General features: G+C 66.3%; 48 protein-coding genes (1 of these 48 cut by a window edge). 23 read left to right on the plus strand and 25 right to left on the minus strand.

From position 1 onward, the window contains the following. Both AC1RQC_RS32850 and AC1RQC_RS32855 read left to right on the plus strand, forming a co-directional pair. Nucleotides 1-907: the 3' end of a mechanosensitive ion channel family protein gene (locus tag AC1RQC_RS32850; RefSeq protein WP_492885803.1), read on the plus strand. It extends 1,373 nt beyond the left edge of the window; the window shows 907 of its 2,280 coding nt (coding positions 1,374-2,280); its start codon lies beyond the left edge, outside the window; it ends in the stop codon at nucleotides 905-907. 330 nt (nucleotides 908-1,237) lie between these two features. Then, nucleotides 1,238-2,398 (plus strand): helix-turn-helix transcriptional regulator, encoded by a 1,161-nt coding sequence (locus AC1RQC_RS32855; RefSeq protein WP_492885765.1) that lies wholly within the window; start codon nucleotides 1,238-1,240, stop codon nucleotides 2,396-2,398. A 9-nt stretch (nucleotides 2,399-2,407) separates the two neighbouring features. On the opposite strand, the gene AC1RQC_RS32860 is transcribed toward AC1RQC_RS32855, so the two are convergent. Continuing rightward, entirely contained in the window at nucleotides 2,408-3,298 is an 891-nt protein-coding gene (locus AC1RQC_RS32860) for a LysR family transcriptional regulator (protein ID WP_492885767.1), read from the minus strand. A gap of 132 nt (nucleotides 3,299-3,430) precedes the next feature. Here AC1RQC_RS32860 and AC1RQC_RS32865 point away from each other — a divergent pair, with 132 nt between their 5' ends. From AC1RQC_RS32865 to AC1RQC_RS32880, 4 genes are all read left to right on the plus strand, one after another. After that, the gene (locus AC1RQC_RS32865) at nucleotides 3,431-4,639 is read left to right on the plus strand and encodes a CaiB/BaiF CoA transferase family protein (RefSeq protein WP_492827878.1); all 1,209 of its coding nucleotides are present in this window, start codon (nucleotides 3,431-3,433) and stop codon (nucleotides 4,637-4,639) included. A gap of 69 nt (nucleotides 4,640-4,708) precedes the next feature. Beyond that, entirely contained in the window at nucleotides 4,709-5,170 is a 462-nt protein-coding gene (locus tag AC1RQC_RS32870) for a MaoC family dehydratase (protein WP_150985236.1), read from the plus strand. Between the two features lie 19 nt (nucleotides 5,171-5,189). Then, a complete protein-coding gene (locus AC1RQC_RS32875) occupies nucleotides 5,190-6,350 on the plus strand; it encodes an acyl-CoA dehydrogenase family protein (protein ID WP_492885769.1) in 1,161 nt (386 codons plus the stop codon). Between the two features lie 13 nt (nucleotides 6,351-6,363). Continuing rightward, nucleotides 6,364-7,368, plus strand: coding sequence for an acyl-CoA dehydrogenase family protein (locus AC1RQC_RS32880; protein WP_492885771.1), 1,005 nt, complete (start codon nucleotides 6,364-6,366; stop codon nucleotides 7,366-7,368). Between the two features lie 29 nt (nucleotides 7,369-7,397). Here AC1RQC_RS32880 and AC1RQC_RS32885 read toward each other — a convergent pair whose 3' ends face one another. Beyond that, entirely contained in the window at nucleotides 7,398-8,072 is a 675-nt protein-coding gene (locus tag AC1RQC_RS32885; RefSeq protein WP_492885773.1) for a TetR/AcrR family transcriptional regulator, read from the minus strand. A 225-nt stretch (nucleotides 8,073-8,297) separates the two neighbouring features. Here AC1RQC_RS32885 and AC1RQC_RS32890 point away from each other — a divergent pair, with 225 nt between their 5' ends. Continuing rightward, complete coding sequence (locus AC1RQC_RS32890) at nucleotides 8,298-9,626, plus strand: protoporphyrinogen/coproporphyrinogen oxidase (RefSeq protein WP_492374196.1); 1,329 nt, start codon at nucleotides 8,298-8,300, stop codon at nucleotides 9,624-9,626. A gap of 15 nt (nucleotides 9,627-9,641) precedes the next feature. Here the strand turns inward: AC1RQC_RS32890 and AC1RQC_RS32895 are convergent, their stop codons facing one another. The 9 genes from AC1RQC_RS32895 to AC1RQC_RS32935 all read right to left on the minus strand — a co-directional run bounded on the left by AC1RQC_RS32895 (nucleotide 9,642) and on the right by AC1RQC_RS32935 (nucleotide 21,934). Continuing rightward, nucleotides 9,642-11,168 carry a SpoVR family protein gene (locus AC1RQC_RS32895; RefSeq protein ID WP_043357207.1) on the minus strand — a complete coding sequence of 509 codons (1,527 nt, stop codon included), beginning with the start codon at nucleotides 11,166-11,168 and terminating at the stop codon, nucleotides 9,642-9,644. Between the two features lie 90 nt (nucleotides 11,169-11,258). Continuing rightward, nucleotides 11,259-12,536: a YeaH/YhbH family protein gene (locus AC1RQC_RS32900; RefSeq protein ID WP_043357209.1), complete on the minus strand. Its 1,278-nt coding sequence runs from the start codon at nucleotides 12,534-12,536 to the stop codon at nucleotides 11,259-11,261. Nucleotides 12,537-12,573: 37 nt separating this feature from the next. Continuing rightward, entirely contained in the window at nucleotides 12,574-14,496 is a 1,923-nt protein-coding gene (locus AC1RQC_RS32905) for a PrkA family serine protein kinase (RefSeq protein WP_318235460.1), read from the minus strand. Nucleotides 14,497-14,917: 421 nt separating this feature from the next. Beyond that, complete coding sequence (locus AC1RQC_RS32910; protein WP_492374195.1) at nucleotides 14,918-16,105, minus strand: acyl-CoA dehydrogenase family protein; 1,188 nt, start codon at nucleotides 16,103-16,105, stop codon at nucleotides 14,918-14,920. 82 nt (nucleotides 16,106-16,187) lie between these two features. After that, nucleotides 16,188-16,967: an enoyl-CoA hydratase/isomerase family protein gene (locus AC1RQC_RS32915; protein ID WP_492827885.1), complete on the minus strand. Its 780-nt coding sequence runs from the start codon at nucleotides 16,965-16,967 to the stop codon at nucleotides 16,188-16,190. A 60-nt stretch (nucleotides 16,968-17,027) separates the two neighbouring features. Beyond that, complete coding sequence (locus tag AC1RQC_RS32920) at nucleotides 17,028-18,014, minus strand: Bug family tripartite tricarboxylate transporter substrate binding protein (RefSeq protein WP_492374193.1); 987 nt, start codon at nucleotides 18,012-18,014, stop codon at nucleotides 17,028-17,030. A 48-nt stretch (nucleotides 18,015-18,062) separates the two neighbouring features. Then, nucleotides 18,063-19,805: a long-chain fatty acid--CoA ligase gene (locus AC1RQC_RS32925; protein ID WP_492813640.1), complete on the minus strand. Its 1,743-nt coding sequence runs from the start codon at nucleotides 19,803-19,805 to the stop codon at nucleotides 18,063-18,065. Nucleotides 19,806-19,880: 75 nt separating this feature from the next. Then, nucleotides 19,881-20,873 (minus strand): Bug family tripartite tricarboxylate transporter substrate binding protein, encoded by a 993-nt coding sequence (locus tag AC1RQC_RS32930; protein ID WP_492813638.1) that lies wholly within the window; start codon nucleotides 20,871-20,873, stop codon nucleotides 19,881-19,883. 56 nt (nucleotides 20,874-20,929) lie between these two features. Continuing rightward, a complete protein-coding gene (locus AC1RQC_RS32935) occupies nucleotides 20,930-21,934 on the minus strand; it encodes a tripartite tricarboxylate transporter substrate binding protein (protein WP_492374190.1) in 1,005 nt (334 codons plus the stop codon). Nucleotides 21,935-22,249: 315 nt separating this feature from the next. Between AC1RQC_RS32935 and AC1RQC_RS32940 the strand changes: the two genes are divergently transcribed. Continuing rightward, nucleotides 22,250-23,386 carry an AraC family transcriptional regulator gene (locus AC1RQC_RS32940; protein ID WP_492374189.1) on the plus strand — a complete coding sequence of 379 codons (1,137 nt, stop codon included), beginning with the start codon at nucleotides 22,250-22,252 and terminating at the stop codon, nucleotides 23,384-23,386. A gap of 147 nt (nucleotides 23,387-23,533) precedes the next feature. Here the strand turns inward: AC1RQC_RS32940 and AC1RQC_RS32945 are convergent, their stop codons facing one another. Continuing rightward, on the minus strand, nucleotides 23,534-23,968 hold the full coding sequence (locus AC1RQC_RS32945) for a universal stress protein (RefSeq protein WP_492885775.1): 435 nt from the start codon (nucleotides 23,966-23,968) through the stop codon (nucleotides 23,534-23,536). 44 nt (nucleotides 23,969-24,012) lie between these two features. Next, on the minus strand, nucleotides 24,013-24,231 hold the full coding sequence (locus tag AC1RQC_RS32950; RefSeq protein WP_492375856.1) for an HP1242/YdcH family protein: 219 nt from the start codon (nucleotides 24,229-24,231) through the stop codon (nucleotides 24,013-24,015). A gap of 333 nt (nucleotides 24,232-24,564) precedes the next feature. Between AC1RQC_RS32950 and AC1RQC_RS32955 the strand changes: the two genes are divergently transcribed. The 3 genes from AC1RQC_RS32955 to AC1RQC_RS32965 are packed head-to-tail and all read left to right on the plus strand — an operon-like array spanning nucleotide 24,565 to nucleotide 25,504. Beyond that, nucleotides 24,565-24,942: a hypothetical protein gene (locus AC1RQC_RS32955; protein ID WP_492885777.1), complete on the plus strand. Its 378-nt coding sequence runs from the start codon at nucleotides 24,565-24,567 to the stop codon at nucleotides 24,940-24,942. Beyond that, a complete protein-coding gene (locus AC1RQC_RS32960) occupies nucleotides 24,915-25,367 on the plus strand; it encodes a helix-turn-helix domain-containing protein (protein ID WP_492885778.1) in 453 nt (150 codons plus the stop codon). Before AC1RQC_RS32955 ends, AC1RQC_RS32960 begins: the two co-directional genes overlap by 28 nt. Before the next feature lie 11 nt (nucleotides 25,368-25,378). Next, nucleotides 25,379-25,504: a hypothetical protein gene (locus AC1RQC_RS32965; protein WP_492885780.1), complete on the plus strand. Its 126-nt coding sequence runs from the start codon at nucleotides 25,379-25,381 to the stop codon at nucleotides 25,502-25,504. A 221-nt stretch (nucleotides 25,505-25,725) separates the two neighbouring features. On the opposite strand, the gene AC1RQC_RS32970 is transcribed toward AC1RQC_RS32965, so the two are convergent. The 5 genes from AC1RQC_RS32970 to AC1RQC_RS32990 all read right to left on the minus strand — a co-directional run bounded on the left by AC1RQC_RS32970 (nucleotide 25,726) and on the right by AC1RQC_RS32990 (nucleotide 30,890). Further along, nucleotides 25,726-26,967, minus strand: coding sequence for a CaiB/BaiF CoA transferase family protein (locus tag AC1RQC_RS32970; protein ID WP_492375854.1), 1,242 nt, complete (start codon nucleotides 26,965-26,967; stop codon nucleotides 25,726-25,728). Beyond that, on the minus strand, nucleotides 26,964-27,827 hold the full coding sequence (locus tag AC1RQC_RS32975) for a MaoC/PaaZ C-terminal domain-containing protein (RefSeq protein ID WP_492885782.1): 864 nt from the start codon (nucleotides 27,825-27,827) through the stop codon (nucleotides 26,964-26,966). Before AC1RQC_RS32975 ends, AC1RQC_RS32970 begins: the two co-directional genes overlap by 4 nt. A gap of 4 nt (nucleotides 27,828-27,831) precedes the next feature. After that, the gene (locus tag AC1RQC_RS32980; RefSeq protein WP_043357229.1) at nucleotides 27,832-28,746 is read right to left on the minus strand and encodes an SDR family NAD(P)-dependent oxidoreductase; all 915 of its coding nucleotides are present in this window, start codon (nucleotides 28,744-28,746) and stop codon (nucleotides 27,832-27,834) included. Between the two features lie 86 nt (nucleotides 28,747-28,832). Further along, entirely contained in the window at nucleotides 28,833-29,834 is a 1,002-nt protein-coding gene (locus tag AC1RQC_RS32985) for a tripartite tricarboxylate transporter substrate binding protein (protein WP_492375852.1), read from the minus strand. A 63-nt stretch (nucleotides 29,835-29,897) separates the two neighbouring features. After that, on the minus strand, nucleotides 29,898-30,890 hold the full coding sequence (locus AC1RQC_RS32990) for a Bug family tripartite tricarboxylate transporter substrate binding protein (protein WP_492375851.1): 993 nt from the start codon (nucleotides 30,888-30,890) through the stop codon (nucleotides 29,898-29,900). Nucleotides 30,891-31,083: 193 nt separating this feature from the next. On the opposite strand from AC1RQC_RS32990, the gene AC1RQC_RS32995 reads away from it, so the two are divergent. Continuing rightward, nucleotides 31,084-31,986 (plus strand): LysR family transcriptional regulator, encoded by a 903-nt coding sequence (locus AC1RQC_RS32995; RefSeq protein ID WP_150985207.1) that lies wholly within the window; start codon nucleotides 31,084-31,086, stop codon nucleotides 31,984-31,986. Between the two features lie 56 nt (nucleotides 31,987-32,042). On the opposite strand, the gene dinD is transcribed toward AC1RQC_RS32995, so the two are convergent. Beyond that, nucleotides 32,043-32,885: a DNA damage-inducible protein D gene (gene dinD / locus AC1RQC_RS33000; RefSeq protein ID WP_492375850.1), complete on the minus strand. Its 843-nt coding sequence runs from the start codon at nucleotides 32,883-32,885 to the stop codon at nucleotides 32,043-32,045. A 299-nt stretch (nucleotides 32,886-33,184) separates the two neighbouring features. Here dinD and AC1RQC_RS33005 point away from each other — a divergent pair, with 299 nt between their 5' ends. Next, on the plus strand, nucleotides 33,185-33,472 hold the full coding sequence (locus tag AC1RQC_RS33005; protein ID WP_492885784.1) for a type II toxin-antitoxin system Phd/YefM family antitoxin: 288 nt from the start codon (nucleotides 33,185-33,187) through the stop codon (nucleotides 33,470-33,472). Continuing rightward, entirely contained in the window at nucleotides 33,469-33,795 is a 327-nt protein-coding gene (locus tag AC1RQC_RS33010; RefSeq protein ID WP_492813624.1) for a type II toxin-antitoxin system RelE/ParE family toxin, read from the plus strand. The genes AC1RQC_RS33005 and AC1RQC_RS33010 overlap by 4 nt, the downstream gene beginning before the upstream one ends. 71 nt (nucleotides 33,796-33,866) lie before the next feature. Here AC1RQC_RS33010 and AC1RQC_RS33015 read toward each other — a convergent pair whose 3' ends face one another. From AC1RQC_RS33015 to AC1RQC_RS33025, 3 genes are all read right to left on the minus strand, one after another. Beyond that, a complete protein-coding gene (locus AC1RQC_RS33015; protein WP_492375847.1) occupies nucleotides 33,867-35,198 on the minus strand; it encodes a TldD/PmbA family protein in 1,332 nt (443 codons plus the stop codon). Further along, nucleotides 35,195-36,628, minus strand: coding sequence for a TldD/PmbA family protein (locus AC1RQC_RS33020; protein ID WP_492375846.1), 1,434 nt, complete (start codon nucleotides 36,626-36,628; stop codon nucleotides 35,195-35,197). The genes AC1RQC_RS33015 and AC1RQC_RS33020 overlap by 4 nt, the downstream gene beginning before the upstream one ends. A 128-nt stretch (nucleotides 36,629-36,756) precedes the next feature. Next, complete coding sequence (locus AC1RQC_RS33025) at nucleotides 36,757-37,815, minus strand: tripartite tricarboxylate transporter substrate-binding protein (protein ID WP_492885787.1); 1,059 nt, start codon at nucleotides 37,813-37,815, stop codon at nucleotides 36,757-36,759. 356 nt (nucleotides 37,816-38,171) lie between these two features. Here AC1RQC_RS33025 and AC1RQC_RS33030 point away from each other — a divergent pair, with 356 nt between their 5' ends. The 7 genes from AC1RQC_RS33030 (at nucleotide 38,172) to AC1RQC_RS33060 (ending at nucleotide 45,484) form a co-directional block, all read left to right on the plus strand. Further along, nucleotides 38,172-39,341 (plus strand): acyl-CoA dehydrogenase family protein, encoded by a 1,170-nt coding sequence (locus tag AC1RQC_RS33030; RefSeq protein ID WP_150985202.1) that lies wholly within the window; start codon nucleotides 38,172-38,174, stop codon nucleotides 39,339-39,341. Nucleotides 39,342-39,352: 11 nt separating this feature from the next. Beyond that, on the plus strand, nucleotides 39,353-40,552 hold the full coding sequence (locus tag AC1RQC_RS33035) for a CaiB/BaiF CoA transferase family protein (RefSeq protein WP_492375844.1): 1,200 nt from the start codon (nucleotides 39,353-39,355) through the stop codon (nucleotides 40,550-40,552). Nucleotides 40,553-40,679: 127 nt separating this feature from the next. Next, nucleotides 40,680-42,059: an MmgE/PrpD family protein gene (locus AC1RQC_RS33040; RefSeq protein WP_492885789.1), complete on the plus strand. Its 1,380-nt coding sequence runs from the start codon at nucleotides 40,680-40,682 to the stop codon at nucleotides 42,057-42,059. A gap of 31 nt (nucleotides 42,060-42,090) precedes the next feature. Continuing rightward, a complete protein-coding gene (locus tag AC1RQC_RS33045; RefSeq protein ID WP_492375842.1) occupies nucleotides 42,091-42,927 on the plus strand; it encodes an HpcH/HpaI aldolase/citrate lyase family protein in 837 nt (278 codons plus the stop codon). Between the two features lie 29 nt (nucleotides 42,928-42,956). Beyond that, a complete protein-coding gene (locus AC1RQC_RS33050) occupies nucleotides 42,957-43,811 on the plus strand; it encodes an HTD2 family dehydratase (RefSeq protein ID WP_492885791.1) in 855 nt (284 codons plus the stop codon). 76 nt (nucleotides 43,812-43,887) lie between these two features. Next, on the plus strand, nucleotides 43,888-44,862 hold the full coding sequence (locus AC1RQC_RS33055) for a tripartite tricarboxylate transporter substrate binding protein (RefSeq protein WP_492885793.1): 975 nt from the start codon (nucleotides 43,888-43,890) through the stop codon (nucleotides 44,860-44,862). Nucleotides 44,863-44,968: 106 nt separating this feature from the next. Beyond that, nucleotides 44,969-45,484 carry a MaoC family dehydratase gene (locus AC1RQC_RS33060; RefSeq protein ID WP_492375839.1) on the plus strand — a complete coding sequence of 172 codons (516 nt, stop codon included), beginning with the start codon at nucleotides 44,969-44,971 and terminating at the stop codon, nucleotides 45,482-45,484. Nucleotides 45,485-45,535: 51 nt separating this feature from the next. On the opposite strand, the gene AC1RQC_RS33065 is transcribed toward AC1RQC_RS33060, so the two are convergent. The 3 genes from AC1RQC_RS33065 to AC1RQC_RS33075 form a co-directional block, all read right to left on the minus strand. After that, nucleotides 45,536-46,498 (minus strand): Bug family tripartite tricarboxylate transporter substrate binding protein, encoded by a 963-nt coding sequence (locus AC1RQC_RS33065; RefSeq protein WP_492375838.1) that lies wholly within the window; start codon nucleotides 46,496-46,498, stop codon nucleotides 45,536-45,538. A gap of 127 nt (nucleotides 46,499-46,625) precedes the next feature. Continuing rightward, nucleotides 46,626-48,170, minus strand: coding sequence for a class I adenylate-forming enzyme family protein (locus tag AC1RQC_RS33070; protein ID WP_492885795.1), 1,545 nt, complete (start codon nucleotides 48,168-48,170; stop codon nucleotides 46,626-46,628). A gap of 81 nt (nucleotides 48,171-48,251) precedes the next feature. After that, on the minus strand, nucleotides 48,252-49,232 hold the full coding sequence (locus AC1RQC_RS33075; protein WP_043357257.1) for a tripartite tricarboxylate transporter substrate binding protein: 981 nt from the start codon (nucleotides 49,230-49,232) through the stop codon (nucleotides 48,252-48,254). A 279-nt stretch (nucleotides 49,233-49,511) separates the two neighbouring features. Here AC1RQC_RS33075 and AC1RQC_RS33080 point away from each other — a divergent pair, with 279 nt between their 5' ends. Together AC1RQC_RS33080 and AC1RQC_RS33085 are read left to right on the plus strand one after the other, a co-directional pair. Beyond that, nucleotides 49,512-50,720, plus strand: a complete 1,209-nt coding sequence (locus tag AC1RQC_RS33080; protein WP_492885797.1) for an acyl-CoA dehydrogenase family protein — start codon at nucleotides 49,512-49,514, stop codon at nucleotides 50,718-50,720. A gap of 25 nt (nucleotides 50,721-50,745) precedes the next feature. Beyond that, nucleotides 50,746-51,873, plus strand: a complete 1,128-nt coding sequence (locus AC1RQC_RS33085; RefSeq protein WP_458764467.1) for an acyl-CoA dehydrogenase family protein — start codon at nucleotides 50,746-50,748, stop codon at nucleotides 51,871-51,873. Nucleotides 51,874-52,105 lie beyond the last annotated feature (232 nt).

A 52,105-nucleotide genomic window follows, 5' to 3' on the forward strand; every position in this document is an offset into this window, starting at 1 on the left:
GCTCGGCAAGCGCATCGGCGAGGCCGTGTTCAGCGTGACCTCCACCGTGCTGCTGTCGTGGCTGGCATGGCTGCTGATCGATACGGCCATCACCCAGACGCTGACGCCCGCGCACGGCCGCGGGCAGCCGCCCAGCCTGCGCGCCAGGACCATCCTGCCGCTGGTGCGCAATGCGTTATTCGTCGCGCTGCTGGTCATCACGCTGATCGTGGTGCTGGCCAACCTCGGCGTCAACGTGACGCCGCTGCTCGCCGGCGCCGGCGTGGTCGGCCTGGCCATCGGCTTTGGCGCGCAAAGCCTGGTGCAGGACCTGATCACCGGCCTGTTCATCGTGGTGGAGGATTCGATCGCCATCGGCGACTCGGTGGAACTGCCCGACCATATTGGCACGGTGGAGGCCATGACCATCCGCACCGTCAAGCTGCGCGACGGCAAGGGTGCGCTTCATATCCTGCCCTACAGCCAGATCAAGGCCATCAAGAACATGTCGCGCGGCTATGCCGTTGCCGTATTCAACATCGGTGTGGCGTATGGCAGCGACCTCGACCAGGCCATTGAGCTGATCCGCGAGACCGGCGCGGAGGTAGCGCGCGATTTCCGCTACGCGCGCAACCTGCTTTCCGGACTCGACATCCTGGGCCTCGATCGCTTCGACCCCAACGGCTCGGTGGTGCTGGCCCAGTTCAGGACGCGCCCGCTGACCCAGGCGGAAATCACGCGCGCGTTCAACGTGCGGCTCAAGCGCAAGTTCGACCAGCATGGCATCAGCATGGCCACGCAGCGGGTAACGGTGCAGGTCGAGGGCGGCCTGGGGCTCCCCCCGGCGCAGGACGCGCAGGCCACTGAGCTGGCGGCCGGCGCCGGGGGCGCTGCTGCGCTTTCAAAGGGTGCGCCGGGGCCAGGCTGAGCCGGCCGAGTCACTATGCGGCTCGCAAAGCGCACGCAGAAACGGGTACGCTTTGCGCGGCCGTGCCCCGCTTCGCGGGCATTTCAGCGCTGAAATAATTTTTAATAATTGCCCAGGCGACATTCCCTGTTTGCGAAGTTATGCTCGCATCCGCATAATGCCGCCACACGGTAACGCGCAGCGCTGACGTACCCGGCATACCGGGCGCCTGACCCCGTCCGGTGGCGTCTGCCACTTCGGAGCCGGCCACAGCGAGCCAGCCGTACCGCTACCAGCGGGCCAATAAAAAGAGCAAAGCAGGATCAGGCGAGAGCCACCGGGGAAAATACTATGGGCGAGCATCCGTCGGCGGATGAAGACTTCCATCGTCTGATCGATTCGATCTACGAGTCGGCGCTTGACGTCACTGCCATGCCAGCCGCGCTGGATCTCTTCTCCCGCTATACCGATATCGAAAGCCCGCATTACCTGGTCTGGGACAAACTGTCCGGACAAGCGCGCCTCGGCGTCACCCCGCATGGCTGCTTCCCGGCGCAGGGCACCTACGTGCCGGAAGGCCTGCATGCGCTGGCAAGCCTGCCCAGGCGCGCGCTCGCGGGCGATCACCCTGGCGACCTGCAGGACGGCGCACCTTGGCGCGCGCCGGCGCATGGCGCCGACCTGGAACAAGGCGTGCGCCTGCTCGATACCGCTGAGGTCTGCGTGCTGATGGGCGGCACGGACCGGGGCGGCCGCCTGGACACCGGTTTCGACGGGACGGAGGGCTTGAGCCATCGCAGCAAGCGGCTCGCGCGCGTGCTGCCGCACTGGGCCCGCGCCGCGCGCATGCAACAACGCAACTTCGAGTTGAGCGGCCTGGCGGCCCTTGGCCTGGCCGGGCTGGATACGCTCGACTTCGGCGTGATGGTGCTGCAGGCCGATATGCGCGTGCGCTACGCCAATATCTGGGCCGAGGCGCTGGTGCAGGCCGACAGCCAGCTCGCGCTGGAAAACGGCGTGCTCAAGGCCCACGACCAGACCCTGCACGCCACCCTGCACAAGCTGCTCGACCGCGCCATGCAATCCCGTGGCGGCGAGGCGGCGGCCGGCTCGTGGATGCACATCACGTCGGGCGGCCAGCCGGTACCCATCATCGTGCTGCCGCTGGTGGCCCGCCAGCCGGTGGAAGGCCCGTGGCAACTGCCGTTCGCGATGGTGCTGATGGGCAATTCCGAATCGCGCTCGGTGCTCGACAGTTCGGTGCTGACGTCGCTGTTCGGCCTGTCGCGCAAGGAAAGCCTGATTGCCATCCGCCTTGCCGCCGGCGAAACCCTGACCGAGATCGCCGACCACGAATTCGTCTCGCCGCACACGGTGCGCGTGCATATTCGCGACATCCTGCGCAAGACCGGCACCCATCGCCAGAGCGAGCTGGTGCGCCTGCTGCACCTGCTGCCGGGCGTGGCGCTGGAGCGCGCCGGCGCGGCGCGTGGCGAGCGCGCGCGCGCCTGATCCGCTGGCCTAGGCGACCACGGTGCTGGCCACCTCCAGCAAGCGCTGCACCTGCCGGTCGTCGCTATCCGTGGACGTGGCCAGCGCGATGCCGATGCGCGCCACCGGCCGCGGGCTGGCCAGCCGCAGGAAACGCACGCGCCGGTTGATATAGCGCGCCGCCACGCTCGGCACCAGCGCCACCCCCAGGCCGCTTTCCACCAGGCTGACGATGGTCTGCACCTGCACCGCCTCTTGCGTCACACGCGGTACGAACCCGGCTTGCTGGCACAGCAGCATGGCGATGGCCTGCAGGTTGGGCACCTCGGCGCTGGGATGCATGATGAAGGGTTCCCCGGCGAGCGCCTTGAGCGCAATCGCGTCGCGCTTGGCAAAGCGGCTATCGGCCGGCACCGCCGCCACGAACTCGTCGTTCTCCAGCGGCATCAGCGTGTAGCCGCCGCTGTGCAAGATGGGAAAGCGCACCAGCCCGGCATCGAGCTGATGGCGCTCCAGCCGGTCCAGGATCGACGCCGAGGTGGATTCATGCAGGATCAGCTCGATCCCCGGGTGCGCGGCCCGAAACGCCGGGATCAGCTTGGGCAGCAAGGCGTAGGTTGCCGAGCCCACAAAACCCACGCGCAGTGCACCGCGCTCGCCATGCGCCGCCGCCAGCGCCGCCGCGCGAGCCTGGCCGGCATGGAACAGCGCGCGCCGCGCGTCATGCAGCGCGGCTTCGCCAGCCTGGGTCAGCCGCACCCCGCGCGAGGTACGCACGAACAGCGGCGTGCCGAGCGCATCTTCGAGCTTGCGGATCGAGATGGAGAGCGGCGGCTGCGCCATGTGCAGGCGCTCGGCCGCGCGGTGGAAGTTGCCGGTTTCGGCCAGGGCGACGAACTGCTGAAGTTGACGAAGGTCCACGCTGATGTCCGTATTGATATCTGGAAGATATCGAATCCTAAAAATCTAATATTAGACGCAAGCGACCCGCCTGATCTACCCTGTGGCATCCGGCGCAAGCCAGGCACAAGAACAGACAGGAGACACCCAGGCATGTTGCCCCTCTCAGGCATCCGCGTCATCGACCTATCCACGGTCGTGATGGGCCCTTACGCCAGCCAGTGGCTGGCCGACCTCGGCGCCGAAGTCATCAAGGTGGAGCCCCCCGAGGGCGACTCCACGCGGCGCACCGGCCCGGCCGCCGAGGATGGCATGTCGGCCATCTTCCTGGGCGTGAACCGCAGCAAGAAAAGCGTGGTGCTCAACCTCAAGCTGCCCGCGGCGCAGGCCGCGCTGGAGCGCCTGCTGGCCAGCGCCGATGTGTTCATGCACAGCATGCGCCCGCAGAAGCTGGCCGGCCTCGGGCTGGACCCCGCCGACGTGATGGCGCGCCACCCGCGCCTGGTCTACGTGAGCTTGCTGGGCTTTGCCGAGGATGGCCCCTATGGCGGCCGCCCGGCCTACGACGACATCATCCAGGGCCTGTCCGGCAATGCCGCATTGATGGCCGCGCAGACCGGCACCATGCGCTACTTCCCCACCATCGCGGCCGACAAGACCAGCGCTCTGGTGGCGGCGCTGTCGATCTCGGCCGCCATTGCCGGGCGCGAGCGCCAGGGCGGCAAGGGCGCGCTGGTGGAAGTGCCGATGTTCGAATCGATGGTGGCCTTCAACCTGGTCGAGCATCTCTATGGCCAGCACTTCGAGCCTCCGCGCGGGCCCACCGGTTATCCGCGCGTGCTGGCGCCGCTGCGCCGGCCCTACCAGAGCGCCGACGGCCACGTCTGCATGATGCCGTACACCGATGCCCACTGGCGCGACTTCTTCACCGCCGCGGGCCGGCCCGACCTGGCCGCCGACCCGCGCTTTGCCGGCATCGCCGCGCGCACGCAGCATATCGAAGCCCTCTACGAGCTGACCAGCGAGATCGTGCGCACGCGCACCACCGGCGCCTGGCTGGCGCTATGCGAAACGCTGCAGATCCCGGTGGCGCGGGTCAACCAGCTCGCTGAGCTGGTGGATGACCCGCACCTGCGCGCCACCGGCTTCTTCGACACGCTGGACGACCCGGCCATGGGCACGCTGCGCTTTACCGGCGCGCCGGTGCGCTTTGACGGCCAGCGCGCGGCGAGCGCGCTGCCGCCACGCCTGGGTCAGCACACCCGCAGCCTGCTTGGCGAGGCGGGCCTGAGCGGCGAGCAGATCGATGAGCTGGGCCGCACCGGCGCGGCCTATTGTGCGTCGCCGGCCACTAATGCCTAACCCTGCCGCATTCCCGCTCCTAACATAAAGGAAGCCGGCCGCCGATGGCGGCCCTCAACAGGAGACGCCGTGCCCCATACCCAACTCCCCCGCCTCGGCCAGGGCTTTTATTGGCAAGACATCAAGGAAGGCCAGGCGTTCCAGACCTTCCGCCGCACCGTGACCGAGACCGACCTGATCAACTTCATTTCGGTCACCGGCATGCTGGAAGCGATCTTTATCGAGGCGGGCTATGAAGGCGGCGCCATCCATGGCCGGCCCGTGCCCGCCGCGCTGACCTACGCCATGATCGAAGGCTTCATCCTGCAGACCATGATCCAGGGCACGGGGCTGGCCATGCTGGAGCTGACGCAGAAGATCCACGCCCCGGTGATGGTGGGCGACACCATCTGGGCCACGGTCACGGTGACCGGCATCCGCCCCACTTCGCGCAATGGCCGCGCCGTGGTGGACTCGGACATCGAAGTCTTCAACCAGCGCCATGAGCGTGTCATGACTTATTCCGCCCGGCGCTTGCTGGCCGGCCGCTAGCCACACGGAGACCCCTGTCTTGACTTCACTGCCCAGCACGTTCCAGCTGACTGCCTTGCCGCCGGCCGCCGCCGCCTTCCGGCACGAGGTGAAGGCATTCCTGGCCGAACACCTGCCGGCCCTTGCGCCCGAAGTCCGCGCCCGTTCATGGATGGGCTTCAACGCCGATTTCAGCCGCGCGCTGGCGCGCCACGGCTGGGTGGGCATCACCTTGCCCGCGCAACATGGCGGCGCCGGGCTCGATCCGTTCTCGCGTTTCGTGCTGGTGGAGGAGCTGCTGGCCTGCGGCGCGCCGGTCTCGGCCCACTGGATCGCCGACCGCCAGAGCGGGCCGCTGATCCTGCGCTATGGCAGCGACGCGCAGAAGGCCTTCTATCTCCCGCGCATCTGCAAGGGCGAAGCCTTCTTCTGCATCGGCATGAGCGAGCCCAACTCCGGCTCCGACCTGGCCAGCGTCGCGACCCGCGCCACGCCGCAGCCGGACGGCGGCTGGCGCTTGAACGGCCGCAAGATCTGGACGACCAACGCCGATCGCTGCCACTACATGCTGGCGCTGGTGCGCACCTCCGGCACGGGCGAGGACCGTCAGCGCGGCTTGTCGCAGGTCATCATCGACCTGTGCGCGCCGGGCGTGACCGTGCGCCCGATCCGCGACCTGGCCGGCGACACGCATTTCTCCGAAGTCAGCTTCGAGGACGTGATGCTGCCTGAAGCGGCGCTGGTGGGCCGCGAAGGCAGCGGCTGGGAGCAGGTCAACGCGGAGCTGGCCTTCGAGCGCAGCGGGCCGGAGCGGCTGTACTCCAGCGTGGTGCTGCTCGATACCTGGATTGCGGCGCTGCGGCGCGCGCCGGCTGCACGGCGCGACACCGTCACCATCGGCCGGCTGGCTGGCCGGCTGGCGGTGCTGCGGGCCATGTCGCTGGCGGTGACCGCCCGGCTTGCCGCAGGCGAGAGCCCGGTGGTGGAAGCCGCGCTGGTCAAGGACCTGGGCACGGAGTTCGAGCAGTCCATTCCGGCGCTGGCGCAGGCCGCGCTGGGCGACGACCCGCACCTCGCCGCCGATCCCGACCTGTACCGCACCCTGGCCTATGTCAGCCAGGTCGCCCCGTCCTATTCGCTGCGTGGCGGCACGCGCGAGATCCTGCGCGGCATGATCGCCCGGGGCCTTGGCCTGCGCTGAACCGGAGTTCCCTATGCATAACGCTTACTCGGACGCGCTCGACAGCGTGCTGCGCGACTGCTGCACGCCCGCCGTCATCCGCGCCATCGAACGCGGCGACGACCACCTGCCCCTGTGGCAATCACTGCAAGACAGCGGCTTTGCCGATTGCCTCCTGCCCGAGGCGGCCGGCGGGGCGGGCCTGCCGCTGGACGAACTGGCGCCGGTGCTGTTCGCGCTGGGCCGCCACGCACTGCCTTTGCCGCTGGGCCAGACCTTGTTCGCGCGTGCGCTGCTGCACGCCGCCGGGCTGGCGGTGCCGGCCGAGCCCATCGCGCTGGCGACCTTCGATATGGATGAGGGCGCCACGGATGCAGTCCTCGTCGCAGGCGGCGCGCAAGCGGCCTGGTTCCTGGTGCAGGAAGGCACGCAATGCATGCTGCTGCCACGTGCCCGCGCGCAAGTCCGCCCGACCGGCGCCCATGCGGATCTGGCCGTGGTCCTGCCGCGCCCCGCATCGGACGGATTGCCACTGTTTACGCTGCCCGCGGGCACGCTGCGCCAGATCGGGGCCTGCCTGCACGCTGTGCAGCTGGCCGGCGCCATGTCGCATGTGTTCGACATGACGCTGCAATATGCCAACGACCGCCAGCAGTTCGGCCGCGCCATCGGCAAGTTCCAGGCCATCCAGCACCAGATCAGCGTGATGGCGGAACATGTCACCGCCGCGCGCATGGCCGCGCAGATCGCCTGCGCCGGCGGCGGCGGCTGGCAGCCGGACCCGCTGCGCGCGGCCATCGGCAAGCTCAACGCCAGCGAAGCGGTCACGCCAGTGGCCGCCATCGCGCATGCCGTGCACGGCGCCATCGGCATCACCGAGGAGTACGACCTGCAGATCTACACCCGCCGCCTGCATGCCTGGCAACTGGCGGACGGGTCGCAGGCTTACTGGGCAAGGGTGGTGGGCGAGGCGGTGTGCGGCCAGCCTGGATCGGGCGTGGTCGATCTGGCCCGAAGCTGGAGCACCGACGCGGCCTGAGCCCCGGACGGGACCGGGGCCGGCCAGGATCAGCCGGCATCGGGCTCGCGCTGCAGCAGGCTCCAGCACAGGCGAACCAGCTCGTCCTCCAGGGCCGGGCTGCCGAGCAAGGGCGAGCGCTCCAGCGCGGCCGAGCGCACTACCCCGAATATGGCCCGTGTGAGCGCGAACATCTGGGCCGGGGCGGGCAAGCGCAGCGCGCTCATGCCCAGCGCCTGCAACTGCGCGCCGATCCGTTCGCTGGCCAGGCGCAGCGCCGCCACGGCATCCTCGTCGCGATCATGGCGCCAGGCCAGGCGGGCCAGCGCGCGGCTATGCGCGTCATAGCCACCAAAGCTGAGCACATAGGCCTGCACATAAGCCCGCAGCGCGGCGCGCGCGGCTTGCGGCTCCGCCAGTCCCGCCGCTGCCGGCATGGCGGCCAGGCGTTCAGCCAGCATCGTTTCCAGGGCCACCAACGCCGCCTCGCGCTGTTGCTCGATCAAGGTGCGGCCAATCGCCGCGCGGTCTGCAAAGTACTGGTAAAGCGAGCCAACCGAAACCCCTGCCAGCGCAGCGATCTGCTCGGTGGTGGGCTCAGGCTGGGCACGCATCTCGTGTTCGGCGAACAGCTGCGCCGCGGCTTGCAAGATGGCTTGGACGGTATGTTGCGCGCGCTGCTGCGAGGGCTGGCGGCGCTTCGGCGGTTCGGTGGCGGCAGGCATGATGGAATCTGAGGAGAAAGCGAATTGGCTGCGACGCGGCAAGCCGATAGATTGTCGCACGGTGCCCCAAGCACGGGCTAACCGGACAAGTCCCAGAACATGCACACCACTGCCTTGCCTTCACCCACTTCACCCACTTCACCCGTTACACCTGCTCCACCCGTTCCACCCGCATCGGCGCTGCCGGCGCATTCGCCCGGCCCGCACCGCGCCCCCGAAGTAATCGTGGCCGGCGCCGGCATTGCCGGGCTGTGCGCGGCCGATGCGCTCGCCCGCGCCGGCGCGCGGGTGCGCGTGTTCGAGGCCGCCGGGGATGTCGGCGGCCGCATGCGCAGCGAAACCCTCGGGCCGCATGGCATAGAGTGCGGCGCACAATTCCTGTCGAGCGGCTACACGGTGCTGCCGGCGCTGGCGCGGCGGTTTGGCCTGGACGGCGGACTGCAAGCCGCCAGCGACCTCAACGCGGTGGTGCGCCAAGGCCGGCCGCGCCGCGTGCGCGCACAGAGCCTGCTGGACCCGCTGCGCAGCGGCCTGCTCGGATTGCCGGCCTGGCTCGGCTTGGGGCTGGCGCTGGGCCGCGAAGGCCGCGCGCTGCGCACGCTGCCGCTCGACGACCTTGGCCAATGGGCGCGCTACGATGCGGATTCCGCCAGCGAATGGCTTGGCCAGCGTGGTTGCCGCGAGGCGCTCGCCTATGTCACGGAGCCGCTATTGCAGGGATTCTATTTCCTCACGCCTGAATCGTCCTCCGCCGCGCTGATGCTGATGGCTAGCGGCTTCGGCTGGCGCCGCTGTGTCAACACTTCGCTGGTCGGCGGCCTGCAAAGCCTGCCACGCGCGCTGGCGCGCACGTTGCAGGTGGAGACCGGCCGGCGGGTCGCATCGATCCGCCAGCAGGACACGGGCGTGGTGGTGAGCGGCGCGGGCTTCGAAGCCACGGCCGACTACGTTGTGTGCGCCCTGCCGGCACCCTTTGCCCGGCAAGCCTGGACGGGCGGGGATGCGCTGGAGCGCCGCCTGCTCGCCACGCCCTACAGCCGCACCATCAACCTGTCCTTGCTCACACGGCCGGGGTTTCGTGTGCCGGCCGCTTTGGCGAGCGTCTACGGCGTATTGGTGCCGCGTGCCGAGCGCCGGTACGTAGCCGCGCTGGCGCTGGACGCCGGCAAGCGCCCGCTAGCGCGTCCCGCCGGCGGACATGGACAAGTCATCCAGGTCATGCTGGAAGACCGCGCCGCCGCGGATCGGTTGGGCGCGAGCGATGCGCAGATCCTCGCCGACGTGCTGCCCGGGGTCGAACATTACCTGCCGGGCATCTCGCGGCAATTGCAGGACTGCCTGGTCACGCGCTGGGCGCAGGCAATGCCCACGGTGCCGGTCGGCCGCGCCGCCGACGTGCTGGCGTACCGCAGCCGTGCGCCGGCATCGCGGCAACGGGTCTTCCTGGCGGGGGACTACGTGAATGCGCCCTTCACGGACGCTGCCGCGGCTACCGGCTTGTGGGCCGCGCAGGCCATCATGCGGGCGGTGTCATCCACCGCCCGCGCAGGCTGACGCTGCCATGCCCATTCAAGCCGCCTTGCGATGCCGGCGTTCCGGCTTGCATTCGTACTTGGATTCGCGCCGGCCATCTTCATAGGCCACTTCCAGGCGCACCGTAAAGCCCCACAGCCGCGTGACGTGGCGGATCACCTCGTCGAAATTCTGCGCCAGCGGGCGGCGGTCGTTCTGCAGGTGGCGCAGAGTCAGGGAGCGGTCTCCGCCCACATCCACATTGGTGATCTGGATGTTGGGCTCCATGTTCGACAGGTCGTACTGGTTGGCCAGCAACTGGCGGATGTTCCGGTAACCCTCATCGTCATGAATAGCGGTCACGCGTAGCTTGCCTTCGCGGTCGTCGTCGAGCACGGAGAACAGCTTGAGCTCGCGGATCACGCGCGGCGACAGGAACTGCAGCAGGAAGCTCTCGTCCTTGAAGTTGCGCATGGCGAAGTCGAGCGTCTTGCGCCAGTCGCTGCCGGCGAATTCCGGCGCCCAGCGGTAGTCTTCCTCGGTCGGGTTCTCGCACATCCGGCGCAGGTCCTGGAACATCAGGAAGCCCACGGTGTACGGGTTGAGGCCGCTGTAGTAAGGGCTGTTGTACGGCGGCTGGTAAATCACATTGGTATGCGCCTGCAGCAGCTCCATCATGAAGGCGTCGTTGACCAGGCCCTCTTCATACAGCTGGTGCAGGATGGTGTAGTGCCAGAACGTGGCCCAGCCTTCGTTCATGACCTTGGTCTGGCGCTGCGGGTAGAAGTACTGCGCGATCTTGCGCACGATGCGCACGATCTCGCGCTGCCACGGCGCCAGCTTGGGCGCGTTCTTCTCGATGAAGTAGAGCAGGTTTTCCTGCGGCTCCGGCGGGAAGGCGGCGTCGCGCTCGAACCCTTCATCGTCTTCCAGCGCATGCGCGCGGTGCTTGGGCAGGGTGCGCCACAGGTCGTTGACCTGCGTCTGCAGGTAGTTCTCCCGCTCGGTCTGGCGCGCCTGCTCCTCGGCAATGGAGAGCTTCTTGGGCCGCTTGTAGCGGTCCACGCCGTAGTTCTGCAGCGCGTGGCAGGAATCGAGCAGCGCCTCGACTTCCTGCTCCCCATAGCGCTGCTCGCATTCGGCTACGTAGTTTTTGGCGAACAGCAGGTAGTCGATGATGGCATCGGCGTTGGTCCAGGTGCGGAACAGGTAGTTGCCCTTGAAGAAGGAGTTGTGGCCGTAGCAGGCGTGCGCGATGGTCAGCGCCTGCATGGGCATGGTGTTCTCCTCCATCAAGTACGCGATGCAGGGATTCGAGTTGATGACGATCTCGTAGGCCAGGCCCATGTGCCCGCGCTGGTAGCTGCGCTCGGACGCGAGAAAATGCTTGCCGTACGACCAATGGCTGTAGCCCACGGGCAGGCCAGACGACGCATAGGCGTCGAGCATCTGCTCCGCGGTAATGATCTCAACCTGGTTGGGATAGGTGTCCAGACCGAAATCGCCGGCAATGCGTGCGATTTCGCGGTCATAACGCTGGATCAGCTCAAAGGTCCACTCCGAGCCGGTAGAGAGATATGCCATTTACGACCCCCGTTGCGGGTGAAGCTAGGGTTGCGCCCCTCTCCCGCACTGCGGGAGAGGGGAAAACACCTGCAAAAAACCAGGGCGACTTCAGCGGCTGGATGGCCATGCCGCTTTTTTCTGGAACAGGTCATGCAGCACAGGGTAGATCTCGTCCGCCCCGATGATGCGCTGCATGGCGAAGTTCTCATGCCGGTCCTTGACCGCCAGATACTCTTCCCACAGGTTCTGCGGCTCTTCCGAAGCCACTTCCACATAGGCGTAGTACTGCACCAGCGGCAGGATGGACTCGCGCAGCAAGCGCCCGCACAACTCCGAATCGCCCGCCCAGTTGTCGCCATCCGAGGCCTGGGCGCAGTAGATATTCCACTGGCTGGCGGGATAGCGGTCGTGAATTACCTCGACCATCAGCTTGAGCGCGCTCGATACGACCGTACCACCGGATTCGCGCGAATGGAAGAAATCTTCCTCGTTCACTTCCTTCGCCACCGTGTGATGACGAATGAACACCACGTCGATGCGATCGTAGTTGCGCTTGAGGAAGAGGTACAGGAGCATGAAAAAGCGCTTGGCGAGATCCTTGCGGCTCTCATCCATGGACCCGGACACATCCATCAGGCAGAACATCACCGCCTGTGCCTGCGGGCGCTTTTTCAGCACGCGATTGTTGTAGCGCAGGTCGAGCTTTTCGATAAAGGGTACGCGCTCCACGCAGGCGCGCAGGTGACGCATTTCCTTCATCAGCTCCAGCGCCCGTGCCGAGTAAGGCCCGTCCTGCTCCAGCACCTCGCCATACTCCTGCTCCAGCACCGCGAGCTTTTTCTGGTAAGGACTGGACAAGGCAATGCGCCGCCCGAGCGAGCTTCGCATCGTGCGCAGGATGGACAGGTTGGACGGCGTGCCGTCGATCGAGAAGCCAGCCCGGACCTTGCGGACCTCGGCGATCTTGGCAAGGTGGCGCTTGGCCATGTCCGGCAGCGCCATGTCCTCGAAGAAGAAGTTGAGGAAATCCTCGCGCGACAGGCTGAAGACGAAATCATCCTCGCCTTCACCCGAATCGCTCGCCTTGGAGCCGCCTCCACCCCCGCCTTGCTGCTGGCGGTCGAAACTGTCCCCCCGGACAAATTTCTTGTTGCCCGGATGGATCCACTCCCGCCGGCCGCCCTGGCCGTGGTGAAAAGCGGGCTCGGAAATGTCCTTGACCGGAATGGACACCTGCCCGCTTTGTTCGATGTCCATGATCTTCCGGCCGGACACCGCCTTCGCTACCGCCTGGCGTATCTGTTCGCGGTAGCGTTTGATGAAGCGTTGCTGGTTGACGGCACTCTTGTTGCCGCCGTTCTCGCGCCGATCGATGACCGTGGCCATATGCTTGCCCTCGCTTAGAGGCCTCGTTCAGGCGCCGTTACGATGATTTTCTTACGCGCAAATACCACTCCACAAGTAAGCGGACCTGCTTCGCGGTGTATCCCTTCTCAACCATGCGGTTGACGAAGTTCGCGTGCTTGTCCTGATCCTCGCGAGAGGATTTGGCGTTGAACGAGATCACGGGCAACAGATCTTCGGTGGTGGAGAACATGCGCTTCTCAATCACCATGCGCAACTTCTCGTAGCTGGTCCACGCGGGGTTCTTGCCCGCGTTGTTGGCCCGCGCGCGCAGCACGAAGTTGACGATCTCGTTGCGGAAGTCCTTGGGGTTGGATATCCCCGCAGGCTTCTCGACTTTTTCAAGCTCGTCGTTCAACGCGTTGCGATCGAGAATCTCACCGGTATTCGGGTCGCGATATTCCTGGTCCTGGATCCACAGGTCCGCAAAGACCACGTAGCGATCGAAGATGTTCTGGCCGTATTCGGAGTACGACTCCAGGTAAGCGGTCTGGATCTCCTTGCCGATGAACTCCACGAACGGTGCGGTCAGGTACTCCTTGATGTACGACCGCAGCTTGGCCTCCTGCTCCGGCGGGAACTGCTCGCGCTCGATCTGTTGCTCGAGCACATAGAGCAGGTGCACCGGATTGGCGGCCACCTCGGTATTGTCGAAGTTGAAGACCTTGGACAAGACCTTGAAGGCGAAACGCGTGGACAAGCCGTTCATGCCCTCGTCGATGCCAGCGTAGTCGCGATACTCCTGGTACGACTTGGCCTTGGGGTCGACATCTTTCAGGCTCTCGCCGTCATAGACGCGCATCTTGGAGAAGATGTTTGAATTCTCCGGCTCCTTGATGCGGGTGAGCACGGCGAACTGCCCCATCATCTTCAAGGTGTTGGGCGCGCAAGGCGCGGCCGACAGCGAACTGCTGCGCAACAGCTTGTCGTAGATCTTCACCTCCTCCGACACGCGCAGGCAGTACGGCACCTTGACGATGTAGATCCGGTCGAGGAAAGCCTCGTTGTTCTTGTCGGCCTTGAAGGTTGTCCACTCGGCTTCGTTCGAGTGCGCCAGGATGATGCCGTCGAAGGGGATCGCGCCGAAGCCTTCGGTGCCCTTGTAGTTGCCCTCCTGGGTGGCGGTCAGCAGCGGGTGCAGCACCTTGATCGGCGCCTTGAACATCTCCACGAACTCAAGCAGCCCGCGGTTGGCCAGGCACAACCCGCCGGAATATGAGTAAGCGTCCGGATCGTCCTGCGGGAAATCTTCCAGCTTCCTGATATCTACCTTGCCGACCAGCGAGGAGATGTCCTGGTTGTTTTCATCGCCCGGCTCCGTCTTGGAAATCGCGATCTGCGACAACACCGACGGGCGCAGCTTGACCACGCGAAAGCGCGTGATGTCGCCGTTGAACTCATGCAGGCGCTTGACCGCCCAGGGCGAGGCGATGGTGTTGAGATAGCGCACCGGGATGCCGTAGTCCTCTTCCAGGATCTTGCCGTCTTCCTCGGGGGAGAACAGCCCGAGCGGCGATTCATGGATAGGCGAACCCTTCAATGCGTAGATGGGAATCTGCTCCATCAACGCCTTGAGTTTTTCCGCGAGCGAGGACTTGCCCCCCCCCGGAGGCCCAAGCAGGTAAAGGATCTGCTTGCGCTCCTCGAGCCCTTGCGCGGCATGCTTGAAGAAGGCGACGATCTGCTCGATCGTGTCCTCCATGCCGTAGAACTCGCGGAAGGCCGGATAGACCCTGATGACCTTGTTGAAGAACAGGCGGGACAGCCGAGGATCGTGGTGGGTATCCACCAGTTCGGGCTGACCAATGGCGGCGAGCATGCGCTCGGATGCGGTCGCATAGGCGGAAGGATCCTTCTTGCAGATATCCAGGTACTCCTGGATGCTGTATTCCTCTTCCTTGCGACCTTCGAAGCGTGTGGCGTAGTGGCCGAAAATGTCCATACCTCACTCCCGTCAGAGACCCGTCCGAGGCGAAGGTAGATCTACTACAACTCAAGATCTCGCGGCAGCGCTTGCGGTTCCGCCACCCCGGCTTGGCGGTGCTGCCATGTTGCGAAATCTTTACTTAATCATAGTCAAATAACGGCGAGAGCTGAGAGTCGGTTGACGAGCTTTGCAATGGCGCAACGGATCAGCTCGACTCACCGTACTACCACTTCAGGCCCCACTCGCGACGGGCATTTGAACCATGTCTTGTGACACACATTACACCTTTCCGTTATTCCGTGCACACCTGCTTTTGTAACGAGAAACGCGCTTGCCCCCTCGCAACCCCCACTGGGCGGGACTTTGCGGCCGGCCTACTTCCAACGTACTACGACGTTGGCATGAGAGGCTTGCCGCATGGCCCCGCACACACGCATCACAGCGTGCGTGCCACCAGCTCCTTCATGATTTCGTTGGAGCCGCCATAAATCTTGCTGACCCGCGCGTTCGCATACATGCGCGCGATCGGGTATTCGAGCATATAGCCGTACCCGCCATGCAGTTGCAGGCATTCGTCGATGATTTCGCAGTTCTTCTGCGAGCACCACCACTTGGCCATGGCCGCCGTGGGCGCATCGAGCTCGCCCCTCAGCAAGCGCACCATGCAATCATCGACGAAGGTAGCGGCGATGGTTGCCTCGGTCTTGCACTCCGCCAGCTTGAAGCGCGTGTTCTGCATATCGATCAGCGGTTTTCCAAACACCTGCCGCTCGCGCACGTAGTCGGTGGTGAGCTCGATCGCGCGCTGCATGCTCGCCACCGCACCAAGCGCGATGATCATGCGCTCCTGCGGCAGTTGCTGCATCAGCTGATAGAAGCCCTTGCCCTCCTCGTCGCCCAGCAGGTTCTCCACCGGCACGCACACGTCGTCGAAGAACAACTCGGCGGTGTCCTGGCCTTTCTGCCCGATTTTTTCCAGAATTCGGCCGCGCCTGAAGCCAGGCTGGTCCCGGGTCTCGACCATGATGAGCGAGACCCCTTTCGCGCCGGCATCGGGATCGGTCTTGGCTACCACGCAAACGAGGTCGGCGTGGTAGCCATTGGTGATGAAGGTTTTTGCACCGTTGATGCGATAGATGTCTCCGTTCTGGGTCTTCTCACGCACCGCTCGGGTGCGTACCGACTTGAGATCCGAGCCCGCGCCGGGCTCCGACATGGCGATGGCGGCCACCATGGCGCCTGAAGCCATCTGCGCAAGCCATTTGCGCTTCTGCGCCTCGGTACCGTAGTTGAGCAAGTAATGGGCCACGATGCCGCTGTGCACGCCATTGCCCAGGCTGGTGGCGATGGCGCGCGCCATTTCGTTACAGATCACAGCCTCGTGGGCAAAGTTCCCGCCGCCGCCGCCGTACTCCTCGGGAATGCTGGCGCACAGCAGGCCAACCTCGCCCGCGCGGTTCCAGACTTCGCGATCGATGTAGCCGCGCTCGGCCCAGCGCGCCTCGTTCGGCACCAGCTCGCGCTCCACGAAGCGGCGGACGGTGTCCTGGAACATGACCAGGTCTTCGCTCATCCAGGGCACCTTGCGGGCGGCCATCGCCATGTTCTTGTCGGAATTTCCCATGTTGTTCTCCTTGATGGTTGCCGGTGTTGCCGGTGTTGCGTTGCAGCACCACGCGCTTGTTGTTGTGTGGTTGTGTGGTGGTTCAGTCGGGCCAGCGATAGCGCGGCGGCTGCTTTTCCAGGAAGCGCGCGGCGGCCTCCTTGCGGTACTCGGTGGCGAAAGCGATACCCTGGCCGTCTGCCTCCATCTCCAGCATGCTGTGCAGGTCCTGGTTCAGCGAGGCATTGAGCGCCTTCTTGGTCAGCGCAACCGCTACCGGCGAAGCTTCGGTAAAGGCCGAGGCGAGCGCCAGCGCGCGGGCATGCAGATCCTCCGGCGGCACGATTTCCATCACGATGCCCTGCTCCAGCGCCGCTGCGGCGCTGAGTTCACGCATCGAGAACATCAACGCCTTGGCGCGCTGCAGGCCGATCATGCGCGGCAGCGTGTAGAACACACCGCAATCCGGGATCAGGCCCAGGCGCAGGAAAGGCAGGCCAAAGCGCGCGCGCGGCGTGGCCAGGATGATGTCGGCCACGAGAGCCAGGCTGAAGCCGGCGCCATAGGCCGCGCCGTCTACCGCCGCGATCACGGGACGGTCGAGGTGGATCAGGTCTTCCAGCCAGGGATGGATGGCCGCCAGGCGCTGGCGGCCCTGGTCAGCGCTGATTTCGCCTTGCATCGAGCTGATGTCGCCGCCGGAACAGAAATCCGTGCCCGCGCCGGTGAGGATCAGCGCGCGCACGCTGGTGTCCTGGCGCAACTGGTGCACAACCTCGCCGATTTCGCGGCGCATGGTGCCGTTCAGGGCGTTCTTGCGTTTCGGGAAGTCGAGCGTGAGGGTGGCAACCCCGTCGGCAACGGCGTAGCGAATGGTCTCCATGGCGAACTCCTCTGGGTTGGCTCGGTGAATAAATGCAGTAGCAGTCATAAAATCGGCGCGTCAGTCAAGCTGGATGTTGGCGTCGCGGACGATGCGCGCCCACTTGGGCGTGTCCGTCGCGATCACCGCGGCCAGTTCTTCCGGGGACGAGCCCACCGGCTGCAGCCCCATCGCCACCAGCTTTTGCGAGATGTCCGGGAGCCGCACGATGCGGGCGATCTCGGTGGAGAGCCGGGTAACCACGTCGCGCGGCGTATTGGCGGGCAGGAACATCGAGAACCAGCCGCTCGGCTCAAACCCGGTGAAGCCGGCCTGCGCGAAAGTCGGCACCGAGGGAATCGATTTGTAGCGCTGGGCGCCCGTGATGGCGAGGATCTTGAACTTCCCGCTATTCAGATAGCTGTTGGCCGAGGTCACATCGACAAACGCCGAATCCACCTGCCCACCCAGCACGTCGCTCATCAGCGGCGCGGCGCCTTTGTATGGAATGTGTGCAAGGTCCACGTGCGCCTGCATCTTGAGCAGCTCGCCATGCAAATGCGAGGAGGTGCCGTTGCCGTAGGAGCCGTAGCTGAGCTTGCCGGCCTTGGCCAAGGCCACGAACTCAGCGAGCGTGCTGGCCGGCACCCGGTTGGGCACCACGAACAGGTCGGAGGACCTGGCCAGCAGTGAAACCGGCGCGAAGTCGCGGGCCACGTCGTACGGAATGCGCTTGTACAGGCTGGGCGACTGGATCATGGCGGTGATGCCGAGCAGCATCGTGTAGCCGTCGGGCGGCGCCTTGGCCACGATGTCGTTGCCCAGCATGCCACTGGCGCCGGGCTTGTTGTCAACCACCACCGGCTGGCCCCAGGCCTCGGTCAGGCGCTGGCCGATCATGCGCGCGATGGTATCGGTGCCGCCGCCGGCGGGATACGGCACCACCATGCGGATGGGCCGCGCCGGATAGGTGCCCTGCGCCTGCGCGGGCCACTGCCATCCGCCCAGCAACGCACCGCCGCCCAGCACTGCCGCCTGGCCCAGCCAGTTTCGTCTCGATGTCTTCATGATGTCTCCCATCGTTCTCGTTGTTCTCGGTGTTCTCGTTGTTCTGGTTCAGGCCACGCTGCCGGCGGCGGCCGACTGATCTCCGCCTTGGCCCTGCTCCAGCTCCTGCAGTGCCCGCCACTGGATCTTGCCGGTGGCCGATTTGGGCAAGGCGTCGACAAAGCTGACAATGCGCGGCACCTTGTAGGCCGCCAGCCGCTCGCGGCACCACGCCATGATCTGCTCGGCGCTGGCCTCGGGCGTGCCGCGCGCGGCCGGCTTGAGCGCCACCACGGCCTTGACGGTCTCGCCGCGGCGCGCGTCGCGCGCGGCGATCACGCAGGCTTCGTGGACGGCGGGATGGCCGTAGAGCAGGTTCTCCACCTCCGCCGGCCAGACCTTGAAGCCGGATGCGTTGATCATGCGTTTGAGCCGGTCGCGCATGAAGAAATAGCCTTCCTCATCCATGAAGCCGAGGTCGCCGGTGCGCAGGAATCGCTTGCCATCGATCTCGATGAACGATTCCGCATCGGCTTGCGGGTTGCGCCAGTAGCCGCGCATCACCTGCGCGCCATGGGTCACGATCTCGCCCAACTCGCCCTGCGGCAGCTCGGCCAGCGTGTGCGGGTCGATCACGCGCGCGTCCACGCCGAACGTGGCGATGCCCAGGCATTCGCGCTTGGGCCGGTGGCGCGGATTGGACAGCAGGAAGGCGGCGGTCTCGGTCAGGCCGTACGCCTCCACGTAAGGCAGGCCAAAGCGCTCCTGCAGCATGGTGGCCACGGCGTCCGGCATGGCGGCCCCGCCGCCGCCCAGGTAGGCAAGGCTGGAGAGGTTGCGCTCGCCGATGCCCGGCTGCGCGAAGAAATCCACCAGCATGGCGGGCGGCGCGCCCCAGGTGGAAACCTGGTAGCGCTCGATCAGGTCTGCTGCTGCCGCGCGATCCCAGCGCGGCAGCAGCACGATGGTGGCACCCAGGTAAAGCGGCGCGTGGATGCCGTTCTGCATGCCCAGCAGATGGAACATCGGTGCGACCGACAAGCACACGCTCTGCGGGCTGGCGCTGCGCCACAGTTGCGAGCCCACCGCCGCGCTCATCAGCGTGCCGTGCGTATGCATGCAGCCCTTGGGATGGCCAGTGGTGCCCGAGGTGTAGGCCAGCATGCACAGCGTGTCGTAGCCGGCCTCATGCGCGCGTGGGGCATGGCCCGCGGCGTCGGCCTGTGTCCATGTCGCCAGCGTGGCGCCTGCGGGCGCGCAGGCGGGCAGCGGGGTGCGCTCGTAAAGCCAGGCGGGCACGCTGTCGGTGCCGCCGGCCGCCTCGAGCATGTCCCCGTACTGATGCACGATGACATGCGCCAGCCCGGCGCCATGCAGCGGCGCAATCTGCGGATATAGCTCCGCCGCGACGAAGGCCGCCACCGCGCCGCTGTCCGCGGCCACGTGTTCGAGCTCCCCGGTCAGCCACATCGGGTTGGCTGGCACGACCACCGCCTCGGCACGCAGGATGGCGTAGTAGGCGACGATGAACTGCGGGCAGTTCTGGCTGAACAGCATCACGCGGTCGCCCGGCGCCACGCCGCAAGCCTGCTGCAGGTAGCCGGCCATGCGCTCGATCTGCGCATGCAGGCTGGCGTAGGAGATGGCCGTATGGAAATACTGGATCGCGGTCTTGTCCGGATAGCGCCGGGCGGCCACCTCGACGTTGTAGGCCAGGCTGGTGCGCGGCACGCACACCTCGGCGGGCATGCCTGGAGGCCAGTGGGGAGAACGGTAGGCCGGAGCGTGGGTAGCAGAAGCAGCTTGATTCATGAGAAACACAAAGTGGGAAAATTACCGGCCGCCACCGGCCTGGCGGGCATCGAGGCGCCGTGCATCAAGACGACGTTAGTCAAGACGGATGTTCCGGGTGCGGATGACCTTGCCCCAGCGCGCGTAATCGCTACGCATGGTCTCGGCGAAGGCATCGGGCGTGCTGCCGGCAAGCACCACGCCCATGTCGTTCATGCGCGCGCGCACGGCTGGCATGGCCAGCACGCGGTTGACGTCCGAGGAGAACTTTTCTATCACCGGGCGCGGCGCGGCGGCCGGCAGCAACAGCCCGAACCAGCCCATCGAATCCATGCCCGCGATGCCAGACTCGCGAAAGGTCGGCACGTCTGGCAGTTGCGGCGCGCGCGCGGGGCCGGTCACCGCCAGCGCGCGCAGGCGGCCGGTTGCCGTGTGCGGGCGCGCGCCCATCACCGAGATGATCGCCGCGGGTATCTGCCCGCCGAGCAGGTCGTTCAGTTCCGGCGCCTCGCCCTTGTATGACACGTGGGTCATGTCCAGCCCCGCCGCCTCGTTGAACACTTCGCAGTAGAGATGGCCGCTTGAGCCGGTGCCGTAGGAGCCATAGTTGAACTGCCTTGGCCTGGACTTCACCAGCGCGATGAATTCGGCCAGCGTCGTGGCGGGCACCGAGTTGTGCACCGCGAACACCAGGCTGGTGGTGCCAAGATTGGACACCGGAGCGAAATCGCGCACCGGGTCGAACGGCGCCTTGGCATAGAGGCTCGGGGCCTGGACCAGCGTGGTGATGGTAAGCAGCGCGGTATGGCCGTCGGCATCGGCCTTGGCCACGGCGTCGGCGCCGATCATGCCGCTGGCGCCTGGGCGGTTTTCCACCACGATGGGGCGCTGCCACATCTTGCCGAGCGGCTCGGCAATGGCGCGTGCCAGCACATCGGTGGCGCCGCCCGCGGGGTAGGGCACCACCAGCCGCACGGGCTTGGCCGGGAAAGCGTCGGCACGCGCGGGGCTCAGCCCCAGGCCCAGGCCGCCGGCGGCGAGGGCACCGGCTCCGATCTGCTGCAATGCCTTGCGGCGCGTGTGCTGCATCGCTGCTCCTGAATCCGCCCCGAACGGGCACGAGAGGGTTGGGAAATGCTGCAGGCTCAGTCGAGCCGGATATTGAGCTTGCGGATCACGCCGTTCCAGTAAGCCTGGTCGGCGCGCGCCACCTCGGCGAACTCCATCGGCCGGGTGCCTTTGACGATCACGCCAAGGTCGGTCATGCGCTGCCGGATATCGGGCGTGGCCAGGATGGCGTTCACGTCCGCCGAAACCTTGTCCACGATCGGCCGCGGCGTGCCGGCCGGGGCGAACAGGCCGAACCAGCCGGGCCCGTCCAGGCCGCTGTAGCCCAGTTCCTGGAAGGTCGGCACCTCGGGCAGCATGGGCGCCCGGGTGTTGCCCACCACGGCCAGCGCGCGCAGGCGGCCGGTGCGCATATGCGGCTTGATCCCCATCACGGAGATGGTGCCCACCGACACCTGGCCGCCCAGCAGGTCGTTGAGCAACGGCGCCTCGCCTTTGTAGGGGACATGGATCATGTCCAGCCCGGCGGCGCCGGTAAACACTTCCATATAGAGGTGCGCACCGCTGCCGGTGCCGTAGGTGCCGTAGGAATACCCTTTCGGCTTGCCCTTCGCCATTTGCACCACCTCGGCGAGGCTGCCAGGCATGGACGAATTGGCGGCCACTACGAGGTGCGAAGTCGCCAGTTCCGACAGCGCAACCAGGTCGCGCATCGGGTCAAAGGGCGGCTTTGCATACTGGCTGGGCAACTGCACCACGCTGGTCAGCGTGAGCAGCAAGGTGTAACCATCGGCAGGCGCCTTGGCCACCGCATCGGCACCGATCATGCCGCTGGCGCCCGGGCGATTTTCCACCACCACCGTGCGCTGCCACTGCTGGCCAAGCGGAGCGGCAATGGCGCGGGCGAGCACGTCGGTGGCGCCGCCCGCCGGATAAGGCACCACCAGCCGCACCGGCTTGGCGGGGTATCCGGTGGGCACGGCGCCTTGCGCGAGCGCGCTGGCGATCCCGGAGATGCCGCCGCCAGCGGCCAACGAGGCCGCGCCAAGCCGTAACAGGGTCCTGCGACGTCCTATCTGCATCCTGCTTCTCCCCTCTTGAACCGCCACGCCGCGCCCTGCGGATGCACAGGCCAGCAAGGGATGAGATTGCGCGATGGTGCACTGCGTGGACAATGACCATTCGGCCCAAAATGATTGGCCGAATCGTTCAGGGAAAAGCCTGCCTTTGGTAAATCCGGATTGTGCTGGGGCGCAGCATCGGGTTAACTGGCTCACATAGCCGGCACAGAACCGGCAGCGGTCCGGCAAGCCCGCGCGTTGCGCTGCAGTGCAGCGAGATGCAGCCCAGGGGAGATCCGGACCAGGACCGGGGAGTCCGTTGAGAACGAGGAGACAATGCAAATCGCCGCACTCAGGGCATCCGCGCCGTCATCGATGACGGTGCCGCTCAGTTCCCTCCCGCCAGGCACACCGGGCGCTGACGCTGCTCAGCCGCCCACGCGCCACACCATTTCCGTGCTGCAGCTGCACCAGATCGTGCAAGGCGCGCGCCGCCTTGGCTGCGACATCGACGCCCTGCTGCGCCGCGCCGCCATTTCGCCCGCGTTGCTGCAGTCGCCCAACGCGCGCGTGAGCGAGGGCCAGTTTGCCGCGCTGATGCGCTCGATGCGGCGCGTCACGCGCGATGAGTTCTGGGGCTTGCTCAGCCGGCCCGTGGCACCGGGCGTGTTCGCCCAGGCCTGCCAGGCGTTGATCCACTGCGCCACGCTGGAAGACGCCATGCGCGCCGGGCTGAACCAGTATCGCCTGCACCTGGTCGATTTCGTGCCTCGGCTGCAACAGCGCGACGGCCGCGCCACCCTGCTCCTGCTGCCTCGCGCGCCCGCCACGGCGTGCCGCCAGTACGCGCAATCCACCTTCGCCTTCCAGGCTTACGGGGTGGCCAACTGGCTGGTGGCGCAGCGCATTCCCCTCGCCGGCGTCGACCTGGCCGCGCGCGCGCCGGAACCAGCGCGCGGGCCATCCCGGCTCACCGACACCGAACGGGTCTTCAACACCCAGGTCCGCTATGGCCAGCCGCACACCGCCTTGCACTTCGACGCCAGCTGGCTGCGCCTGCCCGTGGTCCAGGACGCCAGCAGCCTGCAAGCCTTCCTGAACGACACGCCGCGCAACCTGCTCACCCGCTACCGCGACGACTCCTGCCTCGCCGAGCGCATCCGGCGCCACCTGCGCTGCCACCTCGACGATGAACTGCCCTCGCTGGAACAAATGGCCGAGACCCTGCGCCTGACGCCGCAAACCCTGCGCCGCCGCCTGCGCGAAGAAGGGCGCGGCTACCAGAGCATCAAAGACAGCCTGCGCCGCGACGCGGCCATCGCCTTCCTGGAACACACGGACCTTGCACTGCAGCAGGTGGCGCTGCGCGTGGGGTTTTCAGAACCCAGCACGTTCCATCGGGCGTTCAAGAAATGGACGGGAGTAGCGCCCGGGGAGTACCGGCAGCGGCAGATGATGGCGTCCGCGGCCTGAGTGCCTGGGCGCGGCAGATGAAGATGAAGATCCCGCCGAGTCGGCGGTGAGCGCTCGGGTCGGCGGGATCCGTGTGACGCAGGGAGATTGCGCCGCTAGTGCGGCGCAACAAATCAAAAATCAAAAATCACGAATCCCCTGGCATGCTCAGCGGAACACCAGCACCGGAATATCGCTATGCGTCAGCACCTTCTGGGTCTCGCTGCCCAGCAGCAGGCCGCTGATGCCGCGCCGCCCATGCGAGGCCATGAAGATCACGTTGCAGCCCAGCTCCTTCGCCATGCCGATGATGCCGCGATAAGGCGCCGCCGCAGTGGACGTGGCCCCCGTGCACGGCACACCGGCCAGCGCCGCGGCCGCCTCCACCTTCGCCAGCTCCTCGCGCGCCGCCGCCTCGATGCGATGCTCGAAGACCGACTTCTTCTCATGGCCCGCGTCGCTGGACATCAGGAACGGATACTCCTCGAGGCACATATACGGAGTCAGCTTGGCGCCGGTCGTCCGCGCGAACTCGATGGCTGCCGGGAAGGCCTTTTGCGAGAGTTCCGATCCGTCGATGGGGAGCAGGATGTGTTTGAACATGGGATGGCCTTTCAATTGGCAGATTGGCGGATTTGAAATTGGCTTCAGGAAGCCGAGACCTTGCGCAGGATGACGTAGAGCTGGTCCTTCAGGAGCAGCTTTTCCTTCTTGAGGACCTCGATGGCGGTGCCATCTGCGGGAACCGTGCCCGCCTCCATGTTCTTGATCTCATGGTCCAGTTCGTTGTGGCGGGTAAAGAGCCGCGCAAAGTGGGCGTCCTGGGTCTTGAGGATGGATATCTGATCGCGGAATTCAGGAAACATGGGCCTCACCTTGGGTGGGAGTTGGAAGGCTGGGGAGTTCAGGAGCATTGTGCCGGTAACCAGGCACACGAGGCTTGATATGGATCATGTCCGGTGGGCTGGGAACCCGGCAGGGGCACCGTTCTTGCCGGCAGGCCTTATCCCGGCTTCGCCATGCCTGATTGCAATTGACCGGCCGTCCATGGCAACAAAAGTTTTCTGGACGTCACGGGAATAGCGCCTGATAGTTCGATCTAAAAACAAAGAGACCAGCCTCGATCCATGGGCAGAAAGATGCACGCGACTCCACGGGACTTGCAAATTATCGGAAATAACCAATAATAATGAGGTGCCTTGTCTTTCTTCATACCGAGCTTTCACCCCAAGGCCGACAAGGAAATGGACTTGCTGCTGACCAGTCCTCCGACAGAGATCATTGCGGCCCAGTTGCTCGCCCGCTTGGGGTGGACGATACAAAACGGGCTTTTGCCCTTGGAATATCCTCACACGCTTGCGTTCCCGTACAGCGCATCGCCGATCTATCTGAGACGCAAGGTCGGGGTCTTGAGGGTTCTGACAGCGTTCTTCACCATCGTTGGTCCGGTCAGGTCAGGCTCGATGCTGGTCGTGCTCGCCGTCGACACGAACGCCGCCCGGGGAGAGCGCCATGCGAAGGAACGTACCTGGAAGCAAAGGAGCGCATCATGGCCAAAGATGGCAAGAACGTTTTGAATCCCGATTCGTTCGAGAAGTTTCGCAAACGGGCTCTCGACAAGCCTGAGACACGCCGCGCCTATCTGGCGGAAATGCAGAAGCTCGACGAAGAGCCCGATACGCGGTTTGCGATGGCTGGCCAGGTCGGAAGCATCCTGCGCGCCGCGCGCCAGAAGAGCGGCAAAACACAGGCGCAACAATCCGCCGACAGCGGCATGCTGCAATCCGAGATCAGCCGGATCGAGAACGGCGGCGGTTCGCTCGGACCCTCTATGGAAACGATCGTGAATTACGCTCACGCGCTCGACATGGAGGTCGTATTGATGCTGAAGCCGCGCGAAGCCAAACTGCCTCTTGAACTGGTCGAGCCTGCCGATGAGTCAGCCGATGAAGCGAAGGCCGTGTCGGATATGAGCAGGGTACGGCTGTGGGGTGTCTTTTGATGGCGCACGCAATGGCGAATTTCTTCGGGCACTGGACGGAGATCGTCATCGAAGGCATGACCCGGCGCCTCAAGGGCGCAATGATCGCCAAGGGCATACCGAATGACCTGGGGGTTGTCTCCGTCAAGGCGCGATAACAGCGCAAGGCGTTTGTAGCCGCCGCACTATCGTGGGAGCCACGAGACAGCCAGCAACTGATTTGCGGGCTGCTGCTCGCCATCGTGGTCTCGGCCGTCAAGATTGGCCTGATGCTGTTCGGTTCCTGACGGCTGGCGGCATCTTATGCGCCGCCGTCCGCAGGCCGATGGTACGCGCTCCGGCTGCTGCACCCGGGTAACGCGTACCGCCGGAACCGGCCTCAGATCAAGCCTTGTTCGCGCAGGGCCGCGATCCGCGCTGCCGACATGCCCAGCACGCCCGAAAGCACCGCCTCGGTATGTTCGCCCAGCCGCGGGGGCGCCGCGTCGTACCGCACCGGCGTGGCCGAAAGCCGCAACGGACTCTTCACCGTGGGACAAACCCCGCCATCGCTGCGCACCATATCCACCTGCAGTTCACGGTACCTGACCTGCGGATCCTCCAGCACCTGCGCATAGTCGTTGATCGGCCCGCAAGGAATGCCCTCGCGTTCCAGCGCTTGCACCCAATGCGCGGTCGTGCCCGTGCGCATATGGGCTTCGAGCAGCGGCACCAGCACATCGCGATTGACGATGCGGCCAGTGCCGGTGGTGAAGCGTTCGTCCGTGGCAAGGTCCGGACGCGCCACGCCCCGGCAGTACCCTTGCCATTGCCCGTCGTTGCCTGCGGCCACGATCATGTAGCCGTCCGCCGTGGCAAACACGTGGTACGGCACCATGTTTGCATGCGCGTTCCCGAAGCGCTGCGGCGTCTTTCCGGTGATCTTCTGCGCCAGGATTGGCGTCGCCCCGACCGCCACCACCGCGTCGAGCAGCGCCATGTCGATCCGCTGCCCCTCGCCGGTACGCTCGGCATGGCGCAGCGCGGCCAGCACGGCCACGGTGGCATACATGCCGGTGAGCATGTCGACCACGGCCACGCCTACCTTTTGCGGGCCGCCGCCGGGCAGGTCGTCGCGTTCGCCCGTGATGCTCATCAGCCCGCCGATGCCCTGGAAGATGAAGTCGTAGCCGGGCTTGTGCGCGCTCGGGCCTTCCTGGCCGTAGCCGGTGATGGAGCAATAGACCAGCGCCGGGTTGATGGCCTTGAGGCTGTCGTAGTCCAGGCCGTAGCGCTTCAGGTCGCCAACCTTGTAGTTCTCCAGCACGATTTGCGATTTCGCCGCCAGCTCGCGCACGATGCTCTGCCCTTCGGGGCTGGCGATATCGAGCGTGACCGAGCGCTTGCCGCGATTGGCGCCAGCGTAGTAGGTGGCATCGCGCGAGGGCTTTCCGTCGCCGTCGGGCAGCCAGGGAGGGCCCCAGGAGCGGGTGTCGTCGCCCACGCCGGGTCGCTCTACCTTGATCACCTCGGCGCCGAGGTCGGCCAGGTTCTGGGCGCACCAGGGGCCGGCCAGGATGCGCGAAAGATCCAGCACGCGTACGCCGTCAAGCGCGCTCTTCATGGTTGTCGTTGTTGTCATGCGCGGAACTCCGCTACGCCGTTGCTGAGCACGGTGACGTCGCGCGCGGGCACGCGGGCGTCGAACAACACGCGGCCGCCGCCTTCGCGCCACATGCGCACTTCGAGGGTTTCGCCGGGAAATACCGGGCGGGAAAAACGCACATTGAGTTCGAGCAGCTGATCGCCATCGCCGTTGGCGAAGGTGTCGACCAGTGCGCGCGCCGCCACGCCATAGGTGCACAGGCCGTGCAGGATGGGCGCGTCGAAGCCCGCCGCGCGCGCCACTTCCGGATCGGCATGCAACGGGTTGGGATCGGCATTGAGGCGGTACAACAACGCGGCCTGCGGCATGATCGCCTGGCTGCGAACCGCATCTGGCGCGCGGGCCGGCGCTGCCGGCAGTGCTTCGGGCGCGGTATCGCCCTGGCCAAAGCCGCCATCGGCGCGGCAGAAGGTGGTGTGGTTTACGGTAGCCAGTTCGGCACCGGTGGCCGCATCCACCAGCGTGCGCTCCACGATCACGAGCGCGCCCTTGCCGGCCCCTTTGTCGATGACATGGGTCACCCGTGCACGCGCACGCACGGTGCCGGACACCGGCAGCGGCCGGTGCAGGCGCAGGCGCTGCTCGCCGTGGACGATGCGCACCCAGTCGATGCCGCTCTTCGGGTCCTGCATCCAGAAGCCGGGATAGGCCAGCACCACGGCCTGCGTTGGAAAGGCCTTGAGCTGCGCTTCATAAACGTATTGCAGCTGGCGCGGATCGGTGGGCTGCTCGCCCAGGCCAAGACCCAGCGCGTAGAGGATGGAGTCCTTCTCGCCGTAGGTTTGCGTGACCTGCGGAAAGTCCCAGTTCTTGATGCGGTTGTAGTCGAGCGGCATGGCGTCAGATCGGGTCCCAGCTGATCACGTCGGGCGAGCGCTCGAGCTTGAAGAAGCTGTTGCGCATGGCGGGGATGGCGATCTCGGCAATGGACTCCGGCGTCCAGCCTTCGCTCATGTGGACCGAGCGCACCGGGCGCGGCTGGCTCATCAGCATGATCTCGTTGGCGCGCACGGCAAAGATCTGCGCGTTGACTTCATGCGCGGCATCGCTGGCGAGGAAGGCGGCCATCGGCGCGACCTTGTTGGCTTCCATCTTTTGCAGCTTGGCGACACGCGCCTTTTCTTCCGGGGTCTCGGAGGGGATCGAGCTGGTCATGCGGCTCCAGGCGAACGGCGCGATGCAGTTCGAGCGCACATTGAAGCGGGCCATGTCCAGTGCGATCGACTTCGACAGCGCGGCAATGCCAAGCTTGGCAGCCGAGTAGTTGGCCTGGCCCAGGTTGCCGATCAGGCCGGAGGTGGAAGTCATGTGCACGTAGGCGCCGCTCTCCTGGTCCTTGAAGTGGTTGGCGGCGGCGCGGCTGACAAAGAACGTGCCGTTGAGGTGGACGTCGATCACCGAGCGCCATTCTTCCTCGTTCATCTTGAAGAACATGCGGTCGCGCAGGTTGCCAGCGTTGTTGACCACGGCATCGATGCGGCCGAAGTTGTCGATCGCGCATTGCACGATCGCGTTGGCACCCTGCCAGCTCGATACGCTGTCGGTGTTGGCTACCGCAATGCCGCCGGCGGCGACGATCTCGTCGACTACGCGCTGCGCGGGGCCGGCATCGCCGCCTTCACCGGTGAGCGATACGCCGATGTCGTTGACCACCACCTTGGCGCCGGCCTTGGCCAGTTCCAGCGCTACGCCGCGCCCGATGCCACCACCCGCGCCAGTCACCAGCGCTACCTTGCCTGCCATCACTCCACTCATGCTCATACTCCTGTCTACACGTTTGTTTGCTCGGCGGCCTGGCACGCGCCAGGCCGGATATTCGTTGATCTCTTTTGGTTGATCTCTTATTCCAGGCGAGCGCCCGATTCCTTCACGACCTTGCTCCAGCGCGTGATCTCCGCATCGATATGCGCGCCCAGCGCGGCCGGCGTGGAACCCACCGGCTCATAGCCATTGGATGCCAGGTTCGCGCGCAGGTCGGGCTGGGTCAGCACAGCCGCGATCTCCTTGCTGAGCCGCTCGACAATGGCGCTCGGCGTGCCGGCCGGCGCCAGCACCGCATACCAGCCGTTGATATCGAAGCCCGGCACCCCGGCCTCGGACAGCGTGGGCACGTCCGGCGCCAGCGTGGCGCGCCTGGCGCTGGTCACGGCCAGCGCCTTGAGACGGCCGCTGCGGATATGCGGCATCGACGTGGAAATGCTGTCGAAGGTCAGCTGCACCTCGCCAGCCAGCATGGCGTTGACCACCTGCGCGCTGCCCTTGTACGGCACGTGGGTCATCTTGACGCCGGCCAGGCTGTCGAACAGCTCGCCGGCCAGGTGGCCCGTGTTGCCGTTGCCCGCGGAGGCGAACGTGAGCTGCCCCGGCGCAGCCTTGGCCGCGGCGATCAACTCAGGCACGGTCCTGGCCTTCAGCGAGGGGCTGCCGGCCAGGATCAGCGGCAGGTTGGCCACCAGCGATACCGGCGCGAAATCCTTGCGGGTGTCATACGGCAGCTTGGGATAGAGGCTGGCATTGATGGCGTGCGCGGCCAGCACCACGATCAGCGTGTTGCCGTCCGGCTTGGCGCGCGCAAGTTGCTGCGAGGCAATGGTGCCGCCGGCGCCCGGCCGGTAGTCGAGCACCACGGGCTGGCCCAGCCGCTCCTGCAGCTTGGCCGCCACGGGGCGCGCCAGCAGGTCGGCGCTGCCGCCCGGCGGATAGGGAATCAGTAACTGGATCGGCTTGTTGGGCCAGGTGTCGGCCAGCGCCGAAGCACTCGCGCCCAGCAGCCCCGCCGCGAGCGGGGCAATCAGCACGGCCTGTAGCCATGACCTGCGGTGGCGCGCTTTCAGTGCTTGCATGCCTTGCCCTCTCGTTGCGTTGTGATGTGGTGTGGTGTTGCGTGCCGTGCCTCGGGCTCGCCCTCATTGCTGTGGAATGCCGGTGTCCTTCACCACCTTGGCCCAGCGCACGCGCTCCGCGTCGATGAACCTGGCGAAATGCTCGGGCGTATCGCCGCCCGGCACACCGCCGAGATCGGCCAGGCGCGTTTTCACTTCGGGCTCGGCCAGGATGCCGGCCACCGTCTTTTGCAGGCGCGAGACCACCGCGGCCGGCGTGCCCGCCGGCGCCACCAGGCCGAACCATGCGGTCACCTGGAAGTCGTCAAGGCCGGCTTCCTTCATGGTGGGCACGTCGGGCAACTCGGCCACGCGCGTGGCGCTGGTCACCGCCAGCGCGCGCAGCTTGCCGGACTGGATATGCGGCAGCGAGCTGGGCAGGTTGTCCACCATCATCGTCACCTGCCCGGCGACCAGGTCGGCCACGGCCGGCGCGGCACCCTTGTATGGCACATGGATGATGTCGATGCCGGTGCGCTTCTTGAACAGCTCGCCGGACAGGTGCACCGATTGCCCGGTCCCCGACGAGGCAAACGAGAGCTTGCCCGGCTGGGACCTGGCCAGCGCGACCAGTTCCGCCACGTTGCGGGCAGGTACCTTGGCGTTGACCACCAGCACATTGGGCACCGAGACCACCATGGTGATCGGCGCGAAGTCCTCGGCACGGTAGGGAAGTTGCTTGTACAGGCCGTAGTTGATGGCATTGGGGCCGATATTGCCCATCATCAGCGTATAGCCGTCTGGCGCGGCCTGGCGCAGTGCCTGCACACCGACAATGCCGGCCGCGCCGGCACGGTTTTCCACCACCACGGGCTGGCCCAGCAGCTCGGAGAGGCGCTTGCCGACCAGCCGCGAGGCGATATCGGTGGTGCCTCCCGCCGCCGCGGGCACGATCAGGCGCACCGGCTTGTCCGGATAGTCGGCTGCGGCAGCGCCGCCCATGGTGGCCAAGGTAGCCACGCCCAGCATGGTGGCCACGCCCGCCAGCCTGCTTGCGCTGTAGCGCCGAACTGTCATGTGTCGTCCTCCTAGGTGGCTGCGCGGCGGCTCGGGTTTCGCGCCGCCTTTGCGCAAGGCAAGCCGGTAACCGCCCGCGCAATACGGACGAGCCGGCCTTTATGGTTCTCTTGCCACGCCGAATACGATAAATTGACGGCGGGGACATTGCTATTCACGATTGACAAAAGAGGCCTTTGGCCCAGCGAAACACATGCATTACGACCTGACCGACCTGCGCCTGTTCCTCAACGTCGGCGAGACCGAAAACCTGACCCGCGCCGCCGAGCGCAGCTTCCTCTCCCTGCCCGCCGCCAGCACCCGCATCAAGCAACTGGAAGAAGCCTTCCAGACCCAGCTGCTGATCCGCCAGGTCAAGGGCGTGCGCCTGACGCCCGCCGGCGACGCCCTCTTGCGCCACGCGCGCGAAGTGTTCCGCGAACTGGAGTGCCTGCACTCGGACCTGCGCCCCTACGCCAAGGGCGTCAAGGGCCGCGTGCGCCTGCTGGCCAACACCACCGCCACCAACTCCTTCCTCGCCACCGCGCTGTCGCGCTTCCTTGCCGAGAACCCGGACGTGGATATCGAACTGGAAGAGCAGCTTTCCCAGGCCATCGTCTCGTCCATCAGCGCCGGTGCGGCGGACCTCGGCATCGTCGCCGGCGAGGTCGCCACCAATGACCTGGAGGTCATGCAGCTCTGCAGCGACGAGCTGATCGTGATCGCGCCGGTCAACCACCCGCTGCCGCAATTCACCAGCCTGCACTTTGCCGACCTGCTGGATACCTGCCGCTTCGTGGGCCTCAACCAGTTCAGCGCCATCCAGTCCTTCCTGGACCGCATCGCCAGCGGCATGGGCAAGCGCATCAGCCTGCGCATCCAGCTGGGCAGCTTCGACGCCGTGTGCCGGATGGTGGAGGCAGGGGCAGGCATCGCCATCGTGCCAAACAGTTGCGCGCGGCGTTATGCCAGCCGCAAGGTGCTGCGGTTTATTCCGCTTGAGGATGAATGGGCCAAGCGCGATCTGCGTCTGGTGCGCCGGCCGGGGCGGGAGTTGCCGCAGTTTGCGGAGACGTTGATTCAGTATTTGACGGATGCGGCGCGGGAACCGGTTTGACAAAGGAGCGGCCAGCCTGGGACTGGTCCCGTCATATCGGGCATCGATACCTCAGTTCATTCTTTGACCTTCTTCTTCCTGTCGCGCTCTAGCTGCTTGATGCTTTCCTTGGGTGTCGGCAGGGTTTCCGGCATGGTGCCACCCAACTCGGCAATGGTCTGGCGTACTTTCTTGCCAACCTCGAAATGCGTCTGGTTGGCCTGTTGCTTGCCACGCACCAGGTCTCGCCGCAACTTGTCTTCAGTCTGTGTGGCGCGGAATAGGTTCGCCGCAAGCTCGGTACTGCCCATGTGGTCAAGAATCTTCTGACTCTTCTTCAAGCCCTTGATGGCGTGAATGTCCTTGGCCGCTCTACCGCCGTACAGCCCCTTGTAGCCATGATCCTGAAAGATCGCGTAATCCAGGGGCGTCTCGACGCCCGCGCCCCTGGCCGCCGCCGCCAAGTGTTTATTGTGAGCTGCAAGCTCGTTGCGGATCGCCAGCCGCTTCTCATCTTCGGTTAGCCGCGCGAAGGCCTCGTCGTCGCGAAGTTCCTGCCGACGGGTCTGCAAGGCAAAATAGGTCTGGCCATTCGCGATGACCGGCTTGCCGGGGTCACCGTTCTGGACGATCAGGTAGCAGGCATAGCGCGAGAGGCGGATATCGGCGATCTGTCGCCTGGCCCCCGAGCCGATCCCGACCATTTCGAGGATGTCCTCGAAATGGTTCGCCACCGGCTGGCCGCTGTTGCGGCAGGCCTCCCTTGCACGATCAATGACCGGAAGGAAGTGTCGGTACTCGGAATACTCCAGCACCCTGGCCAGTTGGCGCGCCACCCAGAATTCGTTGCCCTCGGCATCGGACTGGCGCAGCCCCTCGAAGGTTTTGTGATGTTGCGCGGCAATACGCTTGCCAGTCATGAATCGCTCCTCCCGCTGTCCATCAGCGTCTCTGTAGCAAATACTCGATCATGCCCCGGATCGCCATCAAGAAATGTCCAGAATTTGCGAACAACGCGGTGAGCAGGTCCAAGCGACCAGGCCATAACCGCGAAAGTAACTAATACCCGCGGTGACCAGAAAGTTGACACTGAAGCTCCGAGCGCACCAGTGGCAGCTGCGTTTTGCGGAAAGCGCAAGCTGGGCGGGGGAACGACACTGTTCGCAAAGTGGACGCCGGACCGAATTCGAACTATATTCAGTCACCCCATTCCCTCCACATGGCCCCCGTGAAACTCTCAAACATCAAGCCAATCAGCTTTCTGAAAAGCGATGCGGCCCGTATCGTCACGGAACTCAGCGAGACGCGCGAGCCTTTGATCATTACCCAGAATGGCGAGGCCAAACTCGTCGTGCAAGACATTGCCAGCTATGAAGCGCAGCAGCAAACCATCGCGCTATTGAAGATCCTGGCGCTCGGCGAGAAAGAGATCGCGCAGGGCAAGGTGGCAACGACGGCAGACGTCTTTGCTGAACTGGATCGGCTGGACGAACAAGACGGCGCATGAAGGTAGTCTTTCTCGAATCCGCCAAGCAAGACTTGCTCGACCTTAGGCGCTATCTGGTCAGATTCAAACCCGAGGGGACCTGGCTGGCCGTCAAGAGGCAGATTCAGGAGAAGGTGGCGTACATTGCCGAGTTTCCCGCATCCGGTACTCGCCCCGACGAGCTGGCAGGCTTCGCGGATGGCTTCAGGCAACATCTGACACATCAGCAGCGAATCATTTACAGGATCGCTCCCGACACCGACACCGTCTACATCCACATCATTTGCGGGCAAGTCCAGGACTTCGAGGAATTCCTGAGCCGGCGGCTTACGAGGCCATGGTGACTCAGCCCTTTTGCGTTCGAGGATGCAGTTTGGGCAAGGCTGAGGAGCCAGTGCGCCAGCTCCTCATTGGCTCAGAGCGTCAACGTTAGTTTTCCGGTCAGCGCACCTGGCAACAGCGCCGAATCGGTCTGCCGCTCGCCATAGGTATTGCTCGACACGCGCAACTGCCGCTCGCTGGTCAGCGCCTCGAGGTGCTCGCCCAGGAAGCTATAGATGCTGTCGTCAAAGCGCATCGTGCCAAGCGGTGCCTGGATGCGGCCATCTTCCACCCAGAACGTGGCGAAGCGCGTCATGCCGGTCATGCGGGCCGCCGGCGCGTCGGACCAGTTGAGATACCAGAGGTTACCTATATAGAGGCCCGTGCCGAGCGCCGCGAGCACCTCGTCCTGCGCGAGCTTGCCAGCCGCCATGGCAAGGGCCTGTGGTGCCTCACCGGCACTGGCGGAATTGGCGGCGAGATCATACTCGCGAGCGCTGCGTGGGTAGACCAGGCGGCCAGCAGGCAGCCCCGCTTGGACGAGCGTCACGTCGCTGCGTGGAATGCCTTCCGGGCCGAAGGCCGGAGCCAGCGTGCCGCTCGCGCGCTCGTCCAGGTCAAGCAAGTGGCTAAGCCGGGCGCCGCCATCGTACAGCCGCTGCAGCGGGCTTTCCTTCTGCGCCAGCGCGCGGGCCGAGAAGCCGCCCCAGGAACACATGCCGAGGACTTCGTCGAGGGCGGCGGGGGCCAGGTAGGCCCGGTAGTCGCCAGGCGGCAGCACGCGCTGCGGCTTGCCCAGGTGCTCCAGCTGCCGGCGCGCTTGTGCAAAGCGGCTGGCGAACTCGGCAGCGTCCCAGCGCGAGCCCGCGTAGTCGGCCTTCACCGCCTGGCCGTTCTCGTGGAACAGGCTCCAGTCGAAGTGGAAGCCCTGCGCGGCATGCCAGCCGAAAGCGCCGAAGCTGCTGGCGAAGCCACGGTAGAGCGGGCCGGCGGCATAGATGCCGACCAGGTCGAGCCCATGCGCGGCCGCTTCTATCTGCGCGAGCACTTCTGCGGTGTCCGGCGGCGCGGCTGCATCGGCCAGCGTGCGCTGCCAGGGCTCTCGCTCCAGCATCAGGTAGGGGTCCGGCTGCAACTGGCCGATGGCCTCGCGCAACTGCAGCAAGCCGTCGGCGAGGCGCTGCCGATCGGTCGCGGGATCGCCCGAGAGCGCGACGGCGATATTGGCGTGGCGCTCGTCGCGGATCAGCTGGAGCCGCGCCGTGGCCTGCCGCACCTGTCCGGCCTGGCGCACCTTCGCGCGGTTGAAGCGGATGAACTCGGACGCCTCCGCGCTGTACCACAGCGTGAAGGCTTCGCCCTCTCCCAGCGCCTTGCGCACATCCTCGGCCAGTGCCGCAAACAACGACTGCGCATCCGCCATCATGCGGCACCTCCAAAGACTTCCACTTGCTTGAACATACAGGCCGGCGAAGCATGGCCGACGCGCACCACCTGGTTGGGCTCGCCCTTGCCGCAGTACGGCGTGCCGTGCACCTCGAAGGTACTGGCATCGCCAACGGCGGCCAGGCTGCGCCAGAAATTCGCGGAAACGCCGCGATAGTTCGGGTTCTTGACCACGCCCTTGAGCTCGCCGTCCTCGATCAGGCGCCCCCATTCGCAGCCGAACTGGAACTTGTTGCGCGCATCGTCGATGGACCACGAACGGTTGGACGACATCAGGATGCCGCGTTCGATGCCACCGATAAGTTGCGCCATGGTGCGGTCGCCCGGCTCCAGGTTGAGGTTGGCCATGCGATCGATGGGCGGGCGGTTCCAGTTGCAGGCCCGGCTGTTTGCCACGCCCGGCAGCCCGCTGCGCCATTGCGACAGCGCGCCGCCCAGCGGGCGCAGCAACAGGCCATCCCGGATCAGGAAGGCCTTCTGCGCGGGCTGGCCTTCGTCATCGTGGCCATAGCTGGCCAGTTCCTCGGGAATGCCCGGGTCGAAGCTGATATTGAGCAGGTCCGAGCCGTACTGGTAGCGGCCGAAGTCCTCCAGCCCGATAAAGCTGGTGCCAGCGTAATTGCGTTCGTCGCCGAGGATGCGATCCAGTTCCAGCGGATGGCCGATGGATTCGTGGATCTGCAGCATCATCTGGTCCGGCATCAGCAGCAAGTCGGTAGGGCCGCTCGGCGCGTTGGGCGCCAGCAGCAACTGCAAGGCTTCGTCCGCCACCCGCGATGCGGCGCCAGCGAAGCCGAGCCGCGCGATGACCTCCGCCCCGCCCTGCTGGCCGCTGCCGAAGCCGCCAAAGCTGCGGGTCTGGCTGTCGCTGCCGTCGAAGGCGGTCACGCTGATGCCGGGATAGACGAAGCGCAGCGCCTGCCATTGCTCGGCGCCTGCGCTATTCAGGTAGAGCTGCTCATGGCGCTGGTGATCGAGATAAACCAGCCAGTTCACCAGCCGCGGATCGGCGGGCACGCTGGCGGACACCGCCGCCAGCAGGGCGAAGCGTTCGGCCAGCCCGGGAAACGCGCCATGCCAGCCGGGGGATTCGTAGCGGGCCTGGCCTTGCGGCGGCTCCAGCCCGCGCAGGTCGACCAGGCCACGCCCGGCGATCCGCCGGGCGAGTGCCTCGGCGCTGTCGAGCGCACGCTGCAAGCCGGCCACGCTGAGATCGCTGGTGGCGGCGTAGGCCTCCACGCCATCCAGGCGCACGCTGAGCATGGCGCCCATGTCCTGCATGAAGGACGGCGGCTCGGCGACGCCGCGCCGCATCACGCAGTGCTCGCCGGTCTGGCGCACGAGGCGCAGCGAGTGAAACCCGGCGCGGGTGGTTAGCGCAGCGAAGTGCTGTCTGGCGCGATCGAACAAGGGGGGCTCCCGGATCCGTAGTGGAAGAGCCAGTGCTGGCGCGATCAGCTTCAGCCGATGGGCCAGCACTGGCGCATGGATCCGGAAATCTTACTATCTTTGCGCTGCGGCGATCCCGCGCCCGGCGCTCAATCCGCCTTCACCCCCGCCGCCTTGATGATCGGCGACCATTTCTCGATCTCCGACTTCAGCCAGGTGCGCAGCCCTTCCGCCGTCTGCTTGTCCTCCGGCACGATCTCGGCGCCCAGGTCCGCCAGCCGCGCCGCTACCGCCGGATCCTTCAACGCGGTGCGCAAGGCGCCGTTGAGCCGGTCGATGACCGCGGGCGGCGTGCCGTGCGGGGCATAGATGCCGTGCCAGACCTTGACCTCGAAGCCCTTGAGCCCACTCTCGGCTAGCGTGGCGGTGTCGGGCAAGGCCTTGATGCGCGTGCTGGTGGTGACGCCGTAGAGCTTGACCTTGTCGGCCTTGATATGCGGCAGGGTCTGGGTGGTCTGGTCGCACAGGATGTCGACCTGGCTGCCCAGCAGGGCGGTCATCGCGGGCGCGGTGCCCTGGTAGGGAATGGCAGTGAGCTCCACGCCGATGGCTTTCTGGAACAGCATGCCGCACAGCTGCGAAACCGCGCCCAGCCCGGCATTGGCCAGGTTGACCTTGCCCTGGTTCTGGCGGATATAGGCTATCAGCTCGGGCAAAGTCCTGGCTGGCAGGTCATGACGGCCGAGCAGGGTCATGGGCACGTCGGCCACCTGGCCGACAAAGCTGAAATCCGTCAGCGGCTTGTAGGGGAGCTTGCTGTACAGCGCCGGCGCGGTGGCCATGCCGTTGTGATGGATCAGGATGGTGTAGCCGTCCGGCGCGGCCTTGGCCACGTAGGCGGCGGAGACGGTGCCGCCGGCGCCGAGCCGGTTTTCCACCACCACGCTCTGGCCCAGGGTCTTGGACATGGCCGCGGCCATGGTGCGCGCCACCACGTCGGTGGGGCCGCCCGCGGCAAAGGGGACCACCATGGTGATCGGCTTGGTGGGGTAGGCATCGGCGGCGCGCGCCGGGGCAGGTGCGGTGAGTGCTGCTGCCGCGCCCAGCGCGGCGAGCGCCGTCCAGCGCCATGGTGCCTGGGCCCGCTTCGCCTGCGCTGCGTGTTCGCTGCCGCCCTGCCCGTGCCGCTGCTGTTTGCTGCCTGCCATGTCTTTTGTCTCCATCGTGGTGGATTGGCCGGGTTATGCCGGCTAGCACCCGCCCGCGTCGGCCTGTGCGGCCGCGCAGCGTTATCGCGTTATTGTTTCCGGCAAGCGTGGCGATAAAGCGACGCATATGCAATACGGATTTCCCTAAGGGTGGGCAAGGCCGGCCAGAAGCCACCGGGCGCCGGCGAGTGCGCGCGGCGCCGCCCCAACCCGTGCTGTGCCCGCCCGGCCTGCTTCCGGGGGCGCTAAGCCGCTCTTTCGCAAATCCGAATTACCGCACGGCAGGCCCTCGGGAATAATGGCCGCAAGCTAAATCCCATAACGTCCATATAACGTCCATACCGGGGCCCCTTTTCATGTTCGCAGAACCATCGCACGACCAGCCGTATCCCGACATCCGCGAAGCCGTGCGTGCCCTGTGCACCGGCTTCGATTCCGCCTACTGGCAACGCGTGGAAGAGCAGAACGCCTTCCCCGAAGAGTTCGTGCAGGCGCTGACCAAGGCCGGCTGGCTGTCCGCCCTGATCCCGGAGGAATACGGCGGCTCGGGCCTGCCGCTGACCGCCGCGTCCGTCATCATGGAGGAGATCAACCGCACCGGCGGCAACTCCGGCGCCTGCCACGGCCAGATGTATGTGATGGGCTGCCTGCTGCGCCACGGCTCGGCCGAGCAAAAGCAGCGCTGGCTGCCGGGCATCGCCTCGGGCGAGCTGCGCATGCAGTCGATGGCGGTGACCGAGCCCACCACCGGCACCGATACCACCAAGCTCAAGACCACCGCCGTGAAGAAGGGCGACCGCTACGTCATCAACGGCCAGAAGGTGTGGATCTCGCGCGTGCAGCACTCGGACCTGATGCTGCTGCTGGCGCGCACCACGCCGCTGGACCAGGTCAAGCGCAAGTCGGAGGGGCTGTCGGTGTTCGTGGTGGACCTGCGCGAGGCCATCGGCAAGGGCCTCACGGTGCGGCCGATCCGCAATATGGTCAACCACGAGACCAACGAACTGTTCTTCGACAACCTGGAAATCCCCGCCGAGAACCTGATCGGCGAGGAAGGCAAGGGCCTCAAGTACATCCTGGACGGCCTGAACGCCGAGCGCATCCTGATCGCCTCCGAATGCGTCGGCGACGGCTACTGGTTTATCGAGCGCGCCAGCAACTATGCGCGCGAGCGCATCGTGTTCGACCGCCCGATCGGCCAGAACCAGGGCATCCAGTTCCCCATCGCGCGAGCCTATGTGAACGTGGAAGCGGCCAGCCTGATGCGCTACAAGGCCGCCGCGCTGTTCGATGCCGGCAAGCCCTGCGGCAAGGAGGCCAACATCTCCAAGCTGCTCGCGGCCGATGCGTCGTGGGAAGCGGCCAACGTCTGCCTGCAGACGCACGGCGGCTTTGGCTTCGCCGCCGAATACGACATCGAGCGCAAGTTCCGCGAGACGCGCCTGTACCAGGTCGCGCCGATCTCCACCAACCTGATCCTGTCGTATGTGGCCGAGCACGTGCTCGAGCTGCCACGTTCGTTCTGAGGGCCGCCCCCATGCTTGCTACGCACCAGGGCATCCGCCCGCTCGATGGCATCCGCGTCGTCTCCCTCGAACACGCCGTGGCCGCGCCGTTCGCCACCCGCCAGCTGGCCGACCTCGGCGCCCGCGTGGTCAAGGTGGAACGCCCCGGCGTGGGCGATTTCGCGCGTGGCTACGATGAGACCGTCCATGGCCAGGCTTCGCACTTCGTCTGGCTCAACCGCGGCAAGGAGAGCCTGACGCTCGATCTCAAGCAGGACGAGGCGCAAGCCGTGCTGCACCGCCTGCTGGCCGACGCGGACGTACTGGTGCAGAACCTCGCGCCCGGCGCGGCTGCACGCATGGGGCTGGATTTCGACACGCTGCACCCGCGCTACGGCAAGCTGATCGTCTGCGATATTTCCGGCTACGGAGACGCCGGCCCCTATCGCGACAAGAAGGCGTATGACCTGCTGATCCAGGCGGCCGCCGGCCTGATCGGCATCACCGGCGGCGCGGATGAGCCATCGCGCGCGGGGATTTCCATCGCCGACATCGCGGCCGGCATGTACGCCTATAGCGGCATCCTCTCCGCGCTGCTGCAGCGCGGGCGCACCGGCCAGGGCCTGCGCGTGGAGGTGACCATGCTGGAGGCGCTGACCGAGTGGATGAACTACGCGCTGTACTTCGGCCACTACGGCGGCAACGCGCCGGCGCGATTTGGCGCATCGCACCCGGCCATCGCGCCGTATGGCGTGCACCGTACCGGCGACGGCGGCAGCGTGATCTTCGGGTTGCAGAACGAGCGTGAATGGCAAGCCTTCTGCAACAAGGTGCTGGCGCAGCCGGCGCTGCTCAAGGACGAGCGCTTCGCCTCCAACTCGGGGCGCGTCAAGAACCGCACCGAGCTGACCGCGTTGATCGAAGCGCGTTTCGCGCCGATGACGGTGACGCAGGTCGAAGCGCTGCTGGACGACGCGCAGATCGCCAACGCGCCCATGAACGATATCGAGGCCGTGTGGAACCACCCGCAACTGGCCGCACGTGGACGCTGGCGCGAAGTGGCCAGCCCCGGCGGCCCCATCGGGGCGTTGCTGCCGCCGGCCAACCTGTCGGGCGTGGAACCGGTGATGGGCGACGTCCCGGCGCTGGGCGCGCATAGCGCGGCCATCCTGGCGGAGCTGGGTTACGGCGCGGGCGAGATTGCCAGGATGACGGACAGCAAGACGATTTGAACAACAGCACGAAGCCATGACGCCAACGCGCAGCCTCGCGCAGGCGTGACTCCCCTCTCCCACTGGTGTGGGAGAGGGGAGGAACAGAAAGACAGACCACCACCCCAGAACACCGCCCGGAGCCGGCATGAGCCAAGCCACTGACCACACCTACCCTACCCGCCAGCTGTGCGAATTCCTGGCCCGCTTCACGCTGGCCGACGTGCCCGCCGACGTGGTTGCGCGCACCAAGGACCTGTTCCTCGACTGGATTGCCTCCGCCATCGCCGGCAAGGATGCACCGGCGGTGCGCAAGCTGCAGGAGTTCGTCGCCGCGATGGGCCCGCAGCAGGGCCCGGCCGAGGTGCTGGTGGATCGCCGCCGCACCTCGCCGTACTTTGCCGCGCTGATCAATGGCGCTTCCTCCCACGTGGTGGAGCAGGACGACGTGCATAACGGCTCGGTGCTGCATCCCGCCGCTGTAGTGTTCCCCGCCGTGATCGCTGCCGCGCAGGCCGAAGGCAAGAGCGGTGCCGAAGTGCTGCTGGCGTCCATCGCCGGCTACGAGGCGGGCATCCGCATCGGCGAATTCATGGGCCGCTCGCACTATCGCGTGTTCCACACCACAGGCACCGTCGGCACGCTGGCGGCCGCCGCCGCTGTCGCCAAGCTGTATGGCATGGACGCTGAGGGCATCAACCAGGCGCTCGGCTCGGCCGGCACGCAGGCCGCCGGCCTGTGGGAATTCCTGCGCGACGCCGCGGACTCCAAGCAACTGCACACCGCCAAGGCAGCTGCCGACGGCCTGATGTCCGCCTGGATCGCACGCGCTGGCTTTACCGGCGCGAAGCGCATCCTGGAAGGCCCGCAGGGCATGGCCGCCGGCATGTCCAGCGACGCTAACCCCGCCGCCCTGACCGACGGCCTGGGCGAGCGCTGGGCCACCGCCGAGACCTCGTTCAAGTTCTTCGCCTCGTGCCGCCACACGCACCCGGCGGCCGATGCGCTCAAGGACCTGATGCTGCGCGAGAAGATCAGCGCGGACCAGATCGCCAGCGTGACCGCCCACGTACACCAGGGCGCCATCGATGTGCTCGGCCCCGTGACCGACCCCAAGACCATCCACCAGGCCAAGTTCTCCATGGGCACGGTGCTGGGCCTGGTAGCGGTGCACGCGCACGCCGGCCTGGGCGAGTTCGAGGACCATGCGCTGCAGGATGCCAAGGTGGCTGTCTTCCGCGACAAGGTGGAAATGGAACTCGACGACGAGATCAATGCCGCGTATCCGCGCCAGTGGATTGGCCGCGTCACGGTCAAGACCATCGACGGCCGCACGCTGCCGGGCCGCGTGGACGTACCCAAGGGCGATCCGGGCAATACGCTGTCGCGCCCTGAACTCGAAGCCAAGGCGCTGCAACTGGGCGCGTTCCGCCACGGCGCGAGCGAGGCCGAGATGCGCGCCATCATCGCCCGCGTGTGGGCGCTGGAAACACAGGCGAACGTCAACGACTGGCTGCCCACCGCCTGATAACGTGGCCAATCCTACCGAGGCTCGCTCCATGTCCGCCGTCACCACCGCCATGACCTATCTGTTCGTGCCGGGCGACCGGCCCGAACGCTTCGACAAAGCCGCGGCCGCCGCGCCCGATGCGCTGATCCTCGATCTCGAGGACGCCGTGCATCCGGACGCCAAGCCGGCCGCGCGCGCGGCTATTGCCGCGTGGCTGCTGGAACGCGGCGCGCAGGCGCAAGCCTATGTGCGCATCAACGACGCCAGCTCGGCGGCCTTTGCCGCCGACATGGCGTGGCTGCGCGCCCTGCCGCCCGGCGCACCGCTGGCCGGCTTGCTGGTGCCCAAGGCAGAAGACCCGGCCGCGCTTGGCGAGATCGCCCGGGCACTGGCGCAGGTCAACCCGCAGGGCCGCCTGGTAGCGATCATCGAGAGCGCGTGCGGCCTGCACGGCATTGATGCGGTCGCCACCGCGCAAGGCGTGTCGCGGCTGGCCTTTGGCTCACTGGACTTCGCCGTGGACCTGGGTTGCGCCCATACCCGCGAAGCGTTGCTGATGGCGCGCTCGCGCATTGTGCTGGCTTCACGCGTGGCCGGCCTGCCGCCGCCCGTGGATGGCGTCACCACCGCGCTCAAGGACGAAGCCGTGCTGGCCGACGATGTAGCCCACGCGCGCGCCCTCGGCTTTGCCGCCAAGCTGTGCATTCATCCGGCCCAGCTTGCCGCGGTGCGCGCGGGCTTCCTGCCCACGGCCGAGCAACTGGACTGGGCGCAGCGCGTGCTGGACGCCACCGCCAGCGGCAGCCACGCGGTACAGGTCGACGGCAAGATGGTCGATCGTCCTGTCATCGAACAGGCCCGGCGCATTCTCGCGCTGGCAGGCTAACCCCGCACCGAACCCGCGATCACCCAGCCATGACCCAACTCGAATCCCTGCGCACCTGGATCGGCCGCAGTGAAAGCCGCACCGAGACGCTCGCCCCGGAACCCGTGATCGGCCTCGCGGCCACGCTCGACCTCGACGGCGGCGCGCTGGTGCGCGGCCCGCTGCCGCCGCTATGGCACTGGCTCTACTTCCTGCCGCGCGCCCCGCAGCGCGAGCTTGGCCAGGACGGCCATCCGGCGCTGGGCGGCTTCATGCCGCCGGTGCCGCTGCCGCGCCGCATGTGGGCCGGCGGCGAACTGGATTTCCGCAAGCCGCTGCGCGTGGGCGATACGGTGACGCGCACCTCCACCATCCGCAATGTCGAGCACAAGAGCGGGCGCAGCGGAGAGCTGTGGTTTGTCACGGTGGAGCATGTGCTCACGGTCAAGGGCGAGGTCGCGCTGACCGAGCGCCAGGACCTGGTCTATCGCGCCATGCCGGAGCCGGGGCAGCCACTGCCCGCGCGGCCGCGCCTGGCGCACCAGGTGCAATGGCAGCGCCAGTTGCGCGCCGACCCGGTGATGCTGTTCCGTTTCTCCGCGCTCACCTTCAATGGCCACCGCATCCACTACGACCACGACTACGTGCGCGACGTGGAAGGCTACCCCGGCCTGGTCGTGCACGGCCCGCTGCAAGCGATGCTCACGCTGGACCTGCTGGCGCGCGAGATGCCCGGCGCCACGGTACGCCGTTTCGGCTTCCGCGGGCTGGCCCCGATATTCGATCACGACACGGTGACGGTGGGCGGCGCAGCCGATGTCGGCACGCCAGGCAAGGTCACCTTGTGGACCGGTGACGATGCCGGGGGCCAGGCGATGGACGCATGGGCCGTGGTGGAGCACTGACCCGCGCAAGGACAGCAACAACGATAACAACGACAACATCGGGATCGAAGGGAACAACAGCAAGAGGAGACTTCCGATGCATGCAGTCCGCAATCCATGGCGCGTAGCTAGCGCCGCTATCGTTCTAGGCTGCGCCACGCTGGTCCAGGCGCAGTCCGCTCCCACCTATCCCACCCGCCCGGTCACGCTGATCGTGCCCTATGCGCCGGGCGGCACCACCGACGTGGTAGTCCGTCAGTTTGCCGTGGCCTTGCAGAAGTCCCTCGGCCAGACCGTGGTGGTGGACAACAAGCCGGGCGTGGCCGGCACCATGGGCGCGCTTGCCCTGCGGCAAGCGAAACCCGATGGCTACACGCTGTCGATGATGCCGGTCACCGTATTCCGTCAGCCCTTCATCCAGAAGACCGCCTTTGACCCGGCACGCGATTTCACCTACCTGTCGCGCATCACCGGCTATACCTTTGGCGTTGTGGTGCCGGCCAATTCCCCGTGGAAGAACTGGAGCGATTTCCTGCGCGATGCGCGCGCCAGGCCGGGAACCGTGAGCTACGGCTCGCCGGGCCAGTACAGCTCGCCGCACATCACCATGATCGAGCTGGTGACCAAGGGAAACCTCACCGTCAACCACGTGCCCTTCAAGGGCGATGCCGACTGCCTGAACTCGCTGATGGGCAATCATGTGCAGCTCTGCGCCGCCGGCAGCGCCGCCGGCACGCTGGTCGATGCGGGCAAGTTGCGCTGGCTGAATCTATGGACGGCGCAGCGCTCCCCGCGCTGGCCCGACGCGCCCACGCTGCGCGAGCTCGGCTATGACATCGTCTCGAACTCGCCCTACGGCGTGGCCGGGCCAAAGGGCATGGATCCCAAGGTGGTCAACATCCTGCAAGATGCGCTGCGGCGCGCCGCGGAAGATCCCCAGCATCTGGCCGCGCTCAAGCAGCAGGATCAGGACCTGATGTACCTGGACAGCGCCGGCTACACCCGCTTTGCCCTGCAGCAGATCGCGCAGGAGAAGGCGCTGGTGGAGCGGCTGGGCCTCAAGCCGGATTGACCGGATTGACCGGATTGACCCTGCACCCGCGCTGCGCCAGGCCATGGCGCAGCGTGGTTTCTTCTGCTGGCGCGCTGCTTCGCGCCACCAACCCCGACACCCATCGATGACCATCAAGCCATCCACAGCGAACCCCGACGCGACGAGCTTCGACCCGCGCGCCCACCGCATGTGCGAACAACGTTATTTCGACGATTTTGTGCCCGGTGAACGCTTTGTGCTGCCCTCGCGCACCATGACCGAGGCACTGTTCGCCGCCTTCCAGCTGGCGAGCGGCGACAACCACCCGGTGCATTACGATGCAGAGTATTGCCGCGCCCACGGCATGCCGCACATGCTGGCGCACGGCTACCAGGTGCTGATCCAGACGGCGGCGGGCGCCGGCCTGTTCCCGCATATGGTGGAGGAATCGCTGAAGGGGTTTCTCGACCAGAGTAGCCGTTTCCTGCATCCGGTCTATGTGGGCGATACGCTGTACAGCGCGCTGGAAGTCAGCGAGCTCGCGCCGAACCGCACCACCGGCGTGCTGACCTTGCGCTCGACGGTGCATAACCAGCACGGCGTGCTGGTGCTCGACGGCTTGCAGCGTTACCTGCTGCGCAAGCGCGCACCGGGCGCCTGAACGGCGCCGCGCTCCCCTCTCCCGCAAGCTGGTGAGGGGAGCCATCCGGCCTCAATCCACCTGGATATTCGCCGTCTTCACCACCCCTGCCCACAGCTTCAGTTCACGCTGGATGCGGTCGGCCAGCGGCTTGGGCCCGGTGATATCAAGGTCATAGCCGCCCTGCGTCATGCGCTGCTGGAAGGCAGGATCGTCGCCGATCGACTTCTGCGCCTTGACCAGCTTGTCCACCACATCGGCGGGCAGCTTCTGCGGGCCGATCAGCGCGTACCAGCCGGTCAGGTCATAGTTCTTCATGCCGGACTCGATCATGGTCGGCACGGTCGGCAGTGCCGCGTTGCGCGTCTTCGACGTCACGGCCAGCGCGCGCACCTTGCCCCCCTGGATATGGCCGATGGCAGTGCCGGTGATGTCGAACATGAAGGTCACCTTGCCGCCGATCACATCAGCCATCGCCGGCGAGTTGCCCTTGTACGGCACGTGCAGCATCTTCACCCCGCCCATCTGCGCGAGCAGCTCGGCGGACAGATGGTTGGACGCGCCCACGCCGGCCGAGCCGAAGCTGACGCCTTCCGGATGCTTGCGCGCGTACTCGACCAGCTCGGTGACGTTCTTGGCGGGGAAATCCTTGTTGATCAGCAGCACGTTGGTGTAATCGGTGATCAGGCCGACATAGGTGAAATCCTTGGTGGGATTGAAATTCACCGACTTCTGGATCAACGGCGTCATGGTCATGGTGGGGCTGGCCACGAAGTACAGCGTGTAGCCGTCCGGCGTTGCCTTTGCCGTCAGGTCCGCGGCAATGGCGCCGCTGGCGCCGGCGCGGTTGTCCACCACCACCGGCTGCTTGAGCGTGCGGCCCAGGAAGTCGGCGTAGATGCGCGCGGCGGTATCGACCGGGCCTCCCGGGGCGTAGCCCACGATCAGCTTCACCGGGCGCGCCGGATAGTTGTCCGCCATTGCGGTGCCTTGCACCAAGGCCAGCAGCATGCCAGCCATCATCCATCGTTTCATCAGTCTCCTCCTTATTGTGCGTCTTGCCGGTGCCCGGGGCGTGCAGGGGCGCTGGCTGCGAGAACGCTTCGGCCCGCGGCGAAGCGCTGGCGGCGGCGAGTGCATGGAAGCAACCGCCGCCGGGGGGTCACGCCGCTACGGCGGTGCCGTCCAGCATGGCGCGCAGCGGCTGCTTCAAGAGCTTGCCGCTGGCGGTGGTGGGAATGGTCTCGATCACGCGGATCTGCGCGGGCCGCTTGTACGGCGCCAGGCTCTCCCGCAGGTAGGCCTCCAGGGCGGCGGTGTCCAGCGTTGCGCCCGGCTGCGTTTCGATAAAGGCCACGACTTCTTCATTGCCATCGGCGGCAGCGCGCCCGACCACGGCGGACTGGCGCACGCCGGGGAAGGCGTTGATGACGGACTCCACCTCGATCGGGTAGACGTTGAAACCCGAGCGGATGATCAGGTCCTTGGAGCGGCCAACGATAAACAGTGCGCCGTCTTCACCGAGGAAGCCGAGATCGCCCGTGTTGAGCCAGCCGCCCGGCAGCAGCGCCTCCGCGGTCTGCTCCGCGTTGCGGAAATAGCCGCGCATCACGCCGGGACCGCGCACGCGGATCTGGCCGCGTTCGCCCGCGGGCATCGGCTCGCCCTGTTCGCTGGTGATGTTGATCTCCACGCCTTCGACGATGTAGCCGGCGGAGCAATCGGCGCGTGGCGCGTCCATGCGGGTGATGAACAGCGAACCGGCGTATTCGGTGATGCCGTAGCCGTGATGCAGCGGCTGGCCGAACCATGCCTCGGTGTCGCGCTTGAGGGTCGGGTCCAGCGGCGCGCCGCCGGTATAGAGATAACGCAGGCGGGGAAACGCGGCGGCGCCGCTCTCCAGCGCCGACTCCCGCGCCACCGCCATGATGCGCGTGAACATGGTAGGCACGCCTTGCAGCATGGTGACGCCGGGGGACTCCAGCGCGGCGAACACGTCCGCCGCATCGAAGCGTGGCCGCATCACCAGGCTGGCGCCCGCGTACAGCGTGGCCATCAGCACGGTGGCGATGCCGAAGATATGCGACAGCGGCAGCGCGCCGTAGGCAATGTCGTTGGGACCGAGATGGCGCGAGGTGGCCGAGATCCGCGCGAAGATGGTCAGGCCGGCGTGCGGCACCATCACGCCCTTGGGCGCGCCGGTGGTGCCGGAGGTATAGATCAGCGTGGCCACGTCCCGCGCCTCGGCGGCGCTCACGCGCGGCGGCGCCTCCGAGGCACGCAGGCTGGCGAGGCTGGGATCGAGCGCCACGCAATCGGTGGGCTGTGCGCCGAGCCGCCTGGCATGCGCCTCGGCTACGTCGGAGACATGGTTGGTAAAGAACGTCAACAACGGCTGCGCATGCGCGCGGATGCCGTCGATCTCGCGCGGCGAGAGCCGTGCGTTGACCTGGATCGGCCACGCATGCAGCGCACTGCAGGCAAACAGCATCACCACCATCTCGGCGCAGTTCTCGCCCACCACCATCACGCGGTCGCCCTGCCCTACGCCCTGCGCGGCTAGCCAGTCGCGAGTGGCGGTGATGCGCTGCCACAGCGTGCCGTAGCTAATCACCCCGCTGGCCTCATGCAGGCAAGGCGCCTGGGGCGATTGCTCGGCCCAGTGCCGGGGGATGTCGTGGATGAACTCGGGGCGGAAAGAGGACATGATGCAAGCGATGATTAGGTTGGAACCGGACTGGCTGTTGCAACGGCTGGGAATGGCTGGGAATGGTTGGGAGTGGCGAACTCACTGATCCAGATGGATGTTCGCTGACTTGATCAGGCCGTCCCACTTCTGGTACTGGGTGCGCATATAGGTGCCGAACTGCGCCGGCGTCGAAGGAAAGGGCACCGTGCCCTGGCTGGCCAGCCGCGCCGCCAGCTCGGGCTGCGCGAGCGACGCCACGATCTCGGCGTTGAGGCGATCGACAATGGCGGCCGGGGTATTGGCCGGCGCCACTACGCCGAACCACGCGGTGAGTTCATAGCCGGGCACACCGGCAGCGGCCAGCGTCGGCACGCCGGGCAACTGCTCGGACGGCTTGGCGGTTGTCACCGCCAGCGCACGCACGCGGCCATCCCGCACGTACGGCAAGGCGGTGGAGATGCTGTCGAACATCATGGTCAGGCGCCCGCCGATCAGGTCCGTCATGGCCGGGGCGCTGCCCTTGTACGGCACGTGGTCGATGCGCACGCCCGCCATGTGGGTGAAGAGCTCGCCGGCCAGGTGCGACGACGAGCCGTTGCCAAAGGAGCCGTAAGTCAGCTTGCCGGGCTCGCGCCGTGCAAGCGCCAGCAGCTCGGCCACGTTACGGGCCGGGACGGAGGGATGGACCACCAGCACGTTGGGCAGGTAGGCCACGGAGGCCACCGGCGCGAAATCCTTGAGCGGGTCGTAGCCCGGCTTGTCGTACAGGCTCTTGTTGACGGCCAGCGAGCCGAAGGTGCCGAACAGCAAGGTATAGCCATCGGCCGGCGCGCGCGCCACCGCCACGGCGGCAATGTTGCCGCCCGCGCCGGGCCGATTCTCGATCACTACCGACTGGCCGAGCCGCACGGAAAGTGCATGGCTGACTTCACGCGCTAGCAGGTCGGTGGCGCCGCCCGGCGGGAAAGGCACCACCAGCCGGACGGGCTTGTCGGGATAAGCGGCGAATGCGCTCGCCGTGGCCGCCAGCCAGCCGCATAGGGCAAGCCATCGGGTGCAACGTATGGTCCAGCGGTGCATCGCCTGTCTCCTCGGCGTGAATTGTCTTTGTGCTGCGACGGCACTGCGCCAGTGTGCGGCAGGCGTTGGCCGCATGCCATTTGGATTTGGCTAAGGCCGTGTTCTGCTTGGCATGTGCGCTAGCAGGCGGCTGGCTTGCGCAGTCCATCGGTTCGCAAGCGCGGAAGGACGGCTTTGCCATTGCGGAAGAACCGAATGCCCTGCCACCCATAAAATCCCCGCAACGACTCAAATCGGCGGCCGGTGGCGGCCCGCCTTCCCAACCGAGGGGACAAACAGATGGACCTGCGTTTCAGCGCGGCGGAGCAAGCGTTCCGCGAAGAAGTTCGGAGTTTCGTGCAGGCCAGCCTGCCCGCGGATATCCGCGACAAGGTGCTGGCTCACCAGCGCGTGGAGAAGGATGACTATGTGCGCTGGCACCGTATCCTGCACGCGCGGGGCTGGGGCGCGCCGACCTGGCCCAAGGAATGGGGCGGCACGGGCTGGAACGCGCTGCAGCGCCTGATCTTCGAGATCGAGGCATTCCGTGCGGGCGCGCCGCGCATGCTGCCCTTCGGCCTGACCATGATCGGCCCGGTGCTGATGAAGTACGCCAGCCAGGAGCACAAGGAACGTTTCCTGCCGCGCATCCCCACGGTGGAGGATTTCTGGTGCCAGGGCTACTCCGAGCCCGGCTCCGGCTCCGACCTGGCCTCGCTCAAGACGCGCGCCGTGCGCCAGGGCGACCGCTATATCGTCAACGGCCAGAAGACCTGGACGACGATGGCGCACTTCGCCGACTGGATCTTCGGCCTGGTGCGCACCGACAGCGAGTCCAAGCCGCAGGAAGGCATCTCGATGCTGCTGATCGACATGAAGACGCCGGGCGTGACCGTGCGCCCCATCGTCACGCTGGACGGCGGCCACGACGTCAACGAGGTGTGGTTCGAGGACGTGGAGGTGCCGGCGGGCAACCTGCTGGGGGAAGAAAACCGCGGCTGGACCTATGCCAAGTACCTGCTCGGCCACGAGCGCACCGGCATTGCCGGCATCGGCCACTGCAACCGCGAGCTGCGCCAGCTCAAGCACTACGCCGCGCAAGCCACCGACGGCGCGGGTCGCCCGCTGATCGACGACGTGCGCATGCGCGACAAGATCGCGCGCATCGAGATGGACATCATGGCGCTGGAAATGCTGCTGCTGCGCGTAGCCACGCAAGACGCCGGCCGCGGCCCCGGCCCGGAAGCCTCCATCGTCAAGATCCGTGGCTCCGAGATCCAGCAGGACCTCGCCATGCTGCAGATGGAAGTGGCCGGCCCCAATGCCTGGCCCTACTCCCCGCGCTGGCTCGAAGCCGGCGAAGCACCGCCCGCCGACGCACCGCTGCACGCCCCGGCCTGGGCCGCGTCCGCCGCGTCCACGTACTTCGACATGCGCAAGACATCGATCTACGGCGGCACTACCGAAGTACAGAAGAACATCATCTCCAAGATGATCCTCGGTTTCTGAGAGCACAGACGGAACAAGCACAGTCATGGACTTCAACTACAGCGAAGAACAGCAGATGCTGGCGGACAGCCTGCGCCGCTTCATCGATACCGAATACACCTTCGATAAACGCCGCAAGAGCGCCCGCGGCGGCGGCAGCCTCAACCGCGCCACCTGGGCGCAGCTAGCCGAAATGGGCGTGCTCGGCCTGACCGTGCCCGGCGAATACGGCGGCTTCGGCGAAAGCGCCGCCAGCCAGCTGGTGGTGCAGCGCGAACTGGGCCGTGGCCTGGTGCTGGAACCGGTCACGCCCACCGCGGTGATGGCCACTGCCGTGCTCAGCGCCTACGGCAGCGCCGCCCAGAAGAACGATTGGCTGCCCGCCATCGCCGCCGGCGAACGCGTGGTCACCCTCGCCTACCTCGAACCCACCACGCGCTACCGCCCCGAGACGGCGCGCGCCAGCGCCGAGCGCAAGGGCGACGGCTACGTCCTTAACGGCAACAAAAGCCTGGCCTGGCACGGCGAAGCCGCCGACGCCTTCCTGCTCACCGCGCGCGTCTGCGGCAGCAACGAGCTAGCCCTGTTCCTGGTACCCGGCAACGCCGCCGGCCTCACCGTGCGCGGCTATCCCACCATGGACAGCCTGCGCGCCGCCGACCTCGCCCTGCAGAACGTCACCGTGGACGCCAGCGCCATGATCGGCAACGCAGCCGACGGCCTGCCCGCCCTGCTCCACGGCATCGACCACGGCATTGCCGCGCTATGCGCCGAAGCCGCCGGCGCCATGGAAAAACTGATCGAGATCACCGCCGAGTACCTGCGCACGCGGCAGCAGTTCGGCAAGCCGCTAGCCGTGTTCCAGGCGCTGCAGCACCGCATGGCCGACATGCTCGTACAAAAGGAACTAGCGTTGTCGATGGCCTACGTGGCAGCGCAAGCCCTGGACGAAACCGACCCCGCCCAACGCCGCCGCATGCTCAGCGCCGCCAAGGTCACGGTCGCCAAGGCCGGCCGCCTCGTCGGCCAGCAAGCCGTGCAGCTGCACGGCGGCATGGGCATGACAGACGAACTGGAGGTTGGGGATTACTTCAAGCGGCTGACGATGATCGACCCGTTGCTGGGCGACAGCGATTTCCATGTGCAGCGGTATGGCGAGGTGATGGCGGCGTAAGCCCGGGCCGGGCATACGAGCGCAGCGCGACACTGCGAGCGCCCGCCCTCTCCCCAGCGGGAGAGTCAGAACATCGATTCGGTGTAGCCGTGTCTCCCGCCAGTCAGGCGGGAGACACCCACACGCGATGCGAAGCGAGCCGTGTAGGTGTTCAGAGGCCGTATGGGGCGCCTCGGGATTCGGCGAAAAGAGCGGAAAAGAGGGACCCATGTCTGAGTATCGCCTTAAGGCG

The sequence above is a fragment of the Cupriavidus sp. GW822-FHT03E04 genome, assembly GCF_058801495.1.

Bases quoted from the DNA above. Each gene is read 5' to 3' on its own strand.
- AC1RQC_RS32855 (WP_492885765.1), top strand. From the start codon at position 1,238: ATGGGCGAGCATCCGTCGGCGGATGAAGACTTCCATCGTCTGATCGAT.
- AC1RQC_RS32865 (WP_492827878.1), top strand. From the start codon at position 3,431: ATGTTGCCCCTCTCAGGCATCCGCGTCATCGACCTATCCACGGTCGTG.
- AC1RQC_RS32880 (WP_492885771.1), top strand. From the start codon at position 6,364: ATGCATAACGCTTACTCGGACGCGCTCGACAGCGTGCTGCGCGACTGC.
- AC1RQC_RS32885 (WP_492885773.1), bottom strand. From the start codon at position 8,072: ATGCCTGCCGCCACCGAACCGCCGAAGCGCCGCCAGCCCTCGCAGCAG.
- AC1RQC_RS32895 (WP_043357207.1), bottom strand. From the start codon at position 11,168: ATGGCATATCTCTCTACCGGCTCGGAGTGGACCTTTGAGCTGATCCAG.
- AC1RQC_RS32900 (WP_043357209.1), bottom strand. From the start codon at position 12,536: ATGGCCACGGTCATCGATCGGCGCGAGAACGGCGGCAACAAGAGTGCC.
- AC1RQC_RS32905 (WP_318235460.1), bottom strand. From the start codon at position 14,496: ATGGACATTTTCGGCCACTACGCCACACGCTTCGAAGGTCGCAAGGAA.
- AC1RQC_RS32910 (WP_492374195.1), bottom strand. From the start codon at position 16,105: ATGGGAAATTCCGACAAGAACATGGCGATGGCCGCCCGCAAGGTGCCC.
- AC1RQC_RS32915 (WP_492827885.1), bottom strand. From the start codon at position 16,967: ATGGAGACCATTCGCTACGCCGTTGCCGACGGGGTTGCCACCCTCACG.
- AC1RQC_RS32920 (WP_492374193.1), bottom strand. From the start codon at position 18,014: ATGAAGACATCGAGACGAAACTGGCTGGGCCAGGCGGCAGTGCTGGGC.
- AC1RQC_RS32925 (WP_492813640.1), bottom strand. From the start codon at position 19,805: ATGAATCAAGCTGCTTCTGCTACCCACGCTCCGGCCTACCGTTCTCCC.
- AC1RQC_RS32930 (WP_492813638.1), bottom strand. From the start codon at position 20,873: ATGCAGCACACGCGCCGCAAGGCATTGCAGCAGATCGGAGCCGGTGCC.
- AC1RQC_RS32935 (WP_492374190.1), bottom strand. From the start codon at position 21,934: ATGCAGATAGGACGTCGCAGGACCCTGTTACGGCTTGGCGCGGCCTCG.
- AC1RQC_RS32940 (WP_492374189.1), top strand. From the start codon at position 22,250: ATGCAAATCGCCGCACTCAGGGCATCCGCGCCGTCATCGATGACGGTG.
- AC1RQC_RS32945 (WP_492885775.1), bottom strand. From the start codon at position 23,968: ATGTTCAAACACATCCTGCTCCCCATCGACGGATCGGAACTCTCGCAA.
- AC1RQC_RS32950 (WP_492375856.1), bottom strand. From the start codon at position 24,231: ATGTTTCCTGAATTCCGCGATCAGATATCCATCCTCAAGACCCAGGAC.
- AC1RQC_RS32960 (WP_492885778.1), top strand. From the start codon at position 24,915: ATGGCCAAAGATGGCAAGAACGTTTTGAATCCCGATTCGTTCGAGAAG.
- AC1RQC_RS32965 (WP_492885780.1), top strand. From the start codon at position 25,379: ATGGCGAATTTCTTCGGGCACTGGACGGAGATCGTCATCGAAGGCATG.
- AC1RQC_RS32970 (WP_492375854.1), bottom strand. From the start codon at position 26,967: ATGACAACAACGACAACCATGAAGAGCGCGCTTGACGGCGTACGCGTG.
- AC1RQC_RS32975 (WP_492885782.1), bottom strand. From the start codon at position 27,827: ATGCCGCTCGACTACAACCGCATCAAGAACTGGGACTTTCCGCAGGTC.
- AC1RQC_RS32980 (WP_043357229.1), bottom strand. From the start codon at position 28,746: ATGAGTGGAGTGATGGCAGGCAAGGTAGCGCTGGTGACTGGCGCGGGT.
- AC1RQC_RS32985 (WP_492375852.1), bottom strand. From the start codon at position 29,834: ATGCAAGCACTGAAAGCGCGCCACCGCAGGTCATGGCTACAGGCCGTG.
- AC1RQC_RS32990 (WP_492375851.1), bottom strand. From the start codon at position 30,890: ATGACAGTTCGGCGCTACAGCGCAAGCAGGCTGGCGGGCGTGGCCACC.
- AC1RQC_RS32995 (WP_150985207.1), top strand. From the start codon at position 31,084: ATGCATTACGACCTGACCGACCTGCGCCTGTTCCTCAACGTCGGCGAG.
- dinD (WP_492375850.1), bottom strand. From the start codon at position 32,885: ATGACTGGCAAGCGTATTGCCGCGCAACATCACAAAACCTTCGAGGGG.
- AC1RQC_RS33005 (WP_492885784.1), top strand. From the start codon at position 33,185: ATGGCCCCCGTGAAACTCTCAAACATCAAGCCAATCAGCTTTCTGAAA.
- AC1RQC_RS33010 (WP_492813624.1), top strand. From the start codon at position 33,469: ATGAAGGTAGTCTTTCTCGAATCCGCCAAGCAAGACTTGCTCGACCTT.
- AC1RQC_RS33015 (WP_492375847.1), bottom strand. From the start codon at position 35,198: ATGATGGCGGATGCGCAGTCGTTGTTTGCGGCACTGGCCGAGGATGTG.
- AC1RQC_RS33025 (WP_492885787.1), bottom strand. From the start codon at position 37,815: ATGGCAGGCAGCAAACAGCAGCGGCACGGGCAGGGCGGCAGCGAACAC.
- AC1RQC_RS33030 (WP_150985202.1), top strand. From the start codon at position 38,172: ATGTTCGCAGAACCATCGCACGACCAGCCGTATCCCGACATCCGCGAA.
- AC1RQC_RS33035 (WP_492375844.1), top strand. From the start codon at position 39,353: ATGCTTGCTACGCACCAGGGCATCCGCCCGCTCGATGGCATCCGCGTC.
- AC1RQC_RS33040 (WP_492885789.1), top strand. From the start codon at position 40,680: ATGAGCCAAGCCACTGACCACACCTACCCTACCCGCCAGCTGTGCGAA.
- AC1RQC_RS33045 (WP_492375842.1), top strand. From the start codon at position 42,091: ATGTCCGCCGTCACCACCGCCATGACCTATCTGTTCGTGCCGGGCGAC.
- AC1RQC_RS33050 (WP_492885791.1), top strand. From the start codon at position 42,957: ATGACCCAACTCGAATCCCTGCGCACCTGGATCGGCCGCAGTGAAAGC.
- AC1RQC_RS33055 (WP_492885793.1), top strand. From the start codon at position 43,888: ATGCATGCAGTCCGCAATCCATGGCGCGTAGCTAGCGCCGCTATCGTT.
- AC1RQC_RS33060 (WP_492375839.1), top strand. From the start codon at position 44,969: ATGACCATCAAGCCATCCACAGCGAACCCCGACGCGACGAGCTTCGAC.
- AC1RQC_RS33065 (WP_492375838.1), bottom strand. From the start codon at position 46,498: ATGAAACGATGGATGATGGCTGGCATGCTGCTGGCCTTGGTGCAAGGC.
- AC1RQC_RS33070 (WP_492885795.1), bottom strand. From the start codon at position 48,170: ATGTCCTCTTTCCGCCCCGAGTTCATCCACGACATCCCCCGGCACTGG.
- AC1RQC_RS33075 (WP_043357257.1), bottom strand. From the start codon at position 49,232: ATGCACCGCTGGACCATACGTTGCACCCGATGGCTTGCCCTATGCGGC.
- AC1RQC_RS33080 (WP_492885797.1), top strand. From the start codon at position 49,512: ATGGACCTGCGTTTCAGCGCGGCGGAGCAAGCGTTCCGCGAAGAAGTT.
- AC1RQC_RS33085 (WP_458764467.1), top strand. From the start codon at position 50,746: ATGGACTTCAACTACAGCGAAGAACAGCAGATGCTGGCGGACAGCCTG.